52 protein-coding genes (1 of these 52 running past the window's edge) are annotated in these 57,671 nt (G+C 54.0%); 41 read left to right on the forward strand and 11 right to left on the reverse strand.

What is annotated here, in order from left to right; genetic code table 11:
* On the reverse strand, positions 1–260 hold the 5' end (the start) of the coding sequence (metG, locus tag NST26_RS12905; RefSeq protein ID WP_339313906.1) for a methionine--tRNA ligase. Its footprint begins 1,459 nt before the window's first position; only the first 260 of its 1,719 coding nucleotides appear in the window; the start codon lies at positions 258–260; its stop codon lies beyond the left edge, outside the window.
* A gap of 505 nt (positions 261–765) precedes the next feature.
* On the opposite strand from metG, the gene NST26_RS12910 reads away from it, so the two are divergent.
* From NST26_RS12910 to NST26_RS12935, 6 genes are all read left to right on the forward strand, one after another.
* Positions 766–1,842, forward strand: coding sequence for a site-2 protease family protein (locus NST26_RS12910; RefSeq protein ID WP_340953515.1), 1,077 nt, complete (start codon positions 766–768; stop codon positions 1,840–1,842).
* A 70-nt stretch (positions 1,843–1,912) separates the two neighbouring features.
* On the forward strand, positions 1,913–2,128 hold the full coding sequence (locus NST26_RS12915) for a hypothetical protein (RefSeq protein ID WP_076074250.1): 216 nt from the start codon (positions 1,913–1,915) through the stop codon (positions 2,126–2,128).
* Between the two features lie 123 nt (positions 2,129–2,251).
* Complete coding sequence (locus NST26_RS12920) at positions 2,252–2,695, forward strand: GNAT family N-acetyltransferase (RefSeq protein ID WP_340953513.1); 444 nt, start codon at positions 2,252–2,254, stop codon at positions 2,693–2,695.
* A gap of 91 nt (positions 2,696–2,786) precedes the next feature.
* On the forward strand, positions 2,787–3,023 hold the full coding sequence (locus NST26_RS12925) for a DUF3892 domain-containing protein (RefSeq protein WP_036695032.1): 237 nt from the start codon (positions 2,787–2,789) through the stop codon (positions 3,021–3,023).
* 258 nt (positions 3,024–3,281) lie between these two features.
* Positions 3,282–3,836, forward strand: a complete 555-nt coding sequence (locus NST26_RS12930; RefSeq protein WP_036729511.1) for a copper amine oxidase — start codon at positions 3,282–3,284, stop codon at positions 3,834–3,836.
* 83 nt (positions 3,837–3,919) lie between these two features.
* Positions 3,920–4,243: a DUF1292 domain-containing protein gene (locus NST26_RS12935; RefSeq protein ID WP_036729508.1), complete on the forward strand. Its 324-nt coding sequence runs from the start codon at positions 3,920–3,922 to the stop codon at positions 4,241–4,243.
* Between the two features lie 75 nt (positions 4,244–4,318).
* On the opposite strand, the gene NST26_RS12940 is transcribed toward NST26_RS12935, so the two are convergent.
* Positions 4,319–5,794 carry an aminotransferase class I/II-fold pyridoxal phosphate-dependent enzyme gene (locus NST26_RS12940; protein WP_036729506.1) on the reverse strand — a complete coding sequence of 492 codons (1,476 nt, stop codon included), beginning with the start codon at positions 5,792–5,794 and terminating at the stop codon, positions 4,319–4,321.
* 144 nt (positions 5,795–5,938) lie between these two features.
* Between NST26_RS12940 and NST26_RS12945 the strand changes: the two genes are divergently transcribed.
* The 4 genes from NST26_RS12945 (at position 5,939) to NST26_RS12960 (ending at position 10,528) form a co-directional block, all read left to right on the forward strand.
* Complete coding sequence (locus NST26_RS12945) at positions 5,939–7,228, forward strand: MFS transporter (RefSeq protein WP_340953511.1); 1,290 nt, start codon at positions 5,939–5,941, stop codon at positions 7,226–7,228.
* 328 nt (positions 7,229–7,556) lie between these two features.
* Positions 7,557–8,153, forward strand: a complete 597-nt coding sequence (locus NST26_RS12950) for a hypothetical protein (protein WP_209877659.1) — start codon at positions 7,557–7,559, stop codon at positions 8,151–8,153.
* Between the two features lie 264 nt (positions 8,154–8,417).
* The gene (gene gndA / locus NST26_RS12955) at positions 8,418–9,830 is read left to right on the forward strand and encodes an NADP-dependent phosphogluconate dehydrogenase (protein ID WP_339255976.1); all 1,413 of its coding nucleotides are present in this window, start codon (positions 8,418–8,420) and stop codon (positions 9,828–9,830) included.
* 191 nt (positions 9,831–10,021) lie between these two features.
* Complete coding sequence (locus NST26_RS12960; RefSeq protein WP_340953510.1) at positions 10,022–10,528, forward strand: shikimate kinase; 507 nt, start codon at positions 10,022–10,024, stop codon at positions 10,526–10,528.
* A gap of 37 nt (positions 10,529–10,565) precedes the next feature.
* Here NST26_RS12960 and NST26_RS12965 read toward each other — a convergent pair whose 3' ends face one another.
* Entirely contained in the window at positions 10,566–10,874 is a 309-nt protein-coding gene (locus NST26_RS12965; protein ID WP_209877658.1) for a rhodanese-like domain-containing protein, read from the reverse strand.
* 126 nt (positions 10,875–11,000) lie between these two features.
* On the opposite strand from NST26_RS12965, the gene aroA reads away from it, so the two are divergent.
* From aroA to NST26_RS13005, 8 genes are all read left to right on the forward strand, one after another.
* Positions 11,001–12,293 carry a 3-phosphoshikimate 1-carboxyvinyltransferase gene (gene aroA / locus NST26_RS12970; protein WP_340953509.1) on the forward strand — a complete coding sequence of 431 codons (1,293 nt, stop codon included), beginning with the start codon at positions 11,001–11,003 and terminating at the stop codon, positions 12,291–12,293.
* Positions 12,294–12,346: 53 nt separating this feature from the next.
* Entirely contained in the window at positions 12,347–12,847 is a 501-nt protein-coding gene (locus tag NST26_RS12975; protein ID WP_340953507.1) for a GNAT family N-acetyltransferase, read from the forward strand.
* 161 nt (positions 12,848–13,008) lie between these two features.
* A complete protein-coding gene (locus NST26_RS12980) occupies positions 13,009–13,443 on the forward strand; it encodes a CoA-binding protein (protein WP_340953505.1) in 435 nt (144 codons plus the stop codon).
* Positions 13,444–13,665: 222 nt separating this feature from the next.
* Positions 13,666–14,337 carry a hypothetical protein gene (locus tag NST26_RS12985; protein ID WP_209877651.1) on the forward strand — a complete coding sequence of 224 codons (672 nt, stop codon included), beginning with the start codon at positions 13,666–13,668 and terminating at the stop codon, positions 14,335–14,337.
* 390 nt (positions 14,338–14,727) lie between these two features.
* Positions 14,728–16,614: a glucose PTS transporter subunit IIA gene (locus tag NST26_RS12990; RefSeq protein ID WP_036729487.1), complete on the forward strand. Its 1,887-nt coding sequence runs from the start codon at positions 14,728–14,730 to the stop codon at positions 16,612–16,614.
* Positions 16,611–18,377 (forward strand): phosphoenolpyruvate--protein phosphotransferase, encoded by a 1,767-nt coding sequence (ptsP, locus tag NST26_RS12995; protein ID WP_340953503.1) that lies wholly within the window; start codon positions 16,611–16,613, stop codon positions 18,375–18,377. The genes NST26_RS12990 and ptsP overlap by 4 nt, the downstream gene beginning before the upstream one ends.
* A 211-nt stretch (positions 18,378–18,588) precedes the next feature.
* Positions 18,589–19,113: a sigma-70 family RNA polymerase sigma factor gene (locus NST26_RS13000; protein WP_340953501.1), complete on the forward strand. Its 525-nt coding sequence runs from the start codon at positions 18,589–18,591 to the stop codon at positions 19,111–19,113.
* Between the two features lies 1 nt (position 19,114).
* The gene (locus NST26_RS13005) at positions 19,115–20,524 is read left to right on the forward strand and encodes a DUF4179 domain-containing protein (RefSeq protein ID WP_340953500.1); all 1,410 of its coding nucleotides are present in this window, start codon (positions 19,115–19,117) and stop codon (positions 20,522–20,524) included.
* Between the two features lie 93 nt (positions 20,525–20,617).
* Here the strand turns inward: NST26_RS13005 and NST26_RS13010 are convergent, their stop codons facing one another.
* Entirely contained in the window at positions 20,618–21,142 is a 525-nt protein-coding gene (locus NST26_RS13010; RefSeq protein WP_036729480.1) for a type 1 glutamine amidotransferase domain-containing protein, read from the reverse strand.
* A gap of 232 nt (positions 21,143–21,374) precedes the next feature.
* Between NST26_RS13010 and NST26_RS13015 the strand changes: the two genes are divergently transcribed.
* The 3 genes from NST26_RS13015 to NST26_RS13025 all read left to right on the forward strand — a co-directional run bounded on the left by NST26_RS13015 (position 21,375) and on the right by NST26_RS13025 (position 23,931).
* A complete protein-coding gene (locus NST26_RS13015; RefSeq protein ID WP_076074887.1) occupies positions 21,375–21,812 on the forward strand; it encodes a hypothetical protein in 438 nt (145 codons plus the stop codon).
* 318 nt (positions 21,813–22,130) lie between these two features.
* On the forward strand, positions 22,131–23,141 hold the full coding sequence (ccpA, locus tag NST26_RS13020; RefSeq protein WP_036695017.1) for a catabolite control protein A: 1,011 nt from the start codon (positions 22,131–22,133) through the stop codon (positions 23,139–23,141).
* A 94-nt stretch (positions 23,142–23,235) separates the two neighbouring features.
* A complete protein-coding gene (locus NST26_RS13025; RefSeq protein ID WP_340979241.1) occupies positions 23,236–23,931 on the forward strand; it encodes a 5'-methylthioadenosine/adenosylhomocysteine nucleosidase in 696 nt (231 codons plus the stop codon).
* A 21-nt stretch (positions 23,932–23,952) separates the two neighbouring features.
* Here NST26_RS13025 and NST26_RS13030 read toward each other — a convergent pair whose 3' ends face one another.
* Positions 23,953–24,585 carry a GNAT family N-acetyltransferase gene (locus NST26_RS13030; RefSeq protein ID WP_209877641.1) on the reverse strand — a complete coding sequence of 211 codons (633 nt, stop codon included), beginning with the start codon at positions 24,583–24,585 and terminating at the stop codon, positions 23,953–23,955.
* Between the two features lie 160 nt (positions 24,586–24,745).
* Here NST26_RS13030 and acsA point away from each other — a divergent pair, with 160 nt between their 5' ends.
* Positions 24,746–26,470, forward strand: coding sequence for an acetate--CoA ligase (acsA, locus tag NST26_RS13035; RefSeq protein WP_340953497.1), 1,725 nt, complete (start codon positions 24,746–24,748; stop codon positions 26,468–26,470).
* A gap of 78 nt (positions 26,471–26,548) precedes the next feature.
* On the opposite strand, the gene NST26_RS13040 is transcribed toward acsA, so the two are convergent.
* Both NST26_RS13040 and rpsD read right to left on the reverse strand, forming a co-directional pair.
* Complete coding sequence (locus NST26_RS13040; RefSeq protein WP_340979242.1) at positions 26,549–29,509, reverse strand: transglycosylase domain-containing protein; 2,961 nt, start codon at positions 29,507–29,509, stop codon at positions 26,549–26,551.
* A 324-nt stretch (positions 29,510–29,833) separates the two neighbouring features.
* A complete protein-coding gene (gene rpsD, locus NST26_RS13045; protein ID WP_036729464.1) occupies positions 29,834–30,433 on the reverse strand; it encodes a 30S ribosomal protein S4 in 600 nt (199 codons plus the stop codon).
* Between the two features lie 473 nt (positions 30,434–30,906).
* Between rpsD and NST26_RS13050 the strand changes: the two genes are divergently transcribed.
* The 5 genes from NST26_RS13050 to NST26_RS13070 all read left to right on the forward strand — a co-directional run bounded on the left by NST26_RS13050 (position 30,907) and on the right by NST26_RS13070 (position 35,992).
* Positions 30,907–32,913: a sensor domain-containing diguanylate cyclase gene (locus NST26_RS13050; RefSeq protein ID WP_340979243.1), complete on the forward strand. Its 2,007-nt coding sequence runs from the start codon at positions 30,907–30,909 to the stop codon at positions 32,911–32,913.
* 136 nt (positions 32,914–33,049) lie between these two features.
* A complete protein-coding gene (locus NST26_RS13055) occupies positions 33,050–33,913 on the forward strand; it encodes a hypothetical protein (RefSeq protein ID WP_340979244.1) in 864 nt (287 codons plus the stop codon).
* A 97-nt stretch (positions 33,914–34,010) separates the two neighbouring features.
* Positions 34,011–35,126 carry an aminopeptidase gene (locus NST26_RS13060; RefSeq protein ID WP_340979245.1) on the forward strand — a complete coding sequence of 372 codons (1,116 nt, stop codon included), beginning with the start codon at positions 34,011–34,013 and terminating at the stop codon, positions 35,124–35,126.
* A gap of 139 nt (positions 35,127–35,265) precedes the next feature.
* The gene (locus NST26_RS13065; RefSeq protein WP_036695008.1) at positions 35,266–35,508 is read left to right on the forward strand and encodes an HPr family phosphocarrier protein; all 243 of its coding nucleotides are present in this window, start codon (positions 35,266–35,268) and stop codon (positions 35,506–35,508) included.
* Between the two features lie 181 nt (positions 35,509–35,689).
* On the forward strand, positions 35,690–35,992 hold the full coding sequence (locus NST26_RS13070) for a YlaN family protein (protein ID WP_036695007.1): 303 nt from the start codon (positions 35,690–35,692) through the stop codon (positions 35,990–35,992).
* 144 nt (positions 35,993–36,136) lie between these two features.
* Here NST26_RS13070 and cax read toward each other — a convergent pair whose 3' ends face one another.
* On the reverse strand, positions 36,137–37,207 hold the full coding sequence (gene cax, locus NST26_RS13075; protein WP_036729453.1) for a calcium/proton exchanger: 1,071 nt from the start codon (positions 37,205–37,207) through the stop codon (positions 36,137–36,139).
* Positions 37,208–37,361: 154 nt separating this feature from the next.
* Between cax and NST26_RS13080 the strand changes: the two genes are divergently transcribed.
* Complete coding sequence (locus tag NST26_RS13080) at positions 37,362–37,727, forward strand: Asp23/Gls24 family envelope stress response protein (protein ID WP_036695005.1); 366 nt, start codon at positions 37,362–37,364, stop codon at positions 37,725–37,727.
* Positions 37,728–37,828: 101 nt separating this feature from the next.
* On the opposite strand, the gene ftsW is transcribed toward NST26_RS13080, so the two are convergent.
* Together ftsW and NST26_RS13090 are read right to left on the reverse strand one after the other, a co-directional pair.
* Positions 37,829–39,097 carry a putative lipid II flippase FtsW gene (ftsW, locus tag NST26_RS13085; RefSeq protein WP_340979246.1) on the reverse strand — a complete coding sequence of 423 codons (1,269 nt, stop codon included), beginning with the start codon at positions 39,095–39,097 and terminating at the stop codon, positions 37,829–37,831.
* Positions 39,094–39,441 carry a YugN family protein gene (locus tag NST26_RS13090; protein WP_076074345.1) on the reverse strand — a complete coding sequence of 116 codons (348 nt, stop codon included), beginning with the start codon at positions 39,439–39,441 and terminating at the stop codon, positions 39,094–39,096. The genes ftsW and NST26_RS13090 overlap by 4 nt, the downstream gene beginning before the upstream one ends.
* A 240-nt stretch (positions 39,442–39,681) precedes the next feature.
* Here NST26_RS13090 and NST26_RS13095 point away from each other — a divergent pair, with 240 nt between their 5' ends.
* The 11 genes from NST26_RS13095 (at position 39,682) to NST26_RS13145 (ending at position 51,456) form a co-directional block, all read left to right on the forward strand.
* Positions 39,682–40,854 (forward strand): amidohydrolase, encoded by a 1,173-nt coding sequence (locus NST26_RS13095; RefSeq protein WP_340979247.1) that lies wholly within the window; start codon positions 39,682–39,684, stop codon positions 40,852–40,854.
* Positions 40,855–41,139: 285 nt separating this feature from the next.
* A complete protein-coding gene (locus tag NST26_RS13100) occupies positions 41,140–42,852 on the forward strand; it encodes a DNA repair helicase XPB (RefSeq protein WP_340979248.1) in 1,713 nt (570 codons plus the stop codon).
* Positions 42,852–44,972 (forward strand): helicase-associated domain-containing protein, encoded by a 2,121-nt coding sequence (locus NST26_RS13105; RefSeq protein ID WP_340953490.1) that lies wholly within the window; start codon positions 42,852–42,854, stop codon positions 44,970–44,972. Before NST26_RS13100 ends, NST26_RS13105 begins: the two co-directional genes overlap by 1 nt.
* 46 nt (positions 44,973–45,018) lie before the next feature.
* Complete coding sequence (locus tag NST26_RS13110) at positions 45,019–45,456, forward strand: YlbF family regulator (RefSeq protein ID WP_036729443.1); 438 nt, start codon at positions 45,019–45,021, stop codon at positions 45,454–45,456.
* A 43-nt stretch (positions 45,457–45,499) separates the two neighbouring features.
* Positions 45,500–45,763, forward strand: a complete 264-nt coding sequence (locus tag NST26_RS13115) for a YlbG family protein (RefSeq protein ID WP_036694997.1) — start codon at positions 45,500–45,502, stop codon at positions 45,761–45,763.
* A gap of 65 nt (positions 45,764–45,828) precedes the next feature.
* Complete coding sequence (locus tag NST26_RS13120) at positions 45,829–46,314, forward strand: MarR family transcriptional regulator (protein ID WP_340953489.1); 486 nt, start codon at positions 45,829–45,831, stop codon at positions 46,312–46,314.
* Between the two features lie 159 nt (positions 46,315–46,473).
* A complete protein-coding gene (locus NST26_RS13125; RefSeq protein WP_340953488.1) occupies positions 46,474–47,724 on the forward strand; it encodes an MFS transporter in 1,251 nt (416 codons plus the stop codon).
* A gap of 239 nt (positions 47,725–47,963) precedes the next feature.
* Complete coding sequence (locus NST26_RS13130; protein ID WP_340953486.1) at positions 47,964–48,932, forward strand: GGDEF domain-containing protein; 969 nt, start codon at positions 47,964–47,966, stop codon at positions 48,930–48,932.
* 117 nt (positions 48,933–49,049) lie between these two features.
* Positions 49,050–49,487: a hypothetical protein gene (locus tag NST26_RS13135; RefSeq protein ID WP_340953485.1), complete on the forward strand. Its 438-nt coding sequence runs from the start codon at positions 49,050–49,052 to the stop codon at positions 49,485–49,487.
* 85 nt (positions 49,488–49,572) lie between these two features.
* Positions 49,573–50,472, forward strand: coding sequence for a selenium metabolism-associated LysR family transcriptional regulator (locus NST26_RS13140; RefSeq protein WP_036729432.1), 900 nt, complete (start codon positions 49,573–49,575; stop codon positions 50,470–50,472).
* Positions 50,473–50,544: 72 nt separating this feature from the next.
* Positions 50,545–51,456, forward strand: coding sequence for a PHP domain-containing protein (locus NST26_RS13145; RefSeq protein WP_340953483.1), 912 nt, complete (start codon positions 50,545–50,547; stop codon positions 51,454–51,456).
* Positions 51,457–51,713: 257 nt separating this feature from the next.
* Here the strand turns inward: NST26_RS13145 and NST26_RS13150 are convergent, their stop codons facing one another.
* Positions 51,714–53,600, reverse strand: coding sequence for an Rqc2 family fibronectin-binding protein (locus tag NST26_RS13150; RefSeq protein ID WP_340953481.1), 1,887 nt, complete (start codon positions 53,598–53,600; stop codon positions 51,714–51,716).
* 191 nt (positions 53,601–53,791) lie between these two features.
* Here NST26_RS13150 and NST26_RS13155 point away from each other — a divergent pair, with 191 nt between their 5' ends.
* Together NST26_RS13155 and dapF are read left to right on the forward strand one after the other, a co-directional pair.
* On the forward strand, positions 53,792–56,602 hold the full coding sequence (locus NST26_RS13155; protein ID WP_340953480.1) for a calcium-translocating P-type ATPase, SERCA-type: 2,811 nt from the start codon (positions 53,792–53,794) through the stop codon (positions 56,600–56,602).
* Between the two features lie 115 nt (positions 56,603–56,717).
* Positions 56,718–57,554: a diaminopimelate epimerase gene (gene dapF / locus NST26_RS13160; protein WP_340953478.1), complete on the forward strand. Its 837-nt coding sequence runs from the start codon at positions 56,718–56,720 to the stop codon at positions 57,552–57,554.
* Positions 57,555–57,671: the final 117 nt, after the last annotated feature.

Below are 57,671 nucleotides of genomic sequence, written 5' to 3' on the forward strand. Positions count from 1 at the left end.
GTGAAGCCCATGGCGCGGAAGCAAGCGGCGAACTCCTCATGATACCGGCTGGCGAATTCACCCGGGGCTACACCCTCCTGCGCCGCCTGTACAGCAACGGGGGTACCGTGACAATCACTGCCGGATACATAGAGCACAGCATCACCTTTAGCACGGTGGTAGCGGGCCAGAATATCTCCCGGAAGAATGCTGGCGAGTCTGCCCAGATGCAGGGAGCCGTTGGCATAAGGCCAAGCCCCTCCAATAAAAATGTTAGTCATATTTCTCTCCTCCTCAAATGATGTGAACGCAAAAAAGGCACTCATCCCCTAAAGGGACGAGAGCCTGTGCTCACGTGTTACCACCCAAATTCATCAATGCCTCGCAGCATCCACCTCTTCAGGTACGTCCGCAGATTAAAGCGGGTATACCCTAGCATGGTAACGGATGCGGGTTCCGGCGCAGCCTACGTCCCGGCGATGCGGGCTTCGATGCGCAGCTCTGAGACCATATTCCCGAGGGTTTTCTTTGCTCCTTTTCAGCATCCGGAGCTCTCTGTGGAAGAATTGCCAGGGTACTCTTTCTCTTCGCAGCTATTGTGGTTATCCTAATTACTGGATATCATATACGCAGGCCGGGAGATTTGTCAACACCGTAAGTCTATTTGCAATCCACTGCACTCCTGTGCGACAGTAGAGAGTAAGGGCTAACGGGAAGGAAGCAGAGGAGTGCCTGATCCTGGCCTGGAATTGAAGCGACACAGTGATCAAAAGGAGATTGAGACTATTGCAGGAAAACAAACAGGAGAAAAAAAGCTCGGGGGCATGGGGGTGGCTGGGCAGTGGGGCGGTACTGCTGCTGCTCAAGGGAAAAGCCATTATCTCTCTGCTTAAGCTGGGGAAAATCGCAGGTCCGCTGATCTCCATGATGGTATCGATCTGGGCTTATGCACTGATTTCACCATGGCAATTTGCTGTGGGCTTCGTTGCATTATTATTCGTTCATGAGATCGGCCATGTTATCGCGGCTAAGCGGATCGGGCTGCCGGTAAGCGCACCGCTGTTTATTCCTTTTATGGGCGCACTGATTACGATGAAGAAGCAGCCGCTGGATGCCAGAGAGGAAGCCTATGTCGCTTTTGGCGGCCCTATACTGGGGAGCATTGGCGCGCTGATCGTGTTCGGAGCAGCTTATTATTATCATAGCCCTTTGTTATATTCACTGGCCTACATCGGCTTCTTCCTGAATCTGATTAACCTGCTGCCGATCCATCCGCTGGACGGGGGCAGAATTGCCACGGCGGTTACACGCTGGTTATGGCTGGTCGGGCTTATTGGAGGATTAGCTGTAATTATCTATCTGAAATCTATCTTATTTGGCGTAATCTGGGTAATGTTCGCTTATGATATGTATAAGAAGTACATCAGCCGGCGGACGAAGAATCAGATGCATACTGTGCTCAAAAGCTTCCTGATCCCCATCGGGGATCTGCAGGAGCAAGGATATCTGATCCCCGGCCCCGAGCATAAGCGGGAGCTGCCGTTCACCACCTACAGTGATTTGAACCGCCAGCAGTTTGTCGGCGTACGCTGGGATAACCTGGATTACTATGGAACGACGACCATGCCGGTGCAGTCGCTGATCGGAAAAGTCAAAGTCGTGCAGCTAGATCAGCTGTATGTGGATGCCAGCCTGCAGATGAAGATGACCTGTGAGATCAGCTTCACGGTATATGACAATGATAAGTACTATGATGTGCCGGCTGCTTCCCGCTGGAGATATGGGGCCGCGTATTTTGTCCTTGCCGGAGTTCTTGGGGGGATGATGTATCTTGTCCATGTAGTTGGCAATGTAAATCTGTAAATCTTCGTTTATGAACCTCCCGATTCGTCAAAGCTGTAAAGAGCCGAGAAGGATGAGGAGGTTAACAACAATGCGGTTGGCAAGAGTATGTCTCTTATGGATTGGAGCATGTCTCCTTCTGGGAATCGCCGGATGTACGGCAGGTAAGCAGGTTCCTGAATATACGGATGTTCACAGGATGACCGGACTGGACGGGAGTCTGAATTCACGGGATAGCCTGACCTCGCCGGTTCTGCGGGATGTGTATGACCGCTCGATTCCCGAGGAGGTCTATGAGACTCCGTAAACAAGGTGGTCGGAGGTTCCCTGTCCAAGGGCCTTGCCCTGAAGCTCTCAGGCTCTATACAGGATATTAATAATTCTGTATAATGCTCCATATTGATTGGAGCTATAGAGAGGAGCCAGGGAGATGGCAGTGGAAATCGTACATGTTACTACAGAGGAGCAGCTTCAAATGGCGCTGGAGATCCGCAAGAAGGTGTTTGTGGAAGAACAGAAGGTGCCGGTAGAAGAGGAGATCGATGAATATGATGCCATCAGTGAGCATGTGCATCATTTCCTGCTCATGGAGGGCGGGCAGCCGGCTGCAACCGGCCGGCTGATCTATTATAAAGCGGACACTGCCAAGATGCAGCGGATAGCCGTTCGGGAAGCCTTCCGCGCTAAGGGATGCGGACGTATCCTGCTGCTGGCTATGGAAGAACGGGCACGTGAGCTGGGTCTGCAGGCTTCCATTCTGGATGCCCAGTGTCATGCAGAACCATTTTACAGCAAGCTCGGCTATGAAGTAATCTCCAAGGAGCCCTTCTATGATGCCGGTATTCTACATGTAAGAATGAGTAAAGCCCTGTAATCTGCCGGATACATACTCTTTCGCTGCTATGGACAAGCTAGAATCGGGCCAGGGGAGCTGGCTAATTCTAGTGCGAAGGAGACGATCCTAAGTGATGAATCAAGAACGGGAACGCTTTATTGCCGCCAAACGTAACGGTGACGGGGACCTGACCGGGTTCCAGACCTCCTCCGGACGCGTGCTGGATTATCAGCAGGCACTTCAGGAGGTTCAGTCCGGCAGCATCGCAGGGGTCAATGTATTTAAGGGCAAAGACGGCGAAATGTATATCCGCGGCGATGCAGATGGAGATCCTACGAACAATCTGGATCAGCTTCCGCAATTTTAGCCGGGCATAGATAACAGGGGGAACGGCCGGACAGGCGTCTTACAGGCGCTGAAGTCCGGCCGTTTCTATGTGCTAAGGGGGACTCAAGCTTCTCTGAAAATACTTCGTTTAAGGTCTGCTGTACATGCCGAAACCGGTTGCTGAAGGGCTTGGTTTTCTTTTCTTCTGCAAAAAGAAATAAATCCCTGAATTCTGCGCAACTTGTCGAAGGCTGAGCAGTATACATTAACAGCATGAATTATTTGGAGGGGCTTTACAATGAGATGGAGAAAAATTGCTCTGTGCACGGTTGTGTTTTTCATGATGGGAAGCTCCTATTTGTTCGCGGACGCTGTGAACCAGAAGATCAAAGTATGGAGCAATGGAAAGGAAATAGCCGATGGCGGCTATTTGATTGACGGCAAGACCTATATTCCCGCCAGGGAGGCCGGGGGTATCGTCAGCTGGGACGGCTCGGGCAGAGTGACGATCCTCAAGCCGAATGTTCATATCGTACTCTTCAAAGGCGACACGGTATTCGGCAATGTTAACACAGGCAAGCTGAAGATGAAGATTCTAACGCAGGTGGACAGCCTCAAGGACAGCATCGCTGCCGTGAAGGTGGCAATCACTGATCCTGCCGGGAATGTGAAGGATATTCTCGAGGATGCCGTCGGCTCCAAGAATGAGGATTTCTGGTTCTCCACACCGGAATTCACCTACGATTTCAAGGAACCGGGCAAATATAGCGTAGGCTTCTTCATGAAGGCGTCGAAGAACGGAGATTACATTCTTGTGTCCGAGAAGGTAGTTACGGCTTCATCCAAGAATTAAGTCTCTCCTGCAAATTGACCTGTCCTTATCTTACGTGTTACGATACCAAATGTAGGATAATTCAATTAAAGTGAGGTATTACAATGAGCGATCACAAACATGAGCATGGCCATGAACATGGTGAAGCATGCGGTTGCGGACATGATCACGACCATGAGCACGAGGAGTTTGTGCTGACCTTGACGAACGAGCAGGGCGAAGATGTAGAAATGGTACTGGTAGAAACGTTCGACGTAGGCGAGAAGTTGTACGCCCTGCTGCTTGAGCGCGAGAATCCGGAAGCAGACGGAATCATCCTTCGTATGGAAGAAGAAGACGAGGAAATGGTTCTGTACAACATTGAAGATGAAACTGAATGGAAAGCTGTTGAAGAAGCTTATAACGAGCTGCTTGCCCAGCAAGAATAGATTTCAGGCATTCATGCAAAACCCCGATACTATACGTATCGGGGTTTTGCATGTCGCACTGCTATAGGACAAGCCTTAGGAGATCGGCTCAGCTTCGACAATTACTTTTATATTGGTAATGCTGCGGTCTTCGGGTCCTTTGACGGGCAATCCGATTTCTACATGGTCAATGATATAGTCGATATTATCCTGGGTAATAACTTCTCCAGGGAGAAGAATAGGAATTCCCGGCGGATAGACGTAGATGAATTCTGCAATGATGTAGCCGGCAGACTCCCGGAAGGGAATCAGCTGCGTATCCGCATAGAAGGCATCTCTCGGGATTAGGGCCAGCTGCGGAATATTCGGCACCTGTACCTTAAGCTCATAGATCTCACCCTTGCTGTAATGGATCGCTGAGAGCACCTGCAGCGCCGCAAGCAGCTTATCTACAGATTCCTTAGTATCTCCAGGGGTAATCAGGCAAAGAATATTATACATGTCGCTGAGTTCAACTTCGATGTTGTACTTCTGCCGGAGCCAGTTCTCGGTCTCGTAACCGGTAATACCCAGATGCCTTACATGAATGTTCAGCTTCGTCGGATCATGATTGAAGGTGGCTTCTGTTCCGAGAATTTCTTTGCCGAAGCTGTACAGCCCCTCGATCTCGTTGATCGAATTGCGGGCATAATTGGACAAGGCGATGGTTCTCGCCGCCATCTCATGGCCGTTCAGGGCAAGGTTGCGTCTGGAGGTATCCAGAGAGGCAAGCAGAATATATGAGGTTGAAGTGGTGGTCAGCATGCTGAGAATGGTCTGTACCCGCTGTGGGTTGACAAGACCCGTCTTGGCATTGAGGTTCAGTACCGAGCTCTGCGTCATGGAGCCGCCCAGCTTATGCACACTGGTTGCTGCCATATCTGCACCGGCCTGCATGGCCGATACCGGTAAGTCCTCATGAAAATGAATCAGTACTCCATGTGCCTCGTCCACAAGTACGGGAACCCCGTAACTGTGGGCCAGGTCGACAATCGAACGGAGGTCGGCGCATACGCCGAAATACGTCGGATTGATAACGAGGACACCCTTGGCATCCGGATGGCGCCTTAAAGCCCGTTCCAGCGAGCTGGTGGTTATGCCGTGGTCTATCCCAAGATTCTCATCCTGTACAGGAGAGACGAAAATAGGCTTGGCTCCGGAGAAAATAATGGCCGACATTACCGATTTGTGAATATTGCGCGGCACAATAATTTTGTCTCCTTCTGAGCAGACAGAGAGGATCATAGTCATGATGGCATTGCTCGTGCCTTGTACACTGAAATACGTGTAATCGGCGCCGAAAGCCTCTGCAGCCAGCTTCTGAGCTTCAAGAATAACCCCGGTGGGCTGATGAAGATCATCAAGCGGTGCAATATTGATCAAATCTATGGATAGAGCGTTATCGCCGATAAACTCACGGAATTCGGCATCGGTCCCTAGCCCCTTCTTATGTCCCGGAATATGGAATTGAACTGGATTTCCGGCGGCATGCTTTTTGAGAGCAGTGAAGAGGGGAGTAGCTTGTTGATTCATTTAATGCTGTCACAACCTTTCGCGAAGAGTGGTTTTTTGATTTCGCTGAAGCAAAAGGCGTCCCCGGAGGGACAGAATACCTATTTCTACTTGAGCAAGCATCAGTATAACAAATCAATCAACATAATACTAGGATGTGATGAAATGTCTGGCAAAGCAGCGGAACGTATGCATATCAGTTTAGCCTCACCGTTCATATTAAAAATGTGGATCATTATTTTCCTGGTCGAATTCGTCAAAGGATCGCTGCTGGTAGCTCTGCTGCCGGTCTATATGGAGAATATTCTGGGCCTCTCCGTAACGGTGGTCGGGTTCGCCTTCGCGCTGCAGTATCTCGGGGATAACCTGTTCCGCAGTCCGTTCGGCTGGGTCATGGAGCGGATCGGCTACCGCTGGACGATGACAGGAGCTCTGCTGCTGCTGCTGGTGGCAGTCGGGCTGATTATCTATGCCAAAGATTCCGTAAGCTTGTCCCTCGCCTGTCTGATTCTGGGGATCGGCACCTCGCCGCTGTGGCCTTGTACGATGACAGGCATCACCGAGCTGGCAGGCTCTACCCGGAGCGGCAGCAGCGGCGCAGCCATGGGGGCGGTGGAGATGGCCTCACTGGCCGGAACCGGCGTCGGTCCGATTATCGTCAACTTCATGATGGATCATGGCGGACAGGGCTACCGGACGGTCTTCCTGGTGCTGATGGGCTTCGCTGCTGCTGTTGTAGCCGTGGCGCTGTTCCTGCCCTCGAAGATCGGCGGTCATGCGCCGCGCGTTGTCCGAGAGATATCGGCGGAGGGGCCACCGGTGCCGCGTAAGCCGGTAAGGCCCCTGGAGAGTCTGAAGCGGACCTGGCAGCAGGTCACCTCCTCCCTGAAGGTAAGCCGCCTGCTGTTCCCGGCATTGTTCCTGCAGGCTTTTGCGATCGGGCTTATGACCCCGGTGGTCACCTTGTTCGCACGTTCGGAGCTGCATGTCACCCCCAACCAGTTCAGCCTGCTGCTGATTGCCGGAGGAGGGATTACCGTGCTAACCCTTATACCCGCCGGGAAGCTGGTCGATAAGGTCGGCACCTCCATCTTCCTTAATATCGGCTTCCTGCTGGCAGCCTGCTCCATGGCTTTCTTCTCACAGGTCCGCTGGCTGCCGCTGGCCTTCGTGGCGGTGGCGCTGGTCGGGATCAGCTATGCGCTGATTCTCCCGGCGTGGAACGCCTTCCTGGCCAAGCAGGTGCCGGAGGGCGAGCGCGGGACCGTCTGGGGGCTCTTCCTGACGCTGCAGGGCTCAGGGATGGTTGCCGGTCCGGTGGTGTCAGGCAAGCTGTGGGATACGGTCAGCCACGGTGCCCCTTTTCTGGCCAGCGCGGGAGTAATGGTTGTGTTATTCGGCCTGCATCTGCTGATCGTCCACCGGACGAAGCTGAAGCACACCAGGGCGCACTGAGTAGAGCGGACACAGGGGGGGGAAGCCAGTGTGGAAATGCAATAAGCCGCAGACTGCCTGAAAAGGAGGCGCAATGCGGCTTTATTGCTGTTTTTGCATATAAAAGGGCTGGACCAACTCACCTAAAACGGGTTCCAGCGTTTGGAAAAGGCTAAAAACGGGTAAAAATAGTCAATAAACCAAGTTACCGCTACATATTATGAAGTATAAAATAAGTGTAAGCCACACAAAGAATCAAGGTGCAAGCGGAGGTCCGGCAGTCTGTTCTACTCTTAGGTTAGGCCGTGAAGCTGACTATGCTTAAATCAAGCAGTTAGGGGGGAGTGCCGTGAACAAAAACGATGAAGTGGAGTACTGCAATCTGGAGCTGCGGTTCGACAGACAGCATATCCAGGATCTAATCAAGGACCTGATCAAGGAAGGTTATTCCCTGTACTGGAGTGAGAACGAGACTGTTTTTCTTATTTCGGTGCGCACCGGCCGCAAGCTTGTGAAGCTGCGCTTCCAGCGGATTAAGGACGGCTTCAAGCTGGTGGGAGACTACATGATCCGTGATGCGCGCCTGTCAGAATGGATGGAGAAGCTGATTGGGGATATGAGAGGTCATGCCGTTGTCAAGCGCTTCCGCGACCGTCAGATCATTATAGAGAATATTTTATTCGGTGAAGTCATCCGCCTGGTGGAGATTTCCGGTTATCAGCAGCGTGTGCTGTACCAGAAGGGGCCGCTGCTGTCGGATCAGGAGCTGACGAAGCTGTTCTACTCCATAGAGGGCGAAGAGCGGATCCGTGACCGCAGGCTTGCCGTGGATGAACAGCTCGACTTGCTGAATGAAGCTATGCGTGAGCGCGATACGGAAGCGGTGGCGGCCAGCACAGCGAGGCTTGAGCAATTGACCAGGGAGCTGGCAGCGCTGGAGTGGTAGTGCACTGAGTGAACTTAGGCGATTAAGGGCATCCCATAATGGGGTGTCCTTTTATTGTGCCTTTCTGGTGGAGGGGGTTCACTTCTGCGGACAAAACCGTTAAAATAGTCATTGTGAGCAATTTCCCTGATGGATCGAAGTTTGTCAATGAAATTGATCTCTCTTTCGCAGGCAGAACTTTGCTGTCTCTGACAAAGGGTGGTATTCTTATACTGCGAGAAATGGATTTCACAAAAATACAGGGTGCAAAGGGTGGAGAACCAGATGTCAAAACAACAAATCGGCGTTATTGGCTTGGCGGTAATGGGCAAAAATTTGGCTCTTAACATCGAGAGCAAAGGCTTCAGCGTATCCGTGTTTAACCGTTCCCCGGAGAAGACACATGATCTGGTTGCAGAAGCAGCAGGCAAGAACCTGGTGGGCACGTTCTCCGTTGAAGAGTTCGTAGGGTCACTGGAAGTACCGCGCAAGATTCTGATCATGGTTCAGGCAGGCCAGGCTACGGATGCCACCATTGAGCAGCTTCTGCCGTACTTGGATCAAGGCGATATCATCATCGATGGCGGTAACGCTTATTTCCCTGACACCGTACGCCGCAGCAAATATCTTGAAGACAAAGGCTTCCGCTTCGTCGGCACCGGCGTATCCGGCGGTGAAGAAGGCGCACTCAAGGGCCCTTCGATTATGCCAGGCGGTCAAGAAAGTGCGTATAAGCTGGTTGAACCTATCCTTACGGCGATTTCAGCCCACGTGGGCGGAGAGCCTTGCTGTACATATATCGGGCCGGACGGTGCAGGACACTATGTCAAAATGGTGCATAACGGCATCGAGTACGGTGACATGCAGCTGATCGGCGAAGCCTACCACCTGCTCAAGGACGTCCTGGGTCTGGATGCCAAGGAGCTGCACAGCACCTTCGCAGAATGGAATAACGGCGAGCTGGACAGCTATCTGATCGAGATTACGAAGGATATCTTCGCCCAGTATGACGAAGAGACCGGCAAGCCGATGGTGGACGTCATCCTTGATGCTGCCGGACAAAAGGGTACCGGCAAGTGGACAAGCCAAAGCTCGCTGGATCTCGGCGTTCCGCTGTCCATGATTACCGAATCCGTCTTCTCCCGCTTCCTGTCTGCCATGAAGGAAGAACGTGTTGAAGCCAGCAAGGTGCTGAGCGGCCCTGCTGCCGCTCCATTCGATGGTGACAAGGCTGAATTCATCGAGAACGTGCGTAAAGCGTTGTTCGCCAGCAAGATCGTATCGTATGCCCAGGGCTTCGCCCAGCTGCGTGTGGCTTCTGACGAATACGGCTGGAATCTGAAGTACGGCGAGCTGGCCAAGATCTGGCGCGGAGGCTGCATCATCCGTTCCCGGTTCCTGCAGAACATCACGGATGCCTATGCCAATAATGCAGAGCTGAAGAACCTTCTGCTTGATCCGTTCTTCAAGGATGTTATGGACAACTACCAGTCGGCATGGCGCAAGGTTATCGCTTCGGCTGTAACTCTGGGTATTCCGGTTCCGGGATTCTCCAGCGCCCTTGCATACTACGACAGCTACCGTACAGAACGTCTTCCGGCGAACCTGCTGCAAGCACAGCGCGATTACTTCGGCGCTCACACCTTCAAGCGTGTGGACAAAGAAGGCGTGTTCCACCACAACTGGCTGGCAGAGTAACAGGCAGCGTTCAGCTTATTGCTTAGGAACCCGAGATGCTTTCCGCTTCATGCGGAGGGCTTTCGGGTTTTTTGCATCCATGAGGCATAGCCATGGCAGGCACAGCCCGCCTGAAAATGAAGGCTGCCGGCATTGTGCAAACTTTTCACCCTGTGTTATGATATGACAAATGTCGCGGCTTGGAGGTTGTTATGGACGATCGAAATATCATTCTCGTCGGGATGATGGCTACGGGGAAATCCACAGTAGGCGCCATTCTGGCCGAGGAGCTTGACTATGAACTGGTTGATCTGGATGCAGTGATTACCGGAAGAGAGGGCCGTGGTATTGCGGATATCTTCGCGGAAGGCGGAGAGCAGGCATTCCGGAGTATTGAATCAGCGGTACTTCAGGAAATGCTGCAGGGAGAGCGCAAAGTGATCTCTACAGGCGGAGGGGCGGTGCTTGCGCCGGGGAATGCCGAAGTCATGCTGGAGCATGGATTCGTAGTGGCCCTTACAGCTTCGGAGGATACCATTATTGAACGGGTCAGCGGGGATGAGAACCGGCCGCTGCTCGCCGGCAATGCGGCAAACCGGGTCCGTTCCATTATGGAACAGCGCAGGGAAGCTTACCGTTTCGCGCATTGCACGGTCGATACAACGGAGTTGAATGTGGCTGAGGTCTCGCAATACATTTTACTGCGTTACCGCGCTTGAGCTTTTATGTGTGTTGGCGCTATGCATCAGGATGAAGTTATTCCGCGCTGGTATCATCCCACTCGATCATGCCACCGCTCAGGTTAGAGCCTTGAATGCCGAATTGCTGCAGATATTCACAGACCCGCTGGCTGCGGTTGCCGGAACGGCAAATGAAGATGATCTCAGTGTCTGACGGAAGCTTGTCCGTCTGCTGCGGGATCTGGCCCATCGGGATATGCTGAGCACCGGGAATCATGCCGAAAGCAACCTCATCCTCTTCACGGACGTCGATCAGTACAAGCTCTTCGCCGGCAGCGAGCCGCTTACGCAGCTCCTGCGGTGTAATTTGCGGAATTTCATTCATGGTAGTACCCTCTTTTCTGCCCGAATGGGAATGGATTCTCTTCACGCAATAATAACACAACTGCGGATTACCCTGTCAAACAGGCCCGTACATACAGACTATATATTATGAAGGAGCGCTTATACTATGGACGTTATTGTTAGGCCTACGCCGACGCTGCAAGGAGAATTCGGAGCCCTGTCCTCCAAAAACTACACCACGCGCTACCTGCTGGTAACCGCTCTCTCTGAAGGAGTCAGCACGATCTACCATCCTGCCCACAGCGAGGACAGCGACGCGATCCGCAGATGTATCGCCGATCTCGGCGCAGTCCTGACCGAAGATGATGAGAAAATCGTAGTACAGGGGTTCGGCCGCCATCCCCGTGACGTCAAGGAGCTGAATGTAGGGAATGCCGGCGCAGTCCTCCGGTTCCTGATGGCGGTAGCTGCGCTTAGCCCGGAGGTTACTTTCGTGAATACGTATCCCGATTCTCTGGGCAAGCGGCCGCATGACGACCTGATTCTGGCACTTGGCCAGCTCGGAGTGGAAGTAGAGCATAATAACGGAAGACTGCCGATTACGATCCGCGGCGGCAAGCCGCAGGGCGGACGGATTACCGTCTCCGGTGCCGTCAGCTCGCAGTATCTCAGCGCACTTTTATTCCTGACCCCGCTGCTTGAAGAAGACAGTGAGATCATCGTGCTGGATGATCTGAAATCCAAGGTGGTCATCGGGCAGACGCTGGAGGTGCTGGAGCAGGCAGGGATTATCGTACATGCGGCGGACGATTATATGTCCTTTAAGGTGCCGGGCCGGCAGGTTTATGCTGCCAAGACCTATACGGTGCAAGGCGATTATCCGGGATCAGCCGCAGTGCTTGCGGCCGCAGCGGTGACCAAGTCGGATGTGACCATTCACCGGCTGGCTGAGAGAAGCAAGCAGGGGGAGCGGGCCATTGTCGATGTGCTGCGGATGATGGAGGTGCCGCTCACCCATGAGAACGGAACAGTGCATGTGCAGGGGAACGGGGTCCTGAAGGCGGTGGAATTCGACGGCGATGCGGCAACTGATGCGGTCCTGGCTATGGTGGCCGCGGCGGTTTTTGCCGAAGGGACCTCACGCTTCTACAATGTGGAGAATCTGCGCTACAAGGAATGCGACCGCATCACGGATTATCTGGCAGAGCTGACCCGGGCCGGTGCGAAGGTTGAGGAACGCCGGGACGAGATCATTGTGCATGGTACACCGGAAGGCGTGGAAGGCGGCGTAACGATTAATGCCCACTATGACCACCGTGTGATTATGGCCCTTACTGTAGTAGGGCTGCGGGCACGCCAGCCATTGCTCATCAAGGATGCCCATCATGTGGCGAAGTCCTATCCGCAGTACTTCGATCATCTGCGCTTGCTGGGTGCGGATGTGGAATGGGTGAAGTGAGCATTTTAGGTTCTTTATGCATTACACCTCTTGCCCCGGAAGATATTCCTTCTGTGTCGAATCTATTCAAGGTAACGATCGCCGATGCCTTCGAACGGGAAGGATTGGGTCACCTGCAGGCCGATATCCGGCAGGAGATCACAGCCAAGATACGAAAGGCTAACGACTCGTTGAATCCGCTGGAGACGGATGTGTATTTCTGGGTTGCCAGAGCCGATGGAATAATCATCGGCACCGTTTCCTACGCGCCTTGCGGAGAGGACATACGGAACTGCACTGATAACCGGCTGTCCGCTGTGGGTGAGCTGGGAAGTCTGTATGTGCTGCCTGGGAATCAAGGCAAGGGTGTGGGCTCGGCGTTAATTGATGAGGTCATGGGATTTTTTAGAAAGCGGGGAATTTCCGAATTCTGCCTGGACAGCGGATATAAGAGGGCCCAGGACAGATGGCTGCGGAAATTCGGAACGCCCTATGCAGCAGTGCAGGATTACTGGGGACCGGGTTCCGTTCATATGGTATGGCTATGCAGCGTGGGGGACCCGGAGGATTCGTAGGCACAGAGATGAATTGACAGGTTACACAAGCTGATGAGAATTTGGAACTTCTAGTGCAGCACTGTATGATGTAGTTGTTGCTGAAAATGATAAAACTGTGACTCAAGCGGCAGTAATGCTGCGGAGGGCATGGAAGAAATCAGACGGAAGGGGAATAAGACATGAGCTTTGAGAACCCAAGCAGGGAAGAAATCGGCGAGATTCTGGCTGCGGCAGGCAATATCGCTGTTGTTGGCCTATCCGACAAAACAGACCGTACCTCATATATGGTTGCAGGCGCTATGCAGAGCCGGGGCTACCGGATCATTCCGGTCAATCCGTTAGTAGACGGGGAGATCCTGGGCGAGAAATGCTACCATACGCTGGCGGATATTCCGGAGCCGGTGGATATTGTGAATGTGTTCCGCCGCAGCGAATACTGCGCAGCTGTAGCTCAGGAGGCTGCTGATATCGGCGCGCGTGTTCTCTGGCTGCAGCAGGGGATCATCAGCCAGGAGGCGGCGGAGATTGCCGCTGCAAATCATATGATCGCAATCATGGACTGCTGCATCAAGGTGGAGGAAGCGATCACCATGAAGGGCCGGAGCCGGGGGTAAGACGAATCGTATGCATGATCAGGTACACAGATCCGGATATACTTGTAGTTCAGAGCTATCCAGATTAAATTTTGCCAAACGTACCTCAGACCTGGTTGCTGCATTCTCGATTAGTTTTCACTAATAAGTATTGCTATACTTGACACAGACGAAGAACGTCCTTTACTCCATTTTAAATGGGGAAAGGGCGTTTTTTGTATTTTCAGGGAGGGGGAAGTAGATATGGAATTTGAGCAGGCACACAGCAGCTTTATGGAGGCACATACGATTGTAAGAACGGGTGAACGGCGGGGGAGGCTGCTGCGCGGACATAACTATGCGGAGAAGCTATTTCTGCAGAATGTATGGTGGCCGCTATTCGAGTCACTGGAGCAGCTGCACCCGGAATATGAGGTGTATGACTGGAACCGGAAATCGCAGTTTCTGGATTTTGCCTTTCTGCCGCAGAACGGGACCCGCTTCGGGATTGAGTGTGACGGCTATCAGAGCCATATCAAGGATATGGACCGGGAGAAGTTCAACTATGCGCTTAACCGGGACACCTTCCTGACAGGCATGGGCTGGAAAATGCTCCACTTCTCGTTCGACGACATCCAGCAGCGTCCCGAAGTGTGCCGGATGCTGCTGCAGCTGGCGCTGGCGCCTTATTTGGCGCGGAGTTCGTCCAGCAGGGAGCAACTATTGTCAAAAGAAATGGATGTGCTAAGGCTGGCATGGCGGATTTCTAGACCGCTTCGGCCTAAAGACTTAATTGAATCTTTACACATTAATTACCGGACAGCACACAAGCTGCTGGTGGCGTTGAGTGATAAGGGTTTCATCAAACCAGTCTCTTCAAAAGAACGGATACGGTATTACGAGGTGAATTCCATGCGGCTAGATCAAATATGGTGAGGGAGGAGCTCAAGATGTAACATGTAATCTATGCGATAATCGGCTTAAGTGTAGTTCGTACAACTAAAATGCGCTGGATAAGGTGTTTTTTGGGTTTAATCGCACTTCGTACAACTAAAAATACGCATTATTGCGATTAGAGTTAAATTGTCCAAAAATAGTTGTACAGAGTGCAGTTAAAGTAAAATAGAAGGTCGTATTGCCAAATATAGTTGTACAAACTACACTTATCCAGTCACAGGAGTCACAGGAGTCACAGGAGTCACAGGAGTCACAGGAGTCACAGGAGTCACAGGAGTCACAGGAGTCGTCCTTTTCACGCCCAGATTCTTTTGACAAAAACTGCTGTAACGCTTACCATTCAATATAGAAAGAAAGGAGAGGGTCGCCTTGAATTGGCTCGGATCTTTGCAGCAGTTGGGCAGAGCCATTATGCTTCCTACCATGGTGCTTCCGGCGGCAGCGATTCTGCTGAGTCTGGGCAGCTTACCGTGGTCTGCATGGGGACTTTCTTCGGTATCCGAAGTGACGACGTACGCGGGGCAAGGAATATTCTATTTCATGCCTTATTTGTTTGCTGTCGGTGTGGCGTGGGGGTTGTCCAATCAGGCCGGACCGGCCGGACTGGCCGCACTCGCAGGGATGTTCACTTATGACCGGATTGTGTCCAACATGGGAGACGGGGCTGTACAGCCTGCAACATTAATTGGGATTATCCTGGGGATTGTAGCCGGTGTAGCGCATAACCGGTTTAAGAATATCAAGCTGCCGGAGGCGATCCAGTTTTTTGGCGGGTCGCGTTTTGTTTTGCTGTTCATGGGCTTATTCTCGGCGCTGTTCGCCTGGGTCATGCTCGGAGTGTCTCCGCTACTACAGGAACTGCTTAATGAGCTGTTCAGGGTAGTGCAGGTGACCGGCGGCTATGGAGTGTTCGTCTACGGTGTGCTGTACAGGGTGCTGACGGCCTTTGGCCTGCACCATATTCTGAATAATGTGTTCTGGTTCCAATTGGGCTCCTTTACGACGCCTGACGGCAGTGCAGTCGTACAGGGGGATTTGCCGCGCTTTTTTGCCGGTGATCCTACAGCGGGTGTGTTCATGGCCGGACTGTTCCCGATTATGATGTTCGCTCTGCCCGCAATTGCCTTTGCAATCATTCAGGAAGCGCGCGAGGACCTCAAGCCCAAGATCAAGAAGACTTTTTTGCGTGCAGCTTTAGTGTGCTTTTTGACCGGTGTGTCGGAGCAGATTGAATTTGCCTTCCTGTTCGCGTCGCCGTATTTGTTTGCGCTGCATGTGGTTATGTCCGGGCTTGCGATGGTGCTGACCTACTCGCTCGGGATTCATCACGGCTTCTCCTATTCGGCGGGGACCATCGATTTCTTCCTCAACATGCATCTGTCCCAGCGGGCCTGGCTGCTGATTCCAATCGGGATCGGCTATGGCATTGTGTATTACAACGTGTTCCGCTGGGCGATCCGCCGGTTTCAAATTCCTACCCCTGGCCGTGAGGAAGGCTCTGAGCTGGGCGACTGGGCGGGCAATATCCCGTATCAGGCTCCGCTGATTCTGGAGGCGCTGGGCGGCAAGGAGAATATTGTGCAGGTTCAGGCCTGCATCACCAGGCTGAGATTAACGGTGCATAATGACCGCTTCATAGATACAGGGGCGCTTAAGGGGCTGGGCTCCGCAGGCATTATCAAGCTGGGCGGCGGCAATGTGCAGGTCGTCTTCGGGACGTATTCGGAGCTGATTCGCGAAGAGATCGACAAGCTGATGCTGCGCGATCTGCCGCAGGTGCTGTTCAGTGCGCCGATCCAGGGGCGGATGATGCCGATTGAAGAGGTGCCGGATCATATTTTTGCCGCGAAGCTGGTGGGGGATGGAGTGGCCTTTGTCCCGGAAAAAGGAGAGCTGGTCTCGCCTGTATTCGGCAAGGTGATGCACGTATACCCTACGATGCACGCAGTGGGCATTGCTACGCCCGAAGGGCTGGAGGTGCTCATGCATATCGGGATCGACACTTCGCAGCTTAAAGGGCCGTTTGAGGCGCTTGTACAGGAAGGGGACAGCGTGGAGCCGGGGCAGCTGCTGGTCAAGTTTGACCTGGCCTTCTTGAAGGAGCATGCCGCTTCGCTGGCGACACCGATGGTGATTACCAACCCGGACCGGGTCAAATCCTGGAGCTACGCGCCATTCAAAAACGTGAAAAAGGGGCAGTCTTCCGTCATGTCCGTGGTACTACATGAAAGCAATGTTGGAGGGATCGAAGCATGATACAAGGCGTAGGCGCCGCAGCAGGTGTTGCCATTGGGAAGGCCTTTGTCTTGCCGAACTGGGAATGGAGTCTGCCGGACACTCAGGTGAATCCGGTGGATCTGGCTAAGGAGTTCGAACGGTTGTACGAAGGCATTCGGACCTCCAAGGACGAGATCGAGTTTATCAAAAAAGAATTCCGCGAGGTCGTCGGACCGGAGGAATCGAGCATTTTCGATGCCCATCTGGCGATCCTGGATGATCCGGTGTTCATGAGCGAAATCCGCGGCATTATCGAACGCCAATACAAGGCAGCCGAGGTGGCGGTCAAGGAAGCGATCGACCACTTCGTGGCGATGTTCGATTTGCTCGACGATGAATATATGAAAGAACGTGCAGTGGATATCAAGGATGTCGGCAACCGCCTGCTGAAGCATCTCCTGGGTGCGCCGGAGGTCACTCTGCCGTCGGATACCCAGCCTTACATTCTGGTAGCGAAGGAGCTGTCCCCCTCACAGCTGGCGCATTTGAATCCGGCGTATGTGCTGGGTATCGTGACGATGATGGGCGGCAAAACCTCGCATTCCTCCATCATGGCCCGTGCGCTCGGCATTCCGCTGGTGGCAGGCCTGGAGAACAAGATCCTGACTCCTATCCAGACAGGGGACATGCTGGTGCTCGATGGGGAGACCGGGGCGGTTATGATTCATCCAGATGAATCCACACTGCTGGACTTCAACACCAGACGTGCGAAGCAGCAGCGGAAGCGGGAGCAATTGGAGCTGCTTGCAACCGTCGAAGCGGTGACGAAGGACGGTGTGTCTCTGCGGCTGGCCGGCAATATCAGTTCCGTGAAGGAGCTGAACATGGCACTGAAATACGGGGCCGAGGGAGTGGGACTGTTCCGTACAGAGTTTCTGTACATGGACCGTAGTACTTTTCCGACAGAGGATGAACAGTTCGAAGTCTATAAGCTGGTTGCGGAAAAAGTCGGCAAGGAGACCGTAGTCATCCGTACACTTGATATCGGGGGAGACAAGCATCTGGATTACTTCCAGCTGCCGGAGGAGCAGAACCCGTTCCTCGGCTACCGGGCCATCCGGATCAGCCTGGACCGCAAGGACATGTTCAAAACCCAGATTACAGCCATTCTGCGGGCCAGTCATTACGGCAATGTCCGGATGATGTTCCCGATGATCTCTTCTGTCGAAGAGGTGCAGGCGGCCAAAGCAGTGTTGAACGAGGTAAAGAGCGAGCTCGACAGCCGGGGTGTACCGTATAACCGTGACATGAAGGTAGGTATAATGATCGAGGTTCCGGCCGCAGTGATGATTGCCGACCTGCTGGCGGAGGAAGTGGACTTCTTCAGTATCGGCACGAATGATCTGGTGCAGTATGTACTGGCTGTGGACCGGATGAATGAGCAGATTGCCCATATGTATCATCCGTACCATCCGGGAGTGCTGCGTATGATCCGCATGACGGTGGATGCGGCACGCAGCGTAGGCATCGATGTCAGTGTATGCGGTGAGATGGCCGCAGATGAGCGCTCACTGCCGCTCTGGCTGGAACTGGGGATCAATGTGCTGAGCATGTCACCGCAAGCCTTGCTGAAGGTGAAGCACCGCACACTGAACACACTGGCTTCTGAAGCCAGGGAGATTGCGAAGGTCTGCTTCCGCAACCGCACCAGCTCTGAGACAGAGGAGCAGCTTACTGCTTTTGTCTCACGGAGCGGATTCCCGCTGGGCGCCGGCGGTGATTCCAAAGAGAAGACATCATAGCCGGGTAACAACTGAACGTTATCGGGTTTTCAAGGACAAGCAGCAAGAATATCTAAATAAAGTCCGGGTGAGGGTCAAGGGGGCCACACACCGGACTTTTTGTTTTGAGATCTGAGGGAACAGGCCTGCCATGCAAAAAAGTAAAACCGTTTGGGCTGCGGGACAGTCAGTATATACAGAAGTCAAAAAAGAAAGGGGAGACTAAGCCTGGATGGAGCATACGTGGGAAGGCGAGCAGGTGCGCCACTTGAATGAACAGGAGCAGCTGTTTATCAACCGGGTACTGGAGCAGAAGAAAATACTCTACAGTATTGCGTACAGCTACTTGCGCAGCGAGGCGGAGGCACTCGAGATGGTTCAGGAAACTACATACCGGGCCTGGGTGAAGCGCGGGAGCCTGAAGGATGAGGACCGGTTCGCACCCTGGCTGACCCGGATTCTGATCAACTGCTGCAAGGACGAACTGAAACGGAGGAAGCGGCTGGCTGCTCCTGTGCCTGAACAGGCAAGAGCTGGACTGCAGGAGATGACCAGTGACCGTAAGCTGGATATGGAGCAGGCTCTGGAAGCGGTAAAGCCCAAATACCGTCAGGTGCTTGTACTGAAGTACTACCGGGATATGACGCTGACAGAAATTGCCGAGGTGCTGGGCAAGCCGGAAGGAACGGTCAAGACCTGGCTGAACAAGGGACTTAAGCAGTTACGTGACAAAATGAAAATCAAAGGGGGACTATAGCATGGTCAAGACAGAAGAAGAGCTGCTGAAGGAGTATTACCACAGTCTGTCGGCAGAAGCGGAGGAGGTCCCGGAAATGCGGCTGAACACGGCAATCCGCAGAGGCATAACACGTTCCCGGAGAAGCTCTATGTCATTAAGGAAGCGTTATGCTCTGGCTACAGCGGCGGCAGTACTTGGACTTGTGCTGTTATTCTCCTTTCCCCGGGCGAGTGAGGTGTTGAAGTCACAGGGGGCAGCTCCGGATCAGGCAGCAATATTTCAGAGCTACGGACCCTTTGAAAAGTATATTCCAGCTGTGATGACCACAAACGCTGTATCTTCGGCAATCGAGGATGGCCTTGTACAGCGCGTCACGGGTGTTACTGCGGAGCAGAACGGATTTGTTCTGACTGTAGATGGAATTGCTGCGGATCAGAAGGGGATTATCGTCTTGTATTCATTACAGAATAAGACTGATGAGAATGCCCGAGTAGCACATATTCAGTTAACATCAGCTGTTTCAAATCCTTTGCATACATCCCTGGGGCCTGATAATTCAATTTCCCCAAAACGTATAACCTACGGTTATGAGGTAAGGCAGTGGGAGAGTGATGATGCAGGCGCTCTTCCCGATCAAATTAAGTTTGAGCTTGAGCTTGGTAAGTACAAGCAGTTCACGCCAGCTTCAGCAGATAGCCCTCTCGCTAAATTTTCTGTAGCTCTTCCGCTGGACCGGGAGCAGATCGCCAAGGCAGGAGAAACCATACATGTAGACAAAACACTGGAAATAGACGGTCAGAAAATTGAAATTAATGAGGTCTATCTGGCCGCCTCCGGCATTTATCTGGACTATACCTGCGACCCGCTGAACTCCAAACAGATCTTCTCTATGTACAAACCGGGGTTCTTAGCAGGCGGCAGCGGTGATTATTCGTATCTGGCTTTACGCGCCGCCAGCTTTACGGACAGTGGAGGCAGACTGATATTTGCCAACGACAGGAGCTCGACACAATCGCTCCAGCTGCAAATCAATGGAATTCTGGCGCTGGATAAGCAGGCAACCCAATTAATTATTGATACGGATAAGCAACAAATTATTAAGGCTCCAGATCAGAATTTGCAAATGTCCATTCACAACACGGAGAAGGGCTCCACGATGGTGCTGGAATATGATTCTCAAGCACAGAGTAACAGCATCTACAATGACCTTATGCTGGGACAAACATTTACCGATGGAGCAGGTACAGTTCATTCAGCAGATAAATTTGATATCGATATTCCGCAGCGCACTGAGCCGGTGAAAGCGAAGTCCATCCCTCACATGTACTACCGGGGTCTGGGCAGCAATAAATACCCGCAGCCGCTGACGTTCACCATTGAGGCGTATCCTGCCCTGATCAAAGAGAAGCTGTCTGTCCCTATCCGCTAATCCCCCATATAGAAGCAAAAGCGGCAACAAGCCCTGAACCCTGTCAGACGACAGGGCAGGGCTTGTTGTTTATAGCAGATCTCATGTTGCCTGCTACTCACCGGCCAGCGCATCGCAGAACGCTTTGCCGTAAGGCGGCAGATCCGGCGGGCGGCGGGCGGAGATGATGTGTCCGTCCTGGACGAGCGGCTCGTCCTTCCAGATGGCTCCGGCGTTCTCCATATCGTCACGGATGCCCGGCGTGGAGGTGACCGTTACGCCTTCGAGAATTTTGGCGGAGATTAAGACCCAGCCGGCATGGCAGATCTGGCCAATCGGCTTCTTCGCAGTATTGAAATCCTGCACCAGCTTCAGCACTGCGCTGTACCGGCGGATTTTGTCGGGTGCCCAGCCTCCGGGAACGAGGATGCCGTCATAATCGGCAGCCTTCAGCTCGTCCCAGCTGTATTCAGCCGTGGCGGGTACACCATATTTGCCTACATACGTCTTGCCCTTCTCAAGGCCTGCCAGATGTACCTCAGCCCCTTCCTCACGCACGCGGTATACGGGATACCACAGCTCAAGGTCTTCAAATTCATCGTCCACCAGTGCAATGACTTTTTTACCAGACAGTCTCATTCTGTACAGCTCCCTTCGGCTTAACTTCCTGATATCTATGTCATTCTATCAAAAGAGACAGTTGAAGTCACTTTTCGATATGGAAATTCCTACTACTATCGCCAATTAAAACATGATATGCAAACTAGCAGGGATTCAGGGGGATGAGGTCGAATACTAGAGAGGGAAAAGGCAAAGCTATGCGTTTTTAAAAGATCATTCTGAGGTGTGGGAGATGTATAAGGAACAATTAATGAAGAAGTCTTGTGGCTGCGGCGGGATCATGACCATACATATGCACACACTGATTTATAGTGCGAAGATCAAAATTACTAATGTCCCTGTATATACCTGCGGGCAATGCGCCCGTTATGAGCCCTTGCCGGTTATTAAGCGTGACCTGGGCCTGCTGATCCGGGAGCTTGGAGAGCGCCCTGCGGGCAAGCTGCATCTGTCCTTTGCGGACCGTAATGAGTGGGCCAGTGTGCTGAAGGATACCTTTGCTGCGGGCTTGTTTGCCGGCGGCTTGCCGGAATTGGAGGAGGCTATCCGCAAGGCTATGCAGAGCCGGATTGATCTGCTGCTGGATGTATACCGCACGGCGGCGGATCTGTCTGACAAGAAGTGGATGGAAGAGATCGGCCTGCGGCTCTCCCAGTTGACGGCTCATTCGGCAGAAAGTGCCAAATAAAGAGCATTTTTTGACATTTTGAAAAAAAGTCTGCAAAAACAATGAAAAACTTTCAACGAATGTTGGATTTTTCACGCGCTTTTTGATACGATAGAGAAAGCATACAGAATTCTTGAAATTTTAAGGGCTTCCCACTGGAAGCTATTGGAGGATCAGGAATTGGCGGAAGGCGTCAAAGCCGCGCCAGGACTGGCGTTTCAACCTTTGAAAGAAATTTTGAAAGGAAAATGAAGCGTTATCATTGCACAATTGTACAAAGTGTCGTATCATAATTTTAATTAGTCGAACGATAAAATTTATCGCAATGGAGAGAGTAATTTGACGGTAACCATTTACGATGTAGCTCGAGAAGCAGGCGTATCTATGGCTACGGTATCACGGGTTGTGAATAATAACCCCAACGTGAAACCGCAGACCCGGAAGAAGGTTTTTGAAGCGATTGAGCGTTTGGGCTATCGTCCGAATGCGGTGGCGAGAGGTCTCGCCAGCAAGAAAACGACAACCGTAGGGGTTGTTATCCCTGATATCTCAAACTCGATTTTTGCGGAAATTGCACGCGGGATTGAAGATATTGCCAATATGTATCACTACAACATTATTCTCTGTAACGCTGACAAGCGTAAAGAGAAGGAGATTCGTGTCATTAACACACTGCTCGAGAAGCAGGTGGACGGGCTGCTGTTCATGGGCGGAACCGTTACGGAAGAGCATATTCAGGCGTTCCAGACCTCTGCTGTGCCTATCGTGCTCTGTGCGACCCGCGATGAGAAGGGAACTTATCCTTCCGTGGATATCGACCATGAGACGGCTGCATTTGATGCGGTGAATACGCTGATCCGCCACGGACACCGCGAGATCGCAATGATCAGCGGTACGCTGCAGGACCCTGCGAACGGCTATGCCCGGTTCCACGGCTACAAGAAGGCGCTGGAGGCGGCAGGTATCGAGTATCAGGAGGATCTGGTACGCATCGGTAACTATCGTTACGAATCCGGTGTCGAAGCCATGAAGTACTTCCTGGGTCTGAAGAAGAAGCCGACGGCTATCTTTGCTGCTACCGATGAGATGGCGATTGGCGCCATTCACAGTATTCAGGATGAAGGTCTTAAGGTGCCGGATGACTTCTCGATTATCAGTGTAGACAACATCCGGATGGCTTCAATGGTTCGTCCGCTCCTCACTACTGTAGCACAGCCGATGTATGATCTCGGTGCTGTAGCGATGAGACTGCTGACGAAGCTGATGAAGAAGGAGACGGTTGAGAATCCGCGGGTTATTTTGCCGCATGAGACCATTCTTCGTCTGTCTGTCAACCATGTCAATAAATAAGTTCAGTACGTTTAGCTCGTGAACATAGGTTACTTAAGAAGCTCCTTCGGGAGCTTTTTATGTTTGCGGACACAAAGTTCGGGGGGGATATAAAATGAGCGGAGTATTGGGTCTGATTGGCGCAATGGATGAAGAAATCAAGCTGCTGCTGGAAGAGATGGAGAATCGGCAGACCGCGGTGAAGGCCGGAATTACCTTTTATGCAGGGACAGTGTTCGGGAAGGCAGCTGTAGTCTGCAAATCTGGGGTAGGCAAGGTGAACGCCGCCGTAACCACACAGATTCTGCTGGACAGCTTCGGCGTGGAGCAGGTGCTGTTCAGTGGTGTGGCCGGGGCGCTGCATCCTGAGCTGGACATCGGAGATATTGTGATTTCGTCCTCCTGCATTCAGCATGATATGGATGCTACAGCGCTCGGCTATGCCAGAGGGGTGATTCCGTATCAGGAGATCTCCGTCTTCCAGGCAGATCCGCTGCTGGTGAAGTTAGCAGAAGAGGCCTGTCTAGAGCTGGAGCAGAAGTCTGTAACAGGCATTGTGCTGTCCGGGGATCAATTCATTGCCAGCAGGGCGTCCGTAGCTATGCTGCGTGAGCAGATGGACGGGGCCTGTGCAGAGATGGAGGGTGCGGCGGTCGCCCAAGTCTGCCATATGAACGGGATCCCTTTTGTAATCGTACGTTCAATGTCGGACAAAGCCGACGGCTCAGCCCATGTGAATTACAGTGAGTTCACCGTAACGGCCTCGCAGCATTCCCATGCCATTCTGGAGCATATGCTTAAGGCTATGTAACCTGCAGGCAGGCCGCCTGAATTAATACATAAACCGCTGTCTGAAGCGCACCCGGTCGAAGGTCTCGCGGGAGGACAGCGGCACATCCTGGCCCATGCGGACCATGAGGCAATTCGCCGGATGCGAGCAGATCTCCGGGTCATCGGTGGCATACCACACCATATCTACCGTCTTCATCAGCTTCTCCATCATCTGGCGGTACTCCCATACATTAAGACCGCTCCCCTTGAGGTCCCAGTGCCAATAATATTCGGTTGTGAATACGATGCAGTTCTCCAGTTGTCCCTTTTCAAAAGCGCTTGAAACCAGCAGCTTCGCAAGCCCGCTTCCGCGATACTCGTCAGCCACTTCGATGGCTCCCAGCTCAATCAGATCCTCCATCCCGCCCTGAGACCATAACTCCAGTTCATCCGGATAATGAAAAGTAACATAGCCTACGATAACGTCTGAGACCACTGCTGCTACGATGCGCCCTTCGGGCAAGCCAGATATTTCGATCAAGGCTTCAAGCTGCTCCTGCGGCTTACGGAAGGCGTCCAGATCGCGGTGCATGCTTAAGGTCTGGAGCGTTTCGGGAGATAAGGGTCCACGGACAGAAATCAGCCGGCCTTGATGCTCTATGGTATGGGATACAGGGATTTTATGGTGCTCCATGCTTGGGCTCCCTTCCGGTTCACTATAATATGGAATGTAACCGCTTCCTGTGATATACTGATTCCGACACGGAATATTCACATTTAGAGCATTGACGGAATTAATAGAATTAGAGGGTACCCTTAAAGCTTAAAGCAAACCAGTAGGGGAGGCAAGAGTAATGGGGCAAGTTCAAGGCGAAATTTTACCGGGCCGGGTGCAGCATTCGAATATGGAGGATTATTCCCGGGCAGTTGATGAATTCCGGTGGGAGGATGTCGAGCGCAGCTTCTCCTGGCATGGGACCGGTAAGGTGAATATGGCACATGAAGCTATAGACCGTCATGTCGAAGAGGGGCGGGGGGCTGCTACGGCACTGATCTACAGCGATGCGGTGCGCGAGGAGCGGTACACCTTCGCTGACTTGCGGGAACGCTCGAATAAGTTCGGTAATGTACTGCGCAAATACGAAATCGGAAAAGGCGACCGGGTGTTCATCTTCATGCCGCGTACTCCGGAGCTGTATTTCAGCCTGCTTGGCATTCTGAAGACGGGAGCAGTGGCGGGTCCGCTGTTCGAGGCATTCATGGAGACTGCGGTCAAGGACCGTCTGGAGGACAGCGGAGCGGTGGCGCTGGTGACCACGCCGGAGCTGCTGCACCGGGTGAAGCGGGAGCAGCTCCCAGGACTCCGCCATATCTTTGTAGTCGGAGCCTCTGCTGATGAGGATGCGGGGTTGCTTAGCTATGAAGCGGAAATGGCTGATGCCTCCGCCGAGCTGGAACCGGAATGGCTGAGCCTGGAGGATGGTCTGATTATGCATTATACCTCCGGCTCCACCGGGAAGCCCAAGGGCATCTACCATGTGCAGAGAGCTATGATCCAGCACTATTATACAGGCAAGGTAGTTCTGGATCTGCGGCCGGATGATGTGTACTGGTGCACGGCCGATCCGGGTTGGGTGACCGGAACCTCTTACGGAATTTTTGCTCCCTGGCTGAATGGAGTAGCCAATGTAGTCCGGGGAGGCCGCTTCAGTCCGCTGGATTGGTATAAGACGATCGAGCGCTTCGGGGTGACGGTATGGTACAGTGCGCCTACGGCTTTCCGGATGCTGATGGGGGCTGGCAAGGAGACGCTGGAGGGGATCGATCTCAGCAGTCTGCGTCATGTGCTGTCTGTCGGCGAGCCGCTGAACCCGGAGGTCGTGCGCTGGGGCGATAAAATCTATCAGCAGCGGATTCATGATACGTGGTGGATGACCGAGACGGGAGCGCAGCTCATCTGCAACTACCCGGGAATGGACATCAAGCCCGGCTCCATGGGACGGCCGCTGCCGGGGATTGAAGCAGCTATCCTTGATGACCGCGGCAACGTACTGCCGCCGTATTCCATGGGTAATCTGGCCATCCGCACTCCCTGGCCGTCTATGATGGCCAAAGTGTGGAATAACCAGGCTAAATACGATGAATACTTCCGAATTCCCGGATGGTATATCTCTGGGGACTCGGCGTACATGGATGAAGACGGTTATTTCTGGTTTCAGGGCCGGATTGATGATGTGATCAATTCCTCCGGGGAGCGGATCGGACCCTTCGAGGTCGAGAGCAAGCTGGTGGAGCATCCGGCTGTCGCGGAGGCAGGGGTAATCGGCAAGCCGGATGTCATGCGCGGAGAGATCATCAAGGCCTTCATCTCGCTGCGGGATGGATACAGTCCAACTGCTGAGCTGAAGGAAGAGATCGCGGCATTTGTCAAAGCGGGCTTGTCTGCCCATGCTGCACCGCGCGAAATCGAGTTCAAGGATAAGCTGCCCAAGACCCGGTCCGGTAAAATTATGCGCCGTGTACTGAAGGCCTGGGAGCTGCATCTTCCGGCAGGCGATCTGTCTACCATCGAAGACTAGGCAGAATTTAAAAAAGCCCGTTCCCCTTATCCCGGGGAACGGGCTTTTGAAGCTTTTACTGAAGTCTGCCTGATGAGCTTAACGTCCGGAGTTGCCTGGTGCGTTAGTAGCGGTACTGCCTCCGGCATTCCCGCCCGTATTCCCGTTGGCATTGCCTGCAGGCTTTCCGCCGCCAGCATTGGTACCGCCTAATGGAGTAGAAGTATCCACAGCAGGCGGCTGAACAATGATCATGCCAGGGTCTTCCGTACTGTCCGGGATGATTCCGGCGTCCGGTGTCGGCTCAGCGTCCGGCGTCTGTTCCGGAGTTGGTGTCGGCTCAGGTGTAGGCTTAATGCCGCCAGCCACACTGCCGGAAGCAGTCTCATGTCCGGCTACGTCCACGGCAGCCACATAGAAGCTAGCATTAGCGCCTGCCGGAGTACCCGGCCTGAAGACGGTGCTCTCTCCAGCCGCGAGAACGGCTTGCTTCTGGAAAGATCCGCCGTTCAGGGAACGGTAGAGGCGGTAGCCGACAACATCCGGCGAACCGCTTGGAGTGAAGGTAACTACAGCCTTGCCTGTGCTGTAGGAGACCATGACTTCACCGGGAGCACTTGGCCCGTTGCCGTCATCGACCCGCGGATCGACCTCGGTCGGATAGTCGGTTTTGGCATCCTGCGGCATGTAGTACGATAGCGACTCATGCGACTTCATCGCCGGGAAGGCGGCCAGCAGCTCTTTGACCAGCTCCTGAATCGGCTTCTCGCGCTTGACTACGATTTTCTCCTTCAAAAAATCCTCAGGAGTTCCTTCAAGAGGGATGTAGTTCACCCCGTTATAAGTGATGTATTTGGCATTGGAGATTCCGTCATCGCTCTCCTTAGGAACAAATTTCGCGTTGAACAGATCCGTTGTGAATCTGTCCGTCAGCTTGGAAGGCTTCTTGCCGCTGTATGCCGAGACTGTTGCCTTGACGATGCCTTCCGGCTGGGCGAATTCCTTCGTGGTGAACAGCTCGGGACGCTTGTCAATCACTGTATTCATAACCTTGGCCCACAGGGTCTGCGCCTGACGCTTCTGCGTATCCCCCTGAAGGGTATTGACCTGCTCTTTGTAGCCCACCCAAATTCCAAGGGTGACATCCGGGGAATAGCCCATGAACCAGACATCCCCGTAGTTCTGGGTGGAGCCGGTTTTGCCGACAATTGGAACTTCCTTGAAATGCTTGTAGTTCCTCTTCACTGTAGTTGCTGTTCCGTCAGTAATTACGGTACGCAGCATATCCGTCATCAGATAAGCGGTCTGCTTGGAGAAGACCTGTTCCGGGTTGACTTTATGCTCGTAGACGATTTTGCCCTGACTGTCCACGATCTTCTCGATCATATAAGCATCATTGAAGGCACCGCCGTTACCGATGGAGGAATAAGCATTAGTCAGCTCTTCCACGGATACCCCGTAACGCAGCCCCCCGATAACCCCGGTCTGAGCGCTATAGTCATTGTCCTGGATGGTGGTAATCCCCAGCTTCTTGGAGAAGGCCCAGGCCTTCTCAATTCCCACCTTGTCGTTGAACAGCTTCAAGGCGGGAAGGTTCAGGGATTTGTTCAGGGCATACCGGGCGGTAACCAGACCCTGATAACGGTTGTTGGCATTCTTGGGAATGTGGTAGCCTTTACCCCCGTCCTTCATGACAATCGGCGCATCATCCAGAATGCCGGCAGGCTGAATCAGCCCTGCATCCAGTGCAGGCAGGTACGCTGCAATCGGCTTCATGGTAGAGCCTGGCTGGCGGATCATCTGGGTGGCATAGTTCATCTGCTCGATGTTGAAATCGCGCCCTTCAATCATGCCGAGAATCGCGCCGGTCTTATTGTTGATCATCATGCCGGCTGTCTGTTCCTTGCCTCTAGCCTTGCTGTCCTTGGTGAAATTACTGCTGTCATCCGAGACACTGTGCATCGCACTGTACACTTTCTTGTCTATGGTGGTGTACACCCGGTAGCCGCCGGTCATCAGCTGCTGGCGGGCTTCCTCCAGAAGCTGGGCGGAATCGTTAGCAGTGGCTGCCTTGTCTGCCGTGCCCTGGTTCAGCTTCAGCAGGATCTCGGACGCTTTGCGTTCGGTCTCCATCATGAGATAAGGGAAGGTGGCATAGGCCTTCTTCGTATGCGGTGCAAGAGAGCTCTTGATGTCGAAGAGCAGCGCCTCGTCGTATTGGGAGGTGGTAATTTTGTTCTCCTCCAGCATCCGCCGCAAGACCAGCTTCTGGCGGTCCATCGCCCGGCCGAAGGCCGTCTCGTTGAATTCGCCTACGCCGTTGAACGCAGAATACTTGGAAGGGAGCTGCGGCAAGCCGGCGAGATACGCCGCCTGGGCCACATTCAGCTTCTCCAGATCATCCAGGCCGAAGATGCCTTTGGCGGCGGCCTTGATACCAAATACATTATAGCCGTTGGAACCGTTCCCGAAAGGAACCTTATTTAAATAAGCCGTTAAAATCTCCTGCTTGGACAAGAAACGTTCCAGCCGCAGGGAGAGCAGGATTTCCTTCACCTTGCGGTCTTCCGTGCGGTCCAGGTTCAGGAACACGCGCCGTGCAAGCTGCTGGGTCAGGGTACTGCCCCCGGTCTGAACGGATTCATTCAGTACCTTTTGCTTGACTGCCCGCAGGGTGCCGCTGAAATCCACCCCTTTATGATTGTAGAAATTATTGTCCTCTATAGCGAGAACGGCATCAATCACAAGCTGCGGAATATCGTTGAATTCAATAAGTCTGCGGTCTTCTTCTGTGCGGAGCTGGCCGATCGGCTGTCCGTCACTGAAATAGGCAAAGCCGGTAATGGCGTTCAGCCCAACCTGCTGCTGGATTAGTTCTTCGGGCCGGACCGGGTCGTCCTTCACTATTGAAGTGACGTAGCCGGCTACAGCGCCGCCGGCGAACAGGCAGCCGAGTATACCGAGTATGAACATCCACTTCACAACTGAACCGAACCTGCGGAGCCAGGATCTGCGCGGTGGACGCTGTTTTGCGGTCTTCTTTTTCTTCTCCTCAACCATCGACGATAATCCTCCTTTTAACGGAACTATTATAGCACAATTTGGCGTTTTTGAATGCGCTTCTGCCGGAGAGGATTTTTAAAATAACCCCACAAAGTGGGGACTTCAGCTTAAATATAAGACTTTATATGTTGCACACGATAAATTATCCTTCTATTTCTCGTTGAAACGGTACCGTCCTCTAAAAGGACGGCAAAGCCGTTTCCACTTGCGATGATGACCCAAAAACTTTGCGGGGGCCCCAAAACACATACATTCTTATCATAAAAAAAGCTCCCGGATAGAAATCCGGGAGCTTTGATCAGATTCCGCTCTAAGCGAATCTTAACGGTTGTAGAATTCGACGATTTGCTTCTCATCGATATCCTGGGACAGCTCAGCACGTTCTGGCAAACGGATATATTTGCCTTCAAACGATCCGTCAGCATATTCCAGGTAAGCCGGAAGGTGGTTACGGTTCTCGAGAGCTTCCTTGATCGAAGTCATAGCGCGGCTTCTTTCGCGGAGTCCGATAACGTCGCCAATGCTTACACGGTAAGAAGCGATGTCGACTTTTTTGCCGTTAACGGTTACGTGGCCGTGGGATACCAACTGACGTGCGCCTGCACGGGAGTTAGCGAATCCAAGACGGTAAACCAGGTTGTCCAGGCGGCTTTCGAGCAGGAACATGAAGTTTTCGCCCGCAATACCCTGGAGCTTTTGTGCCTTAGTGAAAAGAGTTTTAAACTGCTTTTCGCCCAGGCCGTACATGTGACGCAGTTTTTGTTTTTCCAAAAGCTGCATTCCGTAGTTACTTACTTTTCTGCGTTGGTTAGCGCCGTGCTGTCCTGGTGGGAAAGGGCGTTTCAGGTCTTTGCCTGTACCGCTAAGGGAAATGCCCAGACGACGGCTGAGTTTGAATTTAGGTCCGGTGTAACGTGCCATATTATAGTAGACTCCTTTTAATGAAAAAATGTATTGTAGGGCCTATTTGCGCCGCAATTCGTATCCGTGAAAGCGTTAAATGGTTTCACACTGCCGAGGGAAGTTCAGCCGCTGCCCTGGCAGTAACGAAATGCGTAGAGGGTGACACAACGTTACGCCCAATAAGACTTGTTACAGTCTTGTTCAACAATAAATATTATATGAAAATGACAGTCAAAGTCAAGCGCAACTTAAAAGAGTTTTTGTCTATGTTTGTCGTTAGTTCTTTGGTCCTAAAAAAAATCCCGGTTTTGCGGAAAATATAATGCAATACCTCAAGAAAGGGAGTAAAATATAACTAATTGGATGTTATCGGAAAACTGTGATTTCAAATATCCTGACTATATTTACGCTGGATTGGTAATGTCTCTACTATAGAATCAGGGGGCGTACTCCGGTCTGGCCTGATTGAAGATGCAAAGGAGGTCCTCTTTATGTCAGAGCAGGAGGCATACGGCCATAAGGATCGGGACAGCCGTATGCTGTTACAGGACATGAGGCAATCCGGCGGAGAAGATGTAGATCCCGCCGCCTGGCTGAAGGAGACGGATATCGTGTCTCACGATTTCCCCTATGCCGCCAGCTTGATTGCCGAGAGCTTCAGGGAATGGCAAGGACAGGGAGTCCCCTCCTTCGCGAAGGCCTGGAGCTGGTGTGTGCTGAATTATGAAGGTGATTGGATTGAACCCGGCTCTGAATTCCGGCAGGGGCGCTGGAGAGCAGAGTGGGAAGAAGCGGCGGGAATCTGCCTGCAGACAGGCGGGATGTATGCCGCCGAGGTTCTGGAGGAAGGACAAGCCTATACCCTTCTGGCTTTGCCGGTATTTACGCGCGGGCACCGGGAAATCTTTGCCGTGCTTGGCTGCAGAATGCCTGCTGAGCAGTACGAGTCGGGCGGGAAGCATACGGCTGAAGCGATGTCGATGCATTTCCAGACCTGCTTTTATCACCGGTTTGAGCATGTGTTTGTCTCGGATCTTGCGGGAATTCATCTGCATGCCGAGCGTGAGGGCAGCCGCCGTTCGCTGCTTTTTCAGATTGTCCAGCGTATGCATGACAACATTGATGTAGATGCCGTGCTGACGGAGGTCATTGACAGTATCGCTGCGATGTATCCGGGGGCGCGGCTTGATTTGTTCATGTCCCAGGACCACCGCAGCACGCATCCTCAGGTCAAGCCGCTTCCGCTGACATGGGCAGGCAATGATGTCTGTGACCGGGCCTTCAAGGATGGGCGGGTCACGCTTCATGCCGGGCGTGATGAGAACGGTACGGTTGAGGTAGCGCTTCCGCTCGGCGGCAAGCAGGGGGTATACGGTGTGTTTCATATGATTATGGACAAGGCGTCCTTCCATGAGCTGGATCTTAGCTTCCTGACCATGGTCGCGGATACCGCCGGTACAGCCTTTGAGAACGCGAAGCTGTATGAACGCTCCAACCAGCTGATCAGGGAGCTCCGCATGAGCAATGAGCTTACCCAGCGGCTGAATCAGAGCCTCAGGCTCGGCGATATTTTCCAGTTTGCCTTTGAAGAGCTGCTGGCAATGTTCGAGGCGGATTATTGCTGTATCCTCCATAAGAATGAAGAACGCGGCGGGCTTGAGGTAATCGCCTGCAATTATCTGCCGCTGCTGGGTGAAATATTGGATGGCAGTCAGGGACTCGGCGGTAAGGTTTACGCTACGGGAGAGCCGCTGCTGCTGTCCGATTACAAGTATGCTGCGGGGCAGACCTCGACGCTGATGGATGCTACCGGCGCACAGTCGCTGATCGCTACTCCGCTGAATGTGGGGGGAGAGGTGCGTGGAGCCATTATGCTTGCTCATAAGCAGGCCCACTTCTTCTCCTATGACAGCTACCGGCTGCTGCAGGCGATGGCCGGTCATATCGGGCTGGCTGTTGGAAATGCGAGGCTGCATGCCGAGGTGCGCCGCCTGGCGAACCGGGATACGCTGACCGGACTTTTTGCCCGCCACTATCTGGATGAAGAGATTAAGCAGCGGCAGTCCAGTGATTTTTGCGGAACCCTGATCGTGGTGGACATTGACCAGTTCAAGATGGTGAACGACACCTATGGACATCAGAAGGGGGACAAAATCCTGAAGCAGGTCAGCGACATCGTGAAGACCTCGATCCGCCAGGGGGATGTCGCCGCCAGATGGGGCGGGGAAGAGCTTGCAGTCTATCTGCCTCAGCTTGGGGTGCAGCAGGCCGTATTCGTAGGAGAGCGTATCCGCAAGCGTGTGATGGGAGAGACAGAGCCGCGTGTGACCGTGTCCTGCGGAGTCGCCGAGTGGAGCTGGACCGATGACCGGGTCAGTGTCGAATCTCTCTTTTACCGGGCGGATATGGCGCTCTACGAAGCCAAGAACAACGGGCGCAACCAGGTAGTGATCGATAACAAAACCGTAGAGAATAATTCGAAGAATCCTTGGGCTTAGGCCTTAAGGATTTTTCTTTTGTGCAAAAGCATGCTTTGTGAGGGGGGCGTCATCCGGCGTATAAGCCCTGCATTCAGGGAGACCCTAGGTAGAATACAGGTACACTCTACTTTCTTGCGGAAAGGGCTTGATGGCCATGATGAACTTACGATGCATCCGCACGGGAATTCTTGCCCTGCTGATGCTCTCCAGCCTTGCATTCAGCGGGTGCGCGGGTGTGAAGGACAAACCGGCTGCGGAGGATTTGAATCTGGTAATGGCGGGGATGGATGGCACTGACGGGGTGTCCTTTGAAGGGGCGGCTGCCCTGCTGATCGACGGGAAAACGATCCCGGAATCCTCGCTCTACTATGGGGGAAAGGTAGCAGATCATAACCGGGTCAGCCTCTATTCGCTCCTGCCGGACGGCGGACATCCCGCTTCTGCGGCGGAGTCCGGTCCGCGTTCTCTGGAGCAGGGCTCGGGAGATGCGCCCGTCTACTATACCCGGATGGTGAAGGAGGACGGGAAATGGACGATGAAGCAGGCCTCTCCGGCCCTGGGCGGCAGTAATCCCCTGGAGGTGCTGAATCCGCTGCGTCAGCTGGAGGAGCTGGAGAAGATGGGCAAGAAGGTGACGGAGGAAGCGGGCAGCGCCAGAGGGACACGGGTCCTGCGCATTGAATTAACGCCAGAGGAGGCGCGCAGACAGCTCTCGGCAGAGCTTGCGCAGAAGATGCAGGCAATCAAGCCGGCTGCCAGAATAGGTGCTGCTGCGCCTGCTGACACTCAGGCTAAGGCACTTGCGGCTAAGACCGCACTGTGGGAACAGAAGCAGACAGAGCTGCAGCAGAGGCTGAACCAGGCGGATATCCGCACGGTATATTATCTTAAGGTTGACCCGAAGCGGAATCTGCCCACCCGGCTGACCTCGAACCGCACCCTAACCTACCCCGGCAAGGCCGGTGCGACCACGGAAGAAGCCTACATTACGCAGGTGGATTTCTATGGTTATCAGTGAGCGGTTCCCTTCCCGCAGATGGCTTGCGCTCTATGGCAGGCGTGCTACAATATAACGGTATGTTTATTTTCAGCAAGAGGAAGGAAGAGAGAGACAGATGAATGATCCCCGGATTCAAAAGCTTGCGGCGAACCTTGTAGGTTACTCCGTAAACGTACAGCCCGGCGAGAATGTGCTCGTCGAAATGATCGGCAGTGAACGAGATTTGATCAAAGCCGTTGTGGAGGAAGTGGGGAAGGCCGGAGGCCGTGCATTTGTGCAGCTGACCGACCGCACTGTTCTGCGCAGTATGCTCAAATATGCAACACCTGAAGGCATCAAGACCTGGGCGGAGATCGACCTGAACCGGATGAAGCAGATGGACTGCTATATCGGCATCCGTGCCGGTGAGAATGTCAATGATCTGTCCGATGTGCCGGAAGAGAACATGAAGCTCTACAACTCCCTGTATTCCCACCCGGTACATAGCGAGCAGCGCGTCAAGCACACCAAATGGGTGGTGCTGCGTTATCCTAACGCCAGTATGGCTCAGCTCGCCAACACGAGCACTGAGGCCTTCGAGGACTTTTACTTCGAAGTCTGCAACCTGGATTATGCCAAAATGGATAAGGCCCAGGATTCGCTGGCTGAGCTTATGCGCAGAACCGACAAGGTGCGTATATCCGGTCCCGGAACAGACCTTACATTCTCCATCAAGGGAATCGGGGCGGAGAAATGCTCCGGCCAGAAAAATATCCCGGACGGAGAAGTGTACAGCGCGCCTGTCCGCGATTCCGTGAATGGAACGATCAGCTATAATGCCGCATCGATCTATAACGGGGTGACCTTCGAGAATGTGAAGTTCACGTTCGAGAACGGCCGGATCGTAGAGGCTTCCAGCAATGATACCGCGCGGTTGAATGAAATTCTGGATTCCGACGACGGGGCGCGCCATATCGGTGAGTTCGCCATCGGCTTCAACCCTTATATTCTGCATCCGATGAAGGATATTCTGTTCGATGAGAAAATTGCCGGCAGTCTGCACTTCACACCGGGCCAGGCGTATGATGTGACGGACAACGGCAACCGTTCGTCCATTCACTGGGACCTCGTGCTGATTCAGCGTCCTGATTACGGCGGCGGCGAAATTTACTTCGACGATGTGCTGATCCGTAAGGACGGAATTTTTGTGGTGCCGGAGCTGGAAGGTCTGAATCCGGAAAACCTGAAATAAAATGGTACAAAAGCGGGATTCCAAACGCACGTAAAGGCGGGTTTCCAAGAAACACCTTGCGTGAGTAAGCGGATTCAATGTATCATGGAATTGGTAACAAGTGAACATAAGTATATAATCAAGTTGCGGAGGGATTCCTATGTCCAACAATGCGGCAATCGTGGATATTGCACAGACAGCAAGCCAATTTAATTCATCTATCGTTCTTCAAGCGGACAACAAGTACATTGATGTGAAGAGCATCCTGGGCTTGTTCACCACCCTGGTATCCAGCCAAAGCTATGAGCTGCATGTACATGGCACAGATGCCGAGGAAGCCAAGAAAGCCATGAGTGAAGTTTTCGCCAAACACAATTTGAATTTTACAGTAGTAGCAGAGTAATTCCAGTTTCTTCTCAGACGTCCGGCCTTGCGGCTGGGCGTCTTTGCTGTGGAACCAGGTGATTTTGCAGGAACTTCAGGAATAACCCAAACTGAAATCTTGTATTAGGTCCTAATTTCGACTAATATTAAGAATAATAAGCAATCGCTGCTGTAACTTTTGGACATGGGGGGGAAAATGCATGACTTCATCGGATTTGCAGGAACAGCTCAATATCAAAGCAATCAATCTTCTTCAAGAAGATGCCGATAAAATTCAGAAGCTCATTGAAGTACAGATGGAGAATTTGGCAACCCGTTACTGCCCTCTCTATGAGGAAGTGCTGGATACCCAGATGTACGGCTTCTCCAGAGAGGTCGATTTTGCGGTCAGAGCGGGGCTGGTGCCGGAGCTTACCGGCAAGCAGGTGCTGAGCAAGCTGGAACGTAATTTGGCTGTACTATACGAGGCACTGAACAAGAAGGCTGAGGAACGGGAGATGTAAGTCCCGGTCATCAAGTGGAAACGGCTTTGCCGTCCTTGTTAAAGGACGGTACCGTTTAATTCTTATATTTTCAACAAAACGCACATGAAAGACCCGGGGGTCGATCATGTGCGTTTTTTTACAATTATTTATAAGTTTTGTGTTTCAGACCAGATAGAACGATACACCGAGAATCAAATAGACCGCCAGCAGCAGGAGACCTTCGTACCAGTTGGTTGCGCCGTCCTGAATAATTGATTTGGCGATGAACACCGATACGGCAATCGCTACAATCTCAATCGTGGTGAAGACAATCGACATGGTGTTGCCCATGAAGTAACTGGCGAAGATCAGCACAGGGGCGACGAACAGGGCAATCTGCAGACTGCTGCCTACGGCGATCTCGACTGCGGCTCCGATCTTGTTCTTCATGGCGAGCATAATGGCAGCGCTGTGTTCTGCGGCGTTACCGATAATCGCTACAAGGAATGCGCCGACGAACAGCTCACTGAAGCCGAAGCGTTCGGTGAGAGTCTCCAGCGTGCCGACCAGCCACTCACTGACGAAGGCGACCATGACTGTGGCAAGGACCAGGTAGAGGATTGAACGGTTCCGGGACCAGACAGGAGCATGCTCATTCGGCAGCTCTTCCGCAGTATCGTCCGTAACATCCGCCAGGTATTTCTTGTGTGTGATCATGGAGAAGACCAGCCAGGCGAGGTAGGCGGCAATCAGGAGGCCGGCGACGACAAGGCTAAGCACATTGGTGTCTTTCTCGGTGATGGAATGCGTGTTGAAGAACATGGCGGGGACGAACAGGGCGATAACCGCAACGATCATCAGTGAGCCGTTCAGACCGGCGAGTGTGACATTGAAGTTCTGAACCTTGAACTTCAGGCCCCCGGCAAAAATACTGAGTCCGAGGACGAGCAGCAGGTTGCCGATGATGGAGCCGGTCAGACTTGCTTTGACCATGTCAAACAGTCCTTCCTTGACCAGGAAGAAGGCGATGATCAGCTCGGCCGCATTGCCGAAGGTTGCGTTCAGGAACCCTCCAAGCCGCTGTCCGGCATAGTGGGCTACACTCTCTGTGGCCCGGCCGAGGAACCCGGCCACGAAGATGACCGAAACGGCAGACAATATGAACTGAAGGGTATGATCCCAGTTCGCGTAATGCCCTATGGCGCTGAGGATGAAGCTGATGACCAGCAGCGCCGGTGAGATCCATTTTTTCAAGGGTAAGCACTCTCCAGTCTCTATATGTAGGTTGAATTCATAATCAATATACCCAAATTGTTCCTGACTGTAAACGGGGGTGAGAGAAAGTCATTTGCTTTTTAGGCCGCTTTGGAATTACAATAATTGATAATGAGAGTAGGGGGGATATGGCATGGCAGAACAGCTTCAACTGGAATTGGGTAATATACGGATATCGAATGACGTTGTCTCAAAAATTGCCGGCCTGGCCGCGCTTGAGACTCCCGGAATTGCAGCCATGTCTGGCGGTTTGTCGGAGGGCTGGGCAAAGCGCCTGAGCGGCAAGAACGTGCAAAAGGGTGTTACTGTCGAAGTTGGCCAATTGGAAGCTGCAGTAGACTTACGCATCATCGTACTGTACGAAACGCCGATTCATGAAGTGTGCCGCATGCTTCAGCAGAATGTCCGCGAGGCTGTGGAGAGTATGACCGGGCTTCACATCGTAGAGGTTAACGTTAAGGTCGAAGGCGTAGCCTTCAAGAACGACGAGATTTCTTAAGCACAATTATATTAGGCATCCATGCAAAAGGCAGTCCGGAATATATTCCGGACTGCCTTTCTACTTGTTGGCTCAACCCTCATTTGTATGTAGGTAGCCTCTTAGCGTGCGCGGGTGCCAGCACTTCTGTTGTTGCGTACCTGTCTGACCGTAGTCACAGACTTCACCACTTCCTCCTTGGCCGGACGGTTGGTCTCCCGTGAGATGCTGAGCATGATCCCCATGCAGAGCATGGTGACAAGCAGCGAGGAGCCGCCGTAGCTGATAAAGGGCAGTGTAACCCCTGTAAGCGGAATGGTATTGGTCACACCGCCGATATTGATGAAGGCCTGAATGGCGATGAGCCCCATGATTCCGATGCCGACCAGGGTGCCGAAGGGATCGGTACACCGCATTGAAATCAGAATCCCTCTCCAGATAAAATACAGATAGAGCAGCAGGAACAAGGCTGTTCCCACGAAGCCGAGCTCCTCACCGATGACGGAAAATATAAAGTCAGTGTAAGGATAAGGAAGGTAGTGAAGCTTTTGGATGCTCTTACCAAACCCGGAGCCTTGTGTTCCGCCTTCGCCTAGGGCGATAAGGGATTGCATGATATGATAGCCGTTGCCCGAGGCATCTTTCTCCGGATCAAGGAAGGCTTCAATACGGCCCTGACGGTAATCCTGCTTAATCTCAGCCTTCTCGGTCTGCGGCGACAGGGAGTCAATGGCGGTCTTGGCTCCCCAGACGAGAGCCACGCCCAGAATCAGTAGGCCTATCGAGCCCATAATGTGCTTCATACTGGCGCCGCCGGCATAGATGATCAGTCCGCTGGTTGCGACAAGAATCATACAGGAGCCGAAGTCCGGCTGGAGCATAATCAGTCCGGCTACGATGCCGACGATAACCATGACCGGGATATACCCTGTCCGCAAATCGCGCAGGCGCTCGCCTTTTTTGGTGATCAGGGCAGCCAGGTAGAGAATGATAGAGATCTTGGCCAGCTCGGTAGGCTGAATCCCAAGGGTTCCGATACTCATCCAGCTCTTGGCGCCGTTAATCCCCTCGGTGGTTGCTACGAACAGCAGCAGGACGAGTGTAATCACGAAGATCGGGGCATACCATTTCTTGAATTTACTGTAGTGGATATTCATTACCACGAACATGATGAAGCTGCCCAGCACAGCCCAGATCAGTTGTTTTTTGACGAAGAAAAATGCATTATTGCTGTATTTCTCACTGGCAAGGGTTAAGCTGGAACTGGAGCTGAACACCATCAGCAGGCCGAAGCCCACGAACAGCAGGGTGAGAATAAGCAGCTGGAAATCGGGCGTTCCTCTTTTGGACGGGTTGGCTTTGGCGGCCGTCTTTCCCTTCGCGGCACTCAAACTTCCAGCAGCGCTTTCAATTCATTAATATGCTTCCGGGCTACCTCAAGCACCGGCTGAGGCACCGGAGATTCATATTCCAGCCCGTGGGGGAATGTGGCCTTGCCCAGATAGACAGCTTCAATCGCCAGTACCGCGTCCGCCTTCTCCAGCTTCCCCTCCACAGCACGGGTATTAATGCGCAGGAAGTATTCGCCGCCGTCCTTGCGGTCTTCGATCTTGCAGTCATAAGTCGCGCGGTAGTATTCCCATTGCCATCTGATGAATCCTGCCTTGGAGGCACTCTCGTCGAGATAAAGAAGGTCGCTCTTCAATCCTTCGAGGCCCGTGTTCTCAAATATCATAGCGCACAACTCCCCTTAATGAAGTATAATGATTCATTTGTAATTAAAATTTGTTATTGTTCTTCCTCATGATAGTCTGTTTCCCGGGGTTGTGCAAGGTAGAACAGGCTGATTAATACCCACTTTTTTGCGTTTCTGCTACAATAAAAGAAAGTTGGCAGGCTGCGGAGCGGACAGAGCTCAAGGGCTTGCCCCGCAGGCTTATCCGCAGGATGCTGTCAGAGAAGGGAATGGAGAGTTATGGAGAGGTTAGAGATCGAGGAACTGCTCCCGGAAATGATCAAATGGCGCCGCCATCTGCACCGTCATCCGGAGCTGTCCTATCAGGAGAAGGAGACCTCCGCTTATGTTGGGGCAAGGCTCACGGAGCTGGGGATTGAGGTCCGGCCGAGTGCAGCAGGCTACGGATTGACAGGCATACTTAAAGGCCGGGAGACTGGCAGAACGGTAGTCCTGCGTGCAGATATGGACGCGCTGAGTATTACTGAGGAGAGCGGCCGGGAATATGCTTCCCAGCATCCCGGGGTTATGCATGCCTGCGGGCATGACGGGCATACCGCCATGCTGCTGGCTGCGGCGGCGTATTACAGCTCCCGCCGGGAGGAACTGAGGGGGGAGATCCGCTTTCTGTTCCAGCCGGCGGAAGAGGTCTGTCCCGGCGGTGCAGTGGACATGATTGCGGAAGGCGTGCTTGCGGGTGCGGATGCTGTCTACGGGCTGCATCTGTGGACGCCGTTCCCGCTCGGGACGGTAGGCAGTGCGCCGGGGCCGCTGATGGCTTCGGCCGATGAGTTCTTCATTGATCTGACCGGCCGGGGCGGGCACGGCGGCATGCCCCACCGCACAGCAGACAGCATTGTGGCCGGTGCGGCACTGGTTACCGGGCTGCAGACGATTGTCAGCCGCAACGTTGATCCGTTGCGGCCTGCTGTGGTCAGCGTGGGAACGCTGCAAGGCGGTTCCGCCCAGAATATCATTGCCGAGCGCTGCCGGATTACCGGGACGGTGCGGGCATTTGATGAAGAGACACGTCATCTGATCCGCCGCCGCATTGAAGAGTTGGCGGTGTCTATAGCCGCAGCCTATGGGACGGAGGCGAAGGTGGACTATCTGATGGGGTACCCGCCGCTGGTGAATGACATTGCTGAGTATGAACGCTTCGCCCGTGTTGCCCCTGAGGCGCTGGGTACAGATGCCCAAGTGATGCTGATGGAGAAGATTATGCCGGCGGAGGACTTTTCCTATTATGTTCAGGAGATTCCCGGCTGCTTCATCTTCGTCGGTGCGGGCAACGCGGCCAAGGATGCCGTCTATCCGCACCATCACAGCAAATTTGATTTCGATGAGGATGCTATGCTCTATGGCGTGAAGCTGCTGGTCGCTATGGCCGACTCCTGTCTGAATGAGTCCTAATCCGTATAAATGTTACCGCTCCAGGAAAAACTACTCTCAAATGCCATGGTTACGTGGACAGGAGGGTTCATTCTTGAAGACAGTCAAAGAAGTGATGACCGAGCAGCCTGTGCCGGTTACTCTGCTGGACAATATCTATGAGGCTGCGAAGCTGCTCCATGAAATCTCACAGCAGCAGCAGCTGCATTAATAGAATGACGAGTGGCTCATATCCGTTTGGCGGAGGTGGGCTTTTTCGTTGTAGGGACAAAGGTGAACCACTATAGCACACAAGGAGGGAATAGGATGAGCGGAGCAGGGGCGGGGCCATGCATCACACGGAATGACCGGACAATTCTGCTGGAATGCGGACATCCGGGATTTGAGGAGGCGCGGACGGTTCTAAGCGGATTTGCCGAGCTTGTCAAAAGTCCTCCAGCCTACCACACTTACCGGATCACGCCGTTGTCCCTATGGAACGCCGCAGCCGGGGGACAGACAGCGGCAGAGGTCATTGAAGGACTGCGCAGGCTGTCCAGGTGGGGCATTCCTTCCGGGGTCGAGGCGGAGATGGAGCTGCTGATGTCCCGTTACGGAAGCTTGCATCTGCACGCGGATAAGAGTGATCCGCAGCTTGTTACGTTAACCGCTGACCGGGCGAGTCGGCTGGATGAACTGGATGACTCTCAGAAGCTGAAGGAGCTGGGCCTGCGCCGGACCGGGGAGCTGCATAGCCATTGTCCGAAGATGAACCGGGGTCTGCTGAAGCAGGAGTTGGCCAGACTGGGTTATCCGGTTCTTGACTATGCCGGGTACCGGGACGGGCAGATGCTGAAGATGGCCTGGCGGGAAACTCTAAGGGGAACGGGTGAAGAGAGCAGCGCCGAATTCAGGCTCCGGGATTATCAACGGGAGGCTGTCCGAAAGTTCCAGGGAACCGGCGGACATGGCGGCAGCGGTGTGGTCGTGCTGCCCTGCGGGGCAGGCAAAACAGTTGTCGGCCTTGCGGTGCTAGAGCAGCTGCAGTGCGAGACACTGATCCTTACTTCAAGCACGACTTCAGTAGAACAGTGGCGCGGGGAACTGCTGCTGCGGACCACGCTGAGCGCAGATGAGGTCGGGGAATACACGGGAGAGCACCGGGAGGTGCGGCCGGTAACCGTTACAACTTATCAGATGCTGACCCACAGGCGCTCCAAGGGAGGAGCGTTTGTCCACATGAATCTGTTCCATGAACGAAACTGGGGGCTGATTATCTATGACGAGGTCCATCTGCTTCCGGCACCTGTCTTCCGGGCAACCGCAGATATTCAGGCTACGCGGCGGCTGGGGCTGACAGCAACGCTGGTCCGGGAGGACGGGCGGGAGGGGGATGTGTTCTCCCTGATCGGCCCGAGATGCTACGACCTGCCCTGGAAGGTGCTGGAGCGGCAGGGATGGATTGCAGCTGTCGATTGCATCGAGGTCATCGTTCCGATGAACCAGAAGCTGCGGCAGCAATATATGTATGCCGGTGCGAAGGAACAATTCCGGCTGGCGGCCGGTAATCAGGCTAAGGCGCAGGCCGCAGCGCAGATTGCTGCGGCGCATCCCGCAGCGTCGATTCTAGTGATCGGCCAGTACCTCGACCAGCTGGAGCAGCTGGCGCTGGAGCTGGCGGCCCCTCTGATCACGGGCAAGACTCCGCAGAAGGAGCGGAATGCGCTCTACGCTGCGTTCAATGATGGCAAGCTGCCGGTGCTAATTGTCTCCAAGGTTGCGAACTTTGCTGTGAATCTGCCGGATGCCTCGGTAGCAATTGAGGTATCCGGCGCCTTCGGCTCCCGGCAGGAGGAGGCTCAGCGGCTGGGCCGAATCCTTCGCCCGAAGCCGGGGGATAACCGGGCGTATTTCTACACGCTGGTCACGGGAGACAGCCGGGAGCAGGACTTCGCCCTGCGCCGCCGGATGTTCCTGACAGAGCAAGGCTACGAATACGGGGTCCGGATGCTGGACCCGGCGGAAGGAGCTGTTCTCTGATGGAACTGGAACCGGCAGATGATATCGGCAAGCTGTCTGCGGATGCTTGTGAAGTGCTGCTGCGGATAGCGGCAGAGCATGCGGCTTCGCCATGTACAGAGGATTCTGCAGAGCGGCTGCGGCCTGAATTCCTGTGTAGAGCCGAGCAGTTGCTGGCCCTGGAGGAACTGCTTTACACAGGGATGCTGGAGCTGCGTCAGAAGGTGTGGGGGGAGCGGCTGTATCAGATTCCGCAGCAGCAGTATCCCTTGATCCTGCGGAGCTTCTGGACGGGCTGCCCGCAGGTGCGGGTGGAGGGGGCAGTACGGGTTGAGCATGCAGCGTGTTCAGAACTGGCAGGGGAGCTATTTCAGGGACTGCTGTTCATATCCCAGGAAGGCCTGCCTCTGACATCTAAGGGAGTGATACATAAGAAGCAGCTTGGGCGGTTAGCCGGAAAGTTGTCCATACCGGGGGAGTCTCTGGCCCTCCTTGAGTCCTCGGCCGGTCACCAGAGTTATCCGCTGCCGGTTACATTAATCATTGATCTGCTGAGCGTATTGGGGCTGATTACCCGCGATAACAGCGGGTATGGAGTAGACAGACCGATGCTGCAACGCTGGCTGGCTCTTACCGCACAAGAGATGACGGATACGCTCTACACCTTGGTAATCAGCCGCTACGGTGCTCCGCTGCCTGAAGAGCAGCATTTCAGACATTTGCTCTCGGCAGCAGAGTTTAAGACGGACGAGTGGTTTGCGGTAGAGCCTGTTCTAAGCTGGATAAGGCAGAATGGTCTAGCCGGGGAGCAGCCTGTGCCGGGGGCAGCAGGGACAGGCTCAGACTCAGGGCTTAAGCAGGCGTCACTTGCCTGGATTCGCCTTCTGGCCGCCTTCGGCTGGTGTCAGCTGGGGTCTTCAGCAGAAGGAGCGGAGTGCTTCCGCTGGAAGGCAAGGAAGCCGCAGCTGACGGGACATAGCCTAGGAATAACCCCGCAGCATCAAGAGGGTGCAGAAGAAGCGGACAGTAACCCGGAAACAGCCAGCAGCAGTCCAAGCATAGCCTCACACAGCCAAGCAATCCTGGACAGCGCCGCCGAAGCTCAAGACACCGTCCTCAGCCCGCAGAGACCCGTAGCAGCTGAAGCCGCATGTAGCCCGCTGCCGCAAGCATCGGCTTCCCCGTCCCCCGGCTTCATTGTTCAGCCTGATTTCGAGGTGCTGGTACCACCGGAGGTCCCTTATACGGTCCGCTGGACCTTGGCCGGGTGTGCGGAGCTGCTGCATCACGAGGATCTCTGGAGCTTCCGGCTGACCCGTGAGCGGCTGGAGGCCGCGGCGGACCAGGGGTTCGCCCCGGGTGAAGTGATCTCCTGGCTGAACGCCCATGCCGCCGGAGGATTGCCGGAGCAGGTCCTACTGGCGCTCCGGCAGTGGGCCAGAGCGATCGGGCGGACCGAACTGGCGGAGGTTCTTCTGCTGTCCTGCGCCGGAGAGCAGGAGGGCGAGATAATCGCCGCCCATCCCCGGCTGCAGGACATCGTTACCCGCATCGGCCCGCTCCACTTCATCGTCCGGCCGGAGGCTGCCGGTCAGCTGCGCAAGGAGCTAGCAGCCGCCGGTCTGGCGCCGTCCGTAAGGACAGGGGACCTGAACGGGGCTGCGGGCCAGCAGCGGCTGTTCGGGCTGTCTGGGCCGGACGAGCCAGTGCTGCGCTACGAGCTCCCTGCCGCAGCCGGGGAACGGGGCCTGCTGGGAACGGGCCCGTCCCCGAAGCTCCTGCCGCTGGACAGGGGCGGCCCCCCGATGCTGGAGCTGCCGGGTGAGGAGGCCGTGCCGCAGATGTGGTTCAATCAGTGGAGACAGTATCATATCACTACAGCGCAAAAGGTAATGGAGCAGGCCCTAAGCTGGGGAATCAAGGTCCGGCTCTCCTACGGGGGCAAGGCGGCGGATTTCATTCCTGAGCGGATCAGCGGACGTCCATGGAAGGTACGGGGCATTCTGCTGCTCCCGGGAACGGAGACGGCAGAGGAGACGGAGCTTGCAGCGGAGGACTGGCAGGAAATTCAGCTGCTGCATCCGCTTAAGCACAGAAATTCTTCTTCTGCTGAGGCGGGCGGATATGTTATGATAAGGTAGTCTATCGCTGCGGTAGAACATTAAATGCAGAAAAGAGTTGAAGTTCATGAGCGTAGCGGAATTAAATACGGTCGATATGGCTGAAGTGCTGACATACGCCTATGAATTAGGCGATATGATTAATCAATCCGCAGAAGTGTCGGATTACCTATACTGGAAGGGACAGGTAGATAACCATCCCCAAATCCAGGCCATGATCAAGCGGCTGCAAGGCAAGAAGGAGCTGTTTGACGAGACACAGCGGTTTGGTCATTTTCACCCGAACTATCACTCGGCCAAGGATGAGGTTGAGGCTGTAGAGCGGGAGCTGGAGCAGTTCGAAGCGGTGGTCCGCTTCAAGAATGCGGAGAAGACGCTGGATGATATTCTTCATTCCATGTCTGAGGCGATCGCATTCTCGGTCTCGGACAGTATTAAGGTCCCCAGCAATGATCCGTCCCCCAAAGGCGGATGCGGCAGCGGCGGCAAATGCTCCTGCGGATAAGCTGACCCGGTGAGGAGATAGAGAAAGAGAGGCGGATGAGCTTATGTTTGCGGAACGGACAGGTTATATTGTATGGGTTAGCGACGTCAAGGCGGCGCGCAACCTGGAGAAGTACGGCACATTGCACTACGTTTCCCGTAAAATGCACTATGCGGTAATGTACGTCAATGCGGAGCGCGCCGAGGAAGTCATGAAGAATGTCCGCAGACTTTCTTATGTGCGCAAGATTGAGCGTTCGTACCGCAATGAACTGAAGACGGAATATACCAGCAACGGACCGGACAAGTCCAAGTACTACGGTCTGTAGTTCAGGGATAAGGGTTATTTAGACAGACGCCGCTGGCGTCTGTTTTTTTAAGAGGGGGACCACCAATGAACAAAGAGGAACAGGTCTTAACCGCTTTCCGGGAATTATTCAATAAGATGAGCTGGCTGAACAAGTCGAAGATGGAGATCAGTCTTAAGGGCAATAAACCCTCGGAGGTGCACTGTATTGAATACATCGGACGACATGCAGACGTCAACGTGACCAAGCTTGCAGAGGCCTTGTACATGACCAGAGGGGCGATCAGCAAGATTACACGGAAGCTCCTGCACAAGGGGCTTATCGAGAGCTACCAGAAGCCGGACAATCAGAAGGAAATCTATTTCAGGCTAACCGGTCAAGGGAAGGCTGTGTATCAGATCCATGACGAATTGCACCGTGAGTTCCGGGAGCGGGACAGACCCGTGTTTGAGCAGGTGACCGATAGCCAGTATGCCGGTATGCTCAGCTTCATGGAGAAGTACAATAGGCATTTGGATGAAGAGATTAAGAAGCAGGAGTTGGAGCTGGAGAACAGCACGGAAGAAGATTAATTTCCCCTCTATACTTCAACAGAATATTACAGGCAGAGTTACTTTCACCCGGCAGGGTGTTTTTTTATATTCAATATTTTGTTTCCTTGGAATCAAAAGTGTGCTAGGATGATATTGTTTCTCAGGAAACAAATCATAAACTCTAAGGAGAGAAGATACATGTCCACATCCAAACCAGCTGACAATCAAGATCAACCTTCAGAACCAACGGTGGATAAGCACGCGCTTATATTCGGTCTAATCTCAGTATTTTTATGCGGAATAGGCTTCAGTATCATAGCTCCTGTGGTTCCATTCCTCGTCCAGCCTTACATTAGCGATCCCGGAAAACAAGCGGTGATGGTTACTCTGTTGACCTCAGTGTATGCGGCCTGCCTGTTCTGTGCGGCGCCTGTGCTGGGTGCGCTGAGTGATAAATACGGACGACGTCCGCTGCTTCTGCTATGCTTGCTGGGTTCGGCTGCCGGTTACTTCATATTTGGCCTTGGAGGGGCTTTATGGGTGCTGTTCGCCGGGCGGATCATTGAAGGGATCACAGGCGGGAGCATCGGTACAATCTTCGCTTATTTTGCAGACATTCTTCCGCCGGAGCAAAGGACCAAGTACTTTGGCTGGGTGAGTGCGGTGGTAGGGGCGGGAACTATTATCGGTCCGTCGATAGGCGGGCTGCTGGCCAAGTTCGGGTATTCGGTGCCCATGTATGCTGGCGCAGCGGTAACATTACTGAATGTGGGTTATGGCTTCCTGTTCATGCCGGAGAGTCTGGAGAAAAGTAAGAGACTGAAGGCAATCCCCTTAGTCAGGCTGAACCCCTTCACGCAGCTTGCGAACCTGCTGTCCATGAAGAACCTCAATAGACTGTTTGTCTCCGCCTTCCTGCTGTGGATACCGAATGGCTCATTCCAGGCTATTTTTTCACAGTTCACATTGGATAATTTCAGCTGGAAGCCGGTGATCATCGGATTGATGTTCTCTATCATGGGCTTGCAGGATATTCTGTCCCAAGGATTCATTATGCCGAAGCTCCTGAAAAGATACAGTGACCGGCAAATCGCCCTCCTCGGAATGGTCTCGGAAATTGTTGGATATGTCCTGTTTGCGTTGTCGGCCTTGTTCGCCTTTTATCCCCTTTTTATCGCAGGGATGTTTATCTTCGGCTTCGGCGATTCGGTCTTCGGGCCCTCGTTCAACGGAATGCTGTCCAAATCTGCCGCAGCGGGCGAGCAGGGACGGGTTCAAGGGGGCAGCCAATCGATTCAGGCGCTGGCGAGAATGATCGGGCCGCTGGTTGGCGGACAGCTCTATGTGTTGCTTGGACCGGCTGCACCGGCATTCATGGGGGTGATCCTCATTGGAGCGGCGATCCCTGTGCTGTATACGATTAACCGGGCAGGAGCATTGTCGAAATAGGTCGTTAGTGTGAAAAAAGGTGCGCAGAAGGCAATGCCCCGGCCCGAAGTTTATCCCTGCTTAATAATTCCAATCTATGCTGAAGAGAAGTTATTGAATTCAGGAAGACAAGCATACGGGGGATTAGATGAATAAGACAGGGACCCTTGGCTATGCGCTCGGGAGACCGGCTCATCGGCCTGAGCGTGGAGCGCTTCCGTCTCCGGTGCTCCAGTATCCAGTCAAGGGAGGGTGTAAGCATGTTTCTGCAGATCGGTGAAATCGCTGAACAAATCCCGGACATTTCGATTCATCACAAATGCGGGTTTGTGGACCAGATTTTCAAAAGCAATCCCCAGCTCCAAGGCGTAGCCGTCACGGAAAACGGGCGCACCGCCGGATTGATTATGAGGATCAGCTTTTATCAGAAAATAGGTACGCTGTATGGGTATACGCTCTATATGGGCAGAACTGTAGAACTGGTGATGGACAAAAATCCGCTGGTGGTGGACTATAACACGCCGATTATTGAGGTAAGCAGGCAGGCGATGTCGAGGCAGGATGAGAATCTGTACGACTATGTGATCGTGACTCATGAGAAGGCCCTGTTCGGAGCGGTTAGCGTACGGGATCTGCTGCTTAACTTCGCGGAGATTCAGGCGGTGGCCGCCAGCTTCCTGAATCCGTTAACAGGGCTCCCGGGGAATATCAGCATTACCGAGTGGATGGTGAAGTCGCTGCTGCAGGATGAATTCAGTGTGCTCTACATCGATCTTGACCATTTCAAGGCGTACAACGACACCTACGGTTTCAAGGAAGGCGACCGTATGATTCAGGCCACTGCGGAGCTGCTGAAGCGTGAGGCGCTGCGGATGAACGGATTCCTGGGGCATATCGGCGGGGATGATTTTATTATTTTTATCAGCGATTATCACTACGAGGAATGCTGCAGAAGCATCATCGCGGCGTTCGATACGGCAGTTAAGGATTTCTATCATGCCGGACATCTGGCCCAGAAATACGTGCTGACCGAGAGCCGTTCGGGACAACTGGAGGAGATCCCGCTGGTCTCGATCTCGATTGCCGTGGTTACGAACCGCAGCCGCCGGTTTGCTTCCATTGAGGAGCTGTCTGTAGAGGCGGCCCGCTTCAAAAAAAGCTGCAAAATGATCAGAGGCAGCAGCTATGTCGATGACAGCGATATCAGTATGCACCGGACGGGCAGCTGAGGTTTCGCCATGTAACTCTCCCGGGATGGCGGTATGCTTGAACAACGGCCGTCAATGCGGTAAGATTGACAACAATAAGAGCATGCCAAGACCCTTTTTACGTGGAGTGTGATGACTATGCAGGGCAAGGGGATGGACTGGTGGGGGGTGCACGAACCCTTCCATATCATGCTGAATAACTACGGGATTGCCGACATCGTGCTGACCCGGCATGCCAAGAGCCGATATGCGGACCGGGTAGCTGCTGAGGACAGCGGAAATGTGGAGGTGACCGCCTGGATCTGGCAGGCCCTGAAGCAGAACCGGCTGAGGCCTTACTCGAACAGTGATTATAATGCCTATCTGATCGATAATGATACGGTGATCGTGGCTGATTTCAGGCAGCTTGAGGGCGTCACGGCCCTCTCCGGAGAGCCGCTGTATGTCATGGTAATCGTGTCTTTTCTGGGCAAAATATCGGTGACTCCGCAGCTCCGGGATCTCAAGCGATACTATTCCTGGCTGCGACATTCCCGGCGCATGAAGCTGTCCAAGAAACGCCGCAGGCGCAAGTAGGATACTTGAAACGAGGGAGGCATGCGGCTTAGGGCTGCGTGCCTTTTTGCTTGAAGACTGAAATTAGCGAAGGAGTCAGTAACGTATGAATTTTCATCAGCTTCATATTTTCTATACCGTGTCCGAACGGGGCAGCTTCTCGGCGGCGGCGCAGACTCTGCATATGACCCAGCCTGCGGTGACGATGCAGATTCAGGCGCTTGAGGATTATTTCGGAACCAAGCTGTTCGACCGTTCCACCAAAAAAATCATACTCACCGAGGCCGGCCTGACGCTGATGCCGTTCGCAGTGCGCAGCATGCAGCTGATGCGCGAGACGGATCAGGCGATGTCGGCCTTCACCCACATGCTGGAGGGCCGCCTGATGCTCGGAGCCAGCCTGACCATCGGTGAATATGTGCTTCCCCGCCTGCTGGGGCCTTTCGGCAAGGAATATCCGAATATCTCGATTATGATGAAGGTGATGAACACTTCACAGATTATGGATGAGATTCATAAGCATCAGCTGAATTTCGGGCTGATTGAAGCGCCGGTCTCCCACCCGGACATGGTGATTGAGCCGGTAATGGGCGATGAGCTGAAGCTGATCGTGCCCCATGAGCATCCACTGGCCGGTCAGGCGGAAGTGACGCTGGCTCAGGCGCTCGCCTATCCATTCGTGCTGCGCGAACGCGGCTCGGGCACACGGCGGGTGATGGAGGAGCAGCTTGAGGCTAACGGGCTTGACCCTGCAGCGATGCAGATTGTGATGGAGCTGGGCAGTACCGGGGCGGTGAAGTCGGCGGTAGAGGCAGGGCTGGGGATTACAATTATCTCGACCTCCTCGGTCAAGCATGAAGTAGCGCTCGGCCTGCTGAAGATTGTCAATCTGACGGATGCCTCCTTCAAACGGCAATTCTACGCTATTCATCTGAAATCGACCTTACTGCCGATCTCGGCGGTAACCTTCCTGAGCTTCCTGCGCCAGCATGCCGGTGGACAGTAACGGATATGCATAGCTAGATGTGTGTAGCTGCATGAAAGCATGTAAACTTACTTGAAAGAACGGAGGAATTCCATGACAGACCCTACAAGTCATAGCGGGCATTCAGAGGCGGAGTTAGCTACAGCGGGTCTTGCTGATACAGCCGGCAGATGCGACCTGCACACCCATACCCAGGCCTCGGACGGCATGCAGCCGCCAGCAGAGAATGTGCGGCTTGGTTACGAGGCTGGATTGGCAGCGCTAGCCATTACCGATCATGATACGGTCAGCGGAGTAGCGGAAGCACTGGAAGCAGGCAAGCGGTACGGGATTACTGTAGTTCCCGGAGTAGAGATCAGCACACGGCAGAGCGGCAAGGAGATCCATGTCCTCGGTTACTATATCGACATAGAACAGGAACTGCTGTTGTCCCGCCTGGAGGAGCAGCGGGGTATCCGGCTCGGGCGTAATGAAGCAATTCTGGAGAAGCTGCGCGGGCTGGGCATTGCGATCACCCTGGAGCAGGTAGTGTCAGGGCTTGGCCGGGAGCTGAAGCCTGATGAGAGCATCGGCCGCCCGCACATCGCGGATGAGCTGGTGCGGCTGGGTGCAGCCGGAGATATGCGGGATGCCTTCGACAAGTATCTGGGCGAAGGTGCGGCGGCCTATGTCTCGCCTCCGCGCATTACCCCGGAGACGGCCTGCCAGTGGATTCGTGAAGCAGGAGGTGCAGCGGTGTTGGCCCATCCGGGAATCTACGGGGATGACGCACTGGTGCGCAGAATCGTGGAGAAATGTGATTTGGACGGCATCGAGGTGTATCATTCCGATCATGGCCCGGCAGAGCATGAGCGCTACCTTGCACTGGCTGCGGAATTCGGCCTGAGTGTAACCGGCGGCTCGGATTTTCATGGTGCGCGGCAGGGCGTTGTTTTCCACGGGGATCTCGGCAGTGTGAGTGTGCCTGCCGCTGTGCTGGAGCAGCTTAAGGCTGCCAGAGGCTGACTGTAGGACACAGCAAAGAGCGCAGGATACAAAAACACAAAACGCCAGACACAAGACACAAAACACAAAACACAAGACACTAAAAACCTCCGACCCTTAGCGCAGGCGCTACAGGACGGAGGTTTTTTGGTAGGAGCAATCCTTACTGTTAGTAAAGCGCATGATCAGTAAGAGGAAACCACCTACTATTGTGTTCGGTTTTCCGCATACAATGTGCCGTTCACCTTCGCACCAGCCCAATGTATTCGGTTTTCCGCTTAACTCCGCAGCACATTCGGCAATTGCTTGATCCGCTCTTCATCGGGCGTGACGAAGAGTGTCCGCTGATGATCGTAGATGACGAAGCCCGGCTTGGCTCCGCTCGGCTTGCGCACGTAACGGATGAGCGTACAGTCCACCGGCACACTGCTGGATTGCTTGGCCTGGCTGTAGTAGGCAGCGAGCTGAGCAGCTTCCTCCAGGGTGGCATCGCCGAATTCCTCACTGCGGATCACCACATGCGAGCCGGGAATATCCTTGGTATGCAGCCAGGTATCGTTCGGAGCAGCGAGGCGGTTGGTGACATACTCGTTTTGCAGATTGTTTTTGCCGACATAGATGTCAACCCCTTCAGAGGAAGTGAATACCTGCAGCGTAGGTCTGGCAGCCTTCTTTTTCTTCTTGCCTTTTTTGCTGCGGTCGCGGAGATAGCCTTGGCTAACCAGCTCCTCGCGGATCTCCTCAATGTCATTCAGTGAGGCATGGGCTAATTGCTGGAGCAGCAGTTCCATATAGGCAATCTCTTCGTGTGTCTTCTTGACCTGCTCGCCGATCACCCGCAGGCTGTTCTTGTACTTGTTATATTTTTTGAAATACCGCTGTGCATTGTCTGTAGGGCTTAGCAGCGGGTCGAGCGGAACGGTAATCTCCGCCTGATTCTCATCATAGTAGTTTACTAGCTTTGCTTCCTTGTCGCCTTTGTTCACGGTGTGCAGGGAAGCGAACAGCAGCTCGCCCCAGATCCGGAACTGGTCTGCATCCTCGGCTTCGTTCAGATCCTTTTGCAGGTTGGCCAGCTTCTTGATGTTCTTGCTGCGCTCGTTGCTGAGGAAGCGGATCAGGTCGCTAACCCGCTGCTTAACCGTGTCCTTCTCCGCCTTGTCCCCGTAATAATCCTCCAGGCACAAGCTTATGGAGCTGTAATGCTTCACATTCCCGCTCATGAGCTTCAGCGGAATGGCCGAGAATACCGGCTTGCCCTTGGCATTCCAACCGGTGACTGGAGCGAATTCCAACTTGCTGACCGGCTCCATGACGGAATGGAAGGCTTCCCAGAGCTGATCGGGCTTATCCATCCCGCTGCTGAAATCCTCAGCTTCTCCGCCCATCTCCTTGTAACGGTGGAGGATCTCTCCGGCGATCAGCGGACTCAGGCCGCTGAAGGCGTGGACCAGCCAGCCGGCCGGCTCTGCTGAAGGGGCCGGGCCGCCTGAGCCGTCAGCCTGCGGTGCCTCAAGTGAGGCCAGCAGTCCGGCGATCTCGCCCTCGATCATATCCTCCTCCGGCTCCTGAGGATGCTCGGCGGCGTAGCGGGCCGCTTCCTCTGCCGAGGCTATCAGGGTAAGGAAGTCCGGCTGGCTGATCTGCAGCGGATTCAGCTTATGCTGCTGCGGCGGCTGGGTATAAGCCGCTCCCGGCATAACGACCCGGTAGCTGCTGATTGACGGGGTGACATGATGAATGCCGTCGATAATCGTCCCCGTGGCCAGCTCGGTCAGAATGATGTTGCTGTGGCGTCCCATCAGCTCGATGATGATTTTTTTGGCGGAGACATCCCCCAGCTCATCCCGTGTTCTGATGGTGATATGAATAATTCGTTCAAGCCCCACCTGGGTAATGCTCTCGATGGTGCCGCCTTCACAATGCTTGCGCATCAGCATGCAGAACATCGGCGCTTCCGCCGGGTTGATGCTGCTTCTCTCGGTCAGGTGCAGCCGGGGGTAGGTCGGGTTCGCCGACAGCAGCAGCTTGCCGCCGCCGCCCGCACCGCGCAGGGTGAAGATGAGGTCATGTGTGCTGGGTTGATATATTTTGCCGACGCGTGCACCGATGAAGGGCTGAAGCTCATGCACGATCGCTTGGGTAACAATGCCGTCTAATGCCATGATAAGGTTCTCCTGTCGCCTGATAATAAAGTACTCCCTCTATGATGCCATACTTTTACCGGTTCGCGCAAAAGGAGAAACCTAGATGCGGTGATATTTTGGGACGACCATGAATACACTTGGACATGAACAGGTGGAAAAGCTGTGCGCCGCCGGAAGTCAAGAAACGACCGGGAGGGGAAAGATTAGTTATGGAACAAAAAAGCTGGCACCGGCTCGGTGCAGAGGAGCTGCAGGAGATGTTCGGCGTTCAGCCGGGAACGGGGCTAAGCGCCGAGGACGCCGCCGCAAGACGCAAAGAGAGCGGGTACAATGAGCTGTCTGAGGGCAAAAGGGTATCACCTTTTACGCTGCTGCTCAATCAGTTCAAGGATTTCATGGTACTGGTGCTGATGGGGGCGACTCTGGTATCCGGCCTGCTCGGCGAATACTTAGATGCCATTACGATTATCGCGATTATTCTGCTTAACGGGGTACTCGGATTCGTGCAGGAGTTCCGCGCCGAGCGTTCGTTAAGAGCATTGAAGCAGCTCTCCGCGCCTACGGCCAAAGTGATGCGCGGCGGGAAGCAGGAGGTGCTTCCCGCCAGAATGCTGGTCCCCGGAGATATCGTCCTGCTGGAGAGCGGGGACCGGATACCGGCAGATGTCCGCTGGCTGCATTGCAGCAGCATCTATGCCGAAGAGTCGGCGCTGACGGGGGAGTCGCTGCCGGTCTCCAAGCATGCCTCGGCGATCTATGCTGAAGACATCCCGCTGGGCGATCAGAAGAATATCGGCTTCATGGGGACGATGGTGACCCGGGGAACCGGCCGGGCTGTGGTCATCCGCACCGGTATGGCTACCGAGATGGGCAAGATTGCCGATCTGATCCAGAACACCGAATCCCAGGAGACCCCACTGCAGCACCGGCTGGAGCAGCTCGGCAAGATTCTGATCTATGTCTCACTGGGGCTGACCATTGTTGTGGTTCTGGCAGGAATTATGCATGGTCAGCCGGCAACGGCGATGTTCCTGGCCGGGGTGAGTCTGGCGGTGGCAGCTATTCCCGAAGGACTTCCGGCCATTGTGACGATTGCGCTTGCGCTGGGTGTCCAGCGGATGATCAAGCGCAAGGCGATTGTCCGCAAGCTGCCCTCGGTAGAGACGCTGGGCTGCGCCTCCGTCATCTGCTCGGATAAGACAGGAACCCTGACGCAGAACAAAATGACAGTCACCCAGCTCTGGAACGCCGGACGGACCCTTGAGGTATCAGGGGAAGGTTATGCTCCGGTAGGAAGTGTGCTCCAGAAAGGCCGGCCCGTTGATCTGAAGAATGACCAGAGTCTCCGGCGCATGCTTCAGGTGGGTGCATTATGCAGCAACGCAGAGATTTATGAGAGCTTCCCCGACACGCGCAGCAAAAAGAAAGGCAAAGGTGCAGAGGCCGATAAAGGGGCTAACGCCCAGCCGGTCTGGGAACTGAAGGGCGATCCTACGGAAGGTGCGCTGGTCGCTTTGTCTGCCAAAATGGGACTAACTGCCCAAACGCTTGCCGTAACCTATACCCGGGAGACGGAGTTTCCGTTCGATTCTGAACGCAAGCTGATGTCGGTGGTTGTGAATCACCCCGGCGGCCGGATGATCTGCACCAAAGGCGCACCCGATGTGCTCCTGAATTGCTGCACGTATATGCTGTGGGAGGGCGGAGTCGTGCCCTGCACGCCGACCTTGCGCCAGAAGGTGCTGGATGCCAATGAACAGATGGCTTCCGGCGCACTGCGTGTGCTGGGGATGGCTTACCGCGATCTGCGGAGCGGAGAAACGGCCGGCAGCGAGAAGGAAGCGGAGAGCCAGCTTGTCTTCGTGGGTCTGGCCGGGATGATCGATCCGCCGCGCAAGGAAGTGCGCGATGCGATCAGCGTGACCCGCCGGGCAGGCATCAAGACGGTCATGATTACCGGCGACCATGGGACGACCGCAGAGGCGATTGCCCATCAACTCGGCATTCTGCAGCGCGGCGGCAGGGTTCTGACTGGTAGCGAGCTTACCCGGATGGACGATGATGCGCTCGATAAGGTATCGGACAATGTCTTCGTCTACGCCCGGGTATCTCCGGAGCATAAGCTGCGGATCGTCAAGTCGCTGCAGCGCCACGGCCATGTCGTAGCGATGACTGGCGATGGAGTAAACGATGCGCCTGCAATTAAGGCCGCCGATATCGGGATCTCAATGGGAATCACCGGTACGGATGTGACGAAGGAGGCTTCGGCCCTGGTCCTCGGGGACGATAACTTCTCAACCATCGTGGCCGCCATTGAAGAGGGACGGAATATCTATGAGAATATCCGCAAGTTCATCCGGTATCTGCTGGCCTCGAATGTCGGCGAGATTCTGACCATGTTCTTCGCCATGATGCTCGGGCTGCCGCTGCCGCTGGTTCCGATCCAGATTCTATGGGTCAATCTGGTTACAGACGGCTTACCTGCAATGGCGCTGGGCGTAGACCAGCCGGAGAAGGATCTGATGGAGCACAAGCCACGCGGTGCAAAAGAAAACATCTTTGCCCGGCGGCTGGGCTGGAAGATTGTCAGCCGCGGGCTGCTGATCGGACTCTGTACCCTGGCCGCCTTCTGGCTGACGCTGCGGATTGATCCAAGCAGCGCGCAGCAATTGATCCGCGCGCAGTCGGTTGCTTTTGCCACCCTTGTGATGGCTCAGCTCATTCATGTGTTCGATTGCCGCAGCTCGCGCTCGGTCTTCTACCGGAATCCGTTCCAGAACAGATATTTGGTTCTGGCGGTCCTGTCCTCTGTGATCTTAATGCTGGCTGTAATGTACCTCCCTGTGCTTCAGCCGGTGTTCAAGACCGTTCCGCTCAGCTTCCGTGAATGGTGCCTGGTGTTGGTGATGTCCGGAATCCCGACCTTCCTGATGGGAGCGGGCAGCGTCTGGGGCGGCAAGAAGAACCGCAGCCGCAGCGGTGGACGCCAGATGATAAAAAGTACAAAGTTTTCAGCATAAAATCAATAGCCTCACTCCACTCCTATAAGGTATGCTGGTTTCACTGAGAAGCTTGGTTTATGATGAACCAGGAATGTGGAAACAGCTGATCTTACTTATAGGAGTGGACCTGACAATGGAATTTACTAAAATGCACGGTTTGGGCAATGATTTTATTATCGTATTCGGCGAGGATGAGCTGCCGGGCAATGCCCCGGAGCTGGCAGTTAAGCTGTGCAACCGGTTCTTCGGCATCGGCGCAGACGGACTGGTGTACATTCTCCCTTCGCAGCGCGGCGATTACATGATGCGTATCATGAACTCCGATGGCTCTGAGGCTGAGCAATGCGGCAATGCGATCCGCTGTGTATCCAAATATGTATATGAGCATGGTCTGGTGGAATCGGAGCAGATTGTCATTGAGACGATTGGCGCCGGAGAACAGAAGGTCTCTCTGAAGGTGAAGGACGGGATCGTGGAGAGCGTAACGGTGGATATGGGTGCGCCGGTCCTGTCCGGACCGCAGATTCCTGTAGCGATCGACGCGGAGCCTGTGCTGGACCAGCCGGTTGAAGTAGACGGCACAGCGTTCAGATTCACCGCAGTCTCCATGGGGAATCCGCATGCAGTCATTTATGTGGATGATGCAGTATCGTTCGATCTCGCTACCTGGGGACCGAAGCTTGAGGTTCACCCGCTCTTCCCGCGTAAGGTCAACGTGGAGTTCGCCACCGTAGTGAACCGTGGCCACGTGGACATGCGCGTCTGGGAGCGTGGTGCAGGTCCCACCCTGGCCTGTGGAACAGGTGCTTGCGCGACTCTGGTCTCCTCCGTGCTGAACGGAGTGACGGACCGCTCGGCGGTCATCAGCCTGAAGGGCGGTGACTTGTTCATCGAATGGAACGAGGAAGACAATCATGTCTATATGACCGGCCCTGCCCAGGTGGTATATACCGGTTCAGTGGATATCTGATATTTGATTCCCATATAAACACTTGCAATCCCCTGCATGCCAGATGCAGGGGGTTTTTTATGTAATTCTGAGCCGGTATGGAACTGGAGTATGAAATGAAAGCCGAATAATGGCAGG

The organism is Paenibacillus sp. FSL R7-0128, assembly GCF_038002245.1.
GTDB classification, from domain to species: Bacteria; Bacillota; Bacilli; order Paenibacillales; family Paenibacillaceae; genus Paenibacillus_AQ; species Paenibacillus_AQ silagei.

What these genes read in the sequence shown, in the direction of transcription:
- NST26_RS12915 (WP_076074250.1), top strand. Translation starts at nt 1,913, where the DNA reads ATGCGGTTGGCAAGAGTATGTCTCTTATGGATTGGAGCATGTCTCCTT.
- NST26_RS12920 (WP_340953513.1), top strand. Translation starts at nt 2,252, where the DNA reads ATGGCAGTGGAAATCGTACATGTTACTACAGAGGAGCAGCTTCAAATG.
- NST26_RS12930 (WP_036729511.1), top strand. Translation starts at nt 3,282, where the DNA reads ATGAGATGGAGAAAAATTGCTCTGTGCACGGTTGTGTTTTTCATGATG.
- NST26_RS12935 (WP_036729508.1), top strand. Translation starts at nt 3,920, where the DNA reads ATGAGCGATCACAAACATGAGCATGGCCATGAACATGGTGAAGCATGC.
- NST26_RS12940 (WP_036729506.1), bottom strand. Translation starts at nt 5,794, where the DNA reads ATGAATCAACAAGCTACTCCCCTCTTCACTGCTCTCAAAAAGCATGCC.
- NST26_RS12945 (WP_340953511.1), top strand. Translation starts at nt 5,939, where the DNA reads ATGTCTGGCAAAGCAGCGGAACGTATGCATATCAGTTTAGCCTCACCG.
- gndA (WP_339255976.1), top strand. Translation starts at nt 8,418, where the DNA reads ATGTCAAAACAACAAATCGGCGTTATTGGCTTGGCGGTAATGGGCAAA.
- NST26_RS12960 (WP_340953510.1), top strand. Translation starts at nt 10,022, where the DNA reads ATGGACGATCGAAATATCATTCTCGTCGGGATGATGGCTACGGGGAAA.
- NST26_RS12965 (WP_209877658.1), bottom strand. Translation starts at nt 10,874, where the DNA reads ATGAATGAAATTCCGCAAATTACACCGCAGGAGCTGCGTAAGCGGCTC.
- aroA (WP_340953509.1), top strand. Translation starts at nt 11,001, where the DNA reads ATGGACGTTATTGTTAGGCCTACGCCGACGCTGCAAGGAGAATTCGGA.
- NST26_RS12980 (WP_340953505.1), top strand. Translation starts at nt 13,009, where the DNA reads ATGAGCTTTGAGAACCCAAGCAGGGAAGAAATCGGCGAGATTCTGGCT.
- NST26_RS12985 (WP_209877651.1), top strand. Translation starts at nt 13,666, where the DNA reads ATGGAATTTGAGCAGGCACACAGCAGCTTTATGGAGGCACATACGATT.
- ptsP (WP_340953503.1), top strand. Translation starts at nt 16,611, where the DNA reads ATGATACAAGGCGTAGGCGCCGCAGCAGGTGTTGCCATTGGGAAGGCC.
- NST26_RS13000 (WP_340953501.1), top strand. Translation starts at nt 18,589, where the DNA reads ATGGAGCATACGTGGGAAGGCGAGCAGGTGCGCCACTTGAATGAACAG.
- NST26_RS13005 (WP_340953500.1), top strand. Translation starts at nt 19,115, where the DNA reads ATGGTCAAGACAGAAGAAGAGCTGCTGAAGGAGTATTACCACAGTCTG.
- NST26_RS13010 (WP_036729480.1), bottom strand. Translation starts at nt 21,142, where the DNA reads ATGAGACTGTCTGGTAAAAAAGTCATTGCACTGGTGGACGATGAATTT.
- NST26_RS13015 (WP_076074887.1), top strand. Translation starts at nt 21,375, where the DNA reads ATGAAGAAGTCTTGTGGCTGCGGCGGGATCATGACCATACATATGCAC.
- NST26_RS13025 (WP_340979241.1), top strand. Translation starts at nt 23,236, where the DNA reads ATGAGCGGAGTATTGGGTCTGATTGGCGCAATGGATGAAGAAATCAAG.
- NST26_RS13030 (WP_209877641.1), bottom strand. Translation starts at nt 24,585, where the DNA reads ATGGAGCACCATAAAATCCCTGTATCCCATACCATAGAGCATCAAGGC.
- acsA (WP_340953497.1), top strand. Translation starts at nt 24,746, where the DNA reads ATGGGGCAAGTTCAAGGCGAAATTTTACCGGGCCGGGTGCAGCATTCG.
- NST26_RS13040 (WP_340979242.1), bottom strand. Translation starts at nt 29,509, where the DNA reads ATGGTTGAGGAGAAGAAAAAGAAGACCGCAAAACAGCGTCCACCGCGC.
- rpsD (WP_036729464.1), bottom strand. Translation starts at nt 30,433, where the DNA reads ATGGCACGTTACACCGGACCTAAATTCAAACTCAGCCGTCGTCTGGGC.
- NST26_RS13050 (WP_340979243.1), top strand. Translation starts at nt 30,907, where the DNA reads ATGTCAGAGCAGGAGGCATACGGCCATAAGGATCGGGACAGCCGTATG.
- NST26_RS13055 (WP_340979244.1), top strand. Translation starts at nt 33,050, where the DNA reads ATGATGAACTTACGATGCATCCGCACGGGAATTCTTGCCCTGCTGATG.
- NST26_RS13060 (WP_340979245.1), top strand. Translation starts at nt 34,011, where the DNA reads ATGAATGATCCCCGGATTCAAAAGCTTGCGGCGAACCTTGTAGGTTAC.
- NST26_RS13065 (WP_036695008.1), top strand. Translation starts at nt 35,266, where the DNA reads ATGTCCAACAATGCGGCAATCGTGGATATTGCACAGACAGCAAGCCAA.
- NST26_RS13070 (WP_036695007.1), top strand. Translation starts at nt 35,690, where the DNA reads ATGACTTCATCGGATTTGCAGGAACAGCTCAATATCAAAGCAATCAAT.
- NST26_RS13080 (WP_036695005.1), top strand. Translation starts at nt 37,362, where the DNA reads ATGGCAGAACAGCTTCAACTGGAATTGGGTAATATACGGATATCGAAT.
- NST26_RS13090 (WP_076074345.1), bottom strand. Translation starts at nt 39,441, where the DNA reads ATGATATTTGAGAACACGGGCCTCGAAGGATTGAAGAGCGACCTTCTT.
- NST26_RS13095 (WP_340979247.1), top strand. Translation starts at nt 39,682, where the DNA reads ATGGAGAGGTTAGAGATCGAGGAACTGCTCCCGGAAATGATCAAATGG.
- NST26_RS13100 (WP_340979248.1), top strand. Translation starts at nt 41,140, where the DNA reads ATGAGCGGAGCAGGGGCGGGGCCATGCATCACACGGAATGACCGGACA.
- NST26_RS13105 (WP_340953490.1), top strand. Translation starts at nt 42,852, where the DNA reads ATGGAACTGGAACCGGCAGATGATATCGGCAAGCTGTCTGCGGATGCT.
- NST26_RS13110 (WP_036729443.1), top strand. Translation starts at nt 45,019, where the DNA reads ATGAGCGTAGCGGAATTAAATACGGTCGATATGGCTGAAGTGCTGACA.
- NST26_RS13115 (WP_036694997.1), top strand. Translation starts at nt 45,500, where the DNA reads ATGTTTGCGGAACGGACAGGTTATATTGTATGGGTTAGCGACGTCAAG.
- NST26_RS13120 (WP_340953489.1), top strand. Translation starts at nt 45,829, where the DNA reads ATGAACAAAGAGGAACAGGTCTTAACCGCTTTCCGGGAATTATTCAAT.
- NST26_RS13125 (WP_340953488.1), top strand. Translation starts at nt 46,474, where the DNA reads ATGTCCACATCCAAACCAGCTGACAATCAAGATCAACCTTCAGAACCA.
- NST26_RS13130 (WP_340953486.1), top strand. Translation starts at nt 47,964, where the DNA reads ATGTTTCTGCAGATCGGTGAAATCGCTGAACAAATCCCGGACATTTCG.
- NST26_RS13135 (WP_340953485.1), top strand. Translation starts at nt 49,050, where the DNA reads ATGCAGGGCAAGGGGATGGACTGGTGGGGGGTGCACGAACCCTTCCAT.
- NST26_RS13140 (WP_036729432.1), top strand. Translation starts at nt 49,573, where the DNA reads ATGAATTTTCATCAGCTTCATATTTTCTATACCGTGTCCGAACGGGGC.
- NST26_RS13145 (WP_340953483.1), top strand. Translation starts at nt 50,545, where the DNA reads ATGACAGACCCTACAAGTCATAGCGGGCATTCAGAGGCGGAGTTAGCT.
- NST26_RS13150 (WP_340953481.1), bottom strand. Translation starts at nt 53,600, where the DNA reads ATGGCATTAGACGGCATTGTTACCCAAGCGATCGTGCATGAGCTTCAG.
- NST26_RS13155 (WP_340953480.1), top strand. Translation starts at nt 53,792, where the DNA reads ATGGAACAAAAAAGCTGGCACCGGCTCGGTGCAGAGGAGCTGCAGGAG.
- dapF (WP_340953478.1), top strand. Translation starts at nt 56,718, where the DNA reads ATGGAATTTACTAAAATGCACGGTTTGGGCAATGATTTTATTATCGTA.